Here is a 57,671-nt window from a genome sequence, read left to right on the forward strand (position 1 = left end):
AGTTTAAAAAAAGCAAGATCACATCCAATCAGTTTGAAATCTTGAAAGTGGGTGCGGAATGACAGATATATGTACACAAGTGCCAGAAACGCATGTATTGACGAGTACAAAAAACACAAGAAACTGTCTTTTATTAGTGATATCGAATACTCAGAAGAACAGCATCAATGCGAAGTAAACCAACTTGCGCAAAATCAAAACATTGATGCAGATAGTACCTCTCTTAGAGAGGCATTTGATATCGCATTAAATAGTTTACCTTTTTATCAAAAAGAAGCATTTTGCCTTCAACAAGAAGGGTTTTCTATTGAAGATATAGCTGAAATTACTCAAACAAACAAAGAAACATGTAAAACGCGATTGCGTTACGCGAGAGAAAAGCTTCAAGCACAGATGGAGGCCTATCATGTCTAAAACAGCGCAGTCTAATATCAATACAAACGCCACTAGCGACACCAGTAACAACGAACTGAAAAATCCCTTGTCGATAGAAAAACTGTACAAAGAGCGAAAGCTATCTCATACACCGCCTGCAAGCATCCAAACGAAACTCTTCAATGATAAAAAAAGAGAAAGCAATCTTACATGGAGTGAGTTTGCATGGAGTAAGTTTATATGGAGTAATGTTACGTGGATGAGTAACTATATAAAGCAAGGGGCGATAGTGGCGTCGATTGCTATCGCAATGGGTATCATTAGCTTTCAGATATTGCAAGGCAAAGCCCTTTCTCCATCTATTGAGTATTCGTCACAAAAACCTAAAGAACAATTTATTGCCGTGCAATTGCACAGTTTAAAATCGGAAACAGCTACTAATATTAACGCCAAAAAAATAATGTATGACGAGGAATTTAATAGCCATATGATGACACTCGAACTCAATACTATTTATGATCAAAAGATAGTCGAAGTGATTGATGATACGGATGGTATCAAGTTACTTAGCTGTGACAACGAGCTTATTCATATAACCAAGTTACTGTTAAAAGATATACAAACAACACCGAATCTGAGCGTGCAACCGCATATTGGTGACATGATGGCGTTAAATTTGGATGATCAAGGACGGATCCTAAAACTTGATACTCGTACTGACATCAAAGCGTGTGAATCGGTTGCTGAGTAACATCCCAAGCCAGGGTCTGTTGACCTTTGGCGTACAGCCCCTAAAGACTCGACTTTGTTTATATCAGATATTTAACCTACACTAGGATCTAGTTGCACAACAAGATCAACGGATCACATTAGGATTACAATGAAATTATTTAGTATCAAGCACTTTGCAGTCATATTAAAACCCTTGCTCATCGGCAGTGTAGTATTTGTGGGTGGATGTAATGCCGCATCACCTACGGCCAGCCCAACGGCCGGCAGCCCCAATACTTCGCAAGGATTTTCAGTACAACGCTTGTCCCGTATTGATGATGTGATGCAGCGTTATATTCAAGCAGACAAGCTCGTCGGCACTTTAAGCCTAGTAGCAAGAAATGGCGAAGTAGTGCATTTATCAGCAAACGGTATGCGCGATAGAGAAGCGGAATTGCCGATGACCGAAGATACCATTTTTCGTATCTATTCGATGACCAAACCAATCACGGCCGTTGCCGCATTAACGCTGTGGGAACAAGGTCTATTTCATATGAATGACCCCATAGAAAAACACTTACCCGAATTAAAAAATTTAAAAGTGTATGTGAGTGGTGAGGGTGAAAACATGGTTGTCGAAGATGCGGAGTCTTTAGTGACGATAAAACAACTATTCTTGCATACAGCTGGCTTTTCTTATGGCTTTACACAAAGCCCTGTCGACAAACTATATCAAGAAGCATTCTCCAAACTAACTAACACCTCTTCAACACAAGCACTAGAGACAATGGCGAGCCTACCGCTAAACCACCAACCCGGCACTAAATGGCATTACGGAATAAACACGGACATTATTGGTTTGTTGGTTGAGCGTTTAACAAACAAAAAACTTGGCGAGTACATGCAAGAAGTCATATTTACCCCTTTAAATATGAACGACACGGGTTTTTATGTAAAACAAGAAAACTTGACGCGTTTTGCGCAGCTATATAGCCCTGGGGACAAGGGGCAAACAGTTGTCAATGAAAATGGTATGCTGGGCTCCTTTACAACTGACCCCGCGGTGCACAATGGCGGCGGCGGCTTAACCTCGACTATTGGCGATTATTACAAATTTACCCAAATGTTGTTGAATGGTGGTGAGCTCAATGGCACGCGCATTCTTGGCCGAAAGACAGTGCAATACTTGCGTTCAAACCACTTGCCTGACGATTTGATCCCGTTTGCACCTGACGCAAAAGGAGAAGGTTATGGTTTAGCCATGTCGGTTACGGTTGATGAAGACCAAGTAAACTTTATGAGTTCTACTGGAAACTTTGGATGGGGTGGCGCTGCCTCAACTTACTTTCGCATCGACCCTAAGGAGAATATGATCATGATCAGTATGACGCAGTTTCTCCCTATGGGTTTCCATCCCTATCACGACGATTTTAGAAACGCGGTATATCAAGCGTTAATTGACTAGGCTTGATCTTCGATTTATGCAAGTCCTAACAGGAGGTCGCAATGGAACTAGGCGCATTTTCACTGAGTTTAAACGTTGCAAATATTGAAAAGTCAAAACAGTTTTATGAAACCTTAGGCTTTGTTGTAAGTGGTGGCGACATATCTCAAAAATGGTTGATTTTGAGAAATGGTGACTCAACCACTATTGGCTTATTTGAAGGTATGTTTGACAAAAATATGCTCACTTTCAATCCTGGGTGGAATAATCAAGCAAAAGAGGTTAATCCATTTTCTGATGTGAGAGACATTCAAAAACACCTCATGAGTAAGGGAATTGCAATCGATTCAATAGTCGACGAAAGCTCATCAGGACCCGCTCACATAGCTTTGAAAGATCCCGATGGCAATCCTATCTTAATTGATCAACACCGTTAGCGTTTTGGCGGAAACCCACCGCCAAATCCTCCCATGCCTCCCATGCCACCTGGAGGCATCATGCCGCCCATTCCGCGCATCATTTTTTTCATGTTCCCCCCACCCATTTTTTTCATCATCTTTTGCATTTGCGTAAATTGCTTGAGTAAGCGGTTAACATCCTGAATTTGCGTACCAGAGCCAGCGGCAATACGTCGTTTGCGAGAACCTTTAATCACATCGGGGCGCTGACGTTCAGCTGGCGTCATGGAATTAATGATCGCTTCCATCTGCGTAAATTGTTTATCATTTGCCTGCTCTTTTATTTTTGCAGACATGCCACCCATCCCTGGTAGTTTGTCCATCAGCGACATCATGCCGCCCATGTTGCGCATTTGTTCGAGTTGTTCTTTAAAGTCCTGTAAATCGAATCCTTTACCTTTTTGTACTTTTTTGGCAAGTTTTTCTGCTTTCGACCTGTCTACCTTGCGCTCAACTTCTTCGATAAGACTGAGCACATCCCCCATCCCTAGAATGCGAGAAGCAATCCTTTGAGGATGAAACGGCTCAAGCGCATCAACTTTTTCTCCCATACCCAAAAACTTAATGGGCTTGCCTGTGATCTGTTTCACTGACAAAGCGGCACCGCCGCGCGCATCACCGTCTGCTTTGGTTAAAATAACGCCCGTTAACGGCAGTGCTTCGTTGAACGCCTTAGCGGTGTTTGCCGCATCTTGGCCGGTCATTGCATCAACCACAAACAAGGTTTCTACAGGGGTAACGGCAGCATGGAGTGCCTTTATTTCGTCCATCATTTTTTCGTCGACTGCAAGACGACCAGCCGTATCGACTAATAGCACATCAACAAATTGAAGCTTTGCATGGTCGATAGCCGCATTCACAATATCCACCGGCTTTTGCATAATGGTTGAGGGATAAAATTCGACATTAACTTCTGCGGCAAGTGTTTCAAGCTGTTTTATTGCTGCTGGGCGATATACATCTGCGCTCACAACAAGTACCTTTTTCTTTTCCCGCTCGCTCAAGTACTTCGCTAACTTACCAACGCTGGTCGTTTTACCGGCGCCTTGTAAACCAGCCATCATCACAACGGCTGGCGGAGACGCGGCTAGATTTAAACCAACGCTTTCAGCACCAAGCACTGATTCCAGCTCAGACTGCACAATTTTAATGAACATTTGCCCAGGTTTGAGGCTTTTGCTCACCTCGGTACCAAGTGCCCTCTCCTTAACCTTTGCAATAAAATCTTTTACTACAGCAAGTGCAACATCTGCTTCCAACAATGCCATACGGACTTCGCGTAAAGCGTCTTTAATGTTGTCTTCGGTAAGTCGCCCTTTTCCACTTATATTTTTGAGTGTTTGGCCTAAACGGTCAGTTAAGTTCTGAAACATATACTCTGTTTATTGCTTGTCCTAGTTCAATGGATTCAAGTATACAATAAAGCAAGGTGGGATTGTACTTGGAAGTGCCTCCTCTTTTTTGTCGCTAAGTTTAAAAGAATCAGTGAATCGGAAACTTTGCAAGTGCCTTCGATTAGATTACTATTCGACATACTATCTTGTGCATTTATCCAATAATTGAAGAGCATCAATGTCAACCGTTTTTATTACATCATTGATTAGCATTACCGCGTATTTACTTGCCGGTACACTTTTGTTGCGTCAATTTTTTAACCCTGCACCCGCAGCGGTGTCTGCAAAAGTGCCTCAACTAAGCATGATGTTGGGTATTCTGGCACATTTATTAATACTTGTTTTGAGCCTCTATCACTTGGGAAATGAAAAACTGAGTCTCAGTTTTGTTACGCTTACGCTCGCGTTTTTGGTAACTATATCCATGTTCTTCTTAAACCAGTATATAAAGAATCTGGTTTTTCTGCCGATCGTCTGCCTGCTGTCTTCACTCTTTGTGTTTCTAAATATAGTACTGCCTTCAACAACGAACATAGATGCCAATATGAATGCGGGCATGATCGCACACATAAGTCTTTCAATCATAGCCTTTGGCTTACTCAGTATATCGGCTCTTTATGCACTACAACTGAGTTACATCAACTACCAACTTAAGCATAAGCGCAAGACTATGTTACACAGTGATCTGCCGCCTTTATTACTTGTTGAAGACATCTTATATAAGCTCATGCTGGCCGGCACAATAGTGTTAGGCACGTCCCTCGTTTCTGGTTTCATCTTTCTGCCAAATATGTTTGCTGAGGGCTATGCTCACAAAACAATTTTAAGTTCTGTAGCATTACTCATTTTTTCCGTATCACTCATATTCCATCGATGGCAAGGGCTAAAAGCACGGCATGCAGTGGTGATTAATGTTATTGGCTTAAGTATTTTGGCACTGGCTTATTTCGGATCCCGCATTGTACAAGAGTTCATTATTGGCTAGAACGAACAGCAGCACTGACAGATCGACAATGATTTACAGCATAACCGGCACATATAGGTAACCCCTCTTGGATCAATTATCAAACTCAACTTTATATATTATTTTAGGCGTCTTACTCGTGTTTTCTGCCTACTTTTCGAGTTCTGAAACAGGCTTGATGAGCATTAATCGCTACCGTTTAAAACACCTTGCAAATGAAGGACACAAAGGGGCTAAGCGAGTACAGTCACTGCTCAATCGGCCGGATCGACTTATCGGTCTCATTTTAATAGGCAATAATTTGGTGAATATTGCGGCGACAACCGTAGCAACAATATTGTGCTGGCGTTTGTTTGGTGATTTTTATGGCCCTATCGTCGCCACCTTTGGCCTTACCCTGATTGTGCTTATCTTTGCCGAAGTTACGCCAAAAACCTACGCCGCTTTGCATCCAGAAAAGGTCGCGTTTCCTAGCTCTGTGATTTTACTCCCCTTGTTGTTTGTCATGACCCCTTTTGTCAAAGGCGTAAACGGCATCACCAATGGCATTTTATTCTTGTTTAGAATGAATCCACAAAGTGGCAACGGTGATTCGCTTAGTCGTGAAGAGTTGCGTACCGTCGTATACGAAGCTGGCACGATGATACCCAAAAAACACCAAGACATGCTGGTAAGCATATTAGACTTAGAAAAAGTCACGGCCGAGGATATTATGGTGCCTCGTAGTGATATCTTTGCCATCGACATCAACGACGACTGGAAGCTTATCCAACGTCAACTTACCTATTCTCAGCACACGCGGGTACTGCTGTATAGAGATAGCATCGACGATGCAGTAGGTTTTGTGCACGTTAGAGATGCGTTGCGTTTACTTTCGAAAGATCAATTCACTAAAGCGACAATGTTGAGAGCGGTAAGAGAAATATACTACACACCAGAATCTACGCCTCTTCACAAGCTAATGTTCAAGTTTCAACAAGAGCGTGAGCGCATTGGTCTGGTAGTGGATGAGTACGGCGACATTCAAGGATTGGTCACACTAGAGGATATCCTAGAAGAGATCATTGGTGACTTTACCACCAACATGCTTCCAGACTATAGTAAAGAGGCGATTGAGCAGCAAGATGGCAGCTACTTGGTTGATGGCAGTGCTAATATTCGAGAACTAAATAAAGAAATGTCTTGGTCTTTCCCCACTGACGGCCCCAAAACACTCAATGGTTTAGTCCTCGAGTACCTTGAAGATATTCCCGAAAACAACATTAGCCTGAGACTAGCAGGCTACCCAATAGAAATCGTTGATATTAGCGGCAACATGATTAAAACCGTGCGTATTCAACCTGCATTCTATGTCAGCCCAATAGAAGAATCATGTGATTAAAAAACTAAACTCGGGATAAAAGCTTGAGGCTGTTTATCTAGCTGGCGTTTGGTGCAAGATAGGAATTAACGTTTACAGGCGCGATTGTGACGGGCTTTTTGTTTAACAGCCTCTATTTTTTCATTCAGATCCCCAAGCTTCACCATGATGGCGCGCAATTCGTCATCGTCATCGATATCAGCGGCAGCGACATGCTGCTTTAAGGCTAATTGAAGTGTCACTGGTAATGAGACTCTTGGCATTATATTCAACCGCTCCTAATTGATGCTTTGGATCAAAGCTAACTGCTTTCCTTGTTGGCCTTTAACATTATAGTCAACGATCAGTATATCGGCAGGTGTAAATATTTTTGCATTAAATCCGAAACAAATTTTATCCGCAAGCAAGCTTACAAAAGGCATGTGACTGATTAACATCAAATTTTTTGGTGCTGAACTCCCTGTAGCCATTGCGTGAATGTAATCTGCAGCATGTTCAATATTCGCTTCGGGGGTAATAAGATCAGTATCAATCTTGGACTTAACCATTATTTTTTTTGACACTGCTTCATATGTTTGCTGTGTTCGAAGATAAGGGCTAACAATCAAATGATCAATTTCCGGCTTAATCAAGTCATTTTGCAGGTACTCAGCCAATCTACGTCCCGCATACTCTGATTGTGTTTTACCGAATCGCGTGAGATGCCGATTGCGATCATTAGTTTCATATGGCTCGGCTTCTCCATGGCGCATTATTATTAAGTTCATTTCTTGTCTTCTAAAGTATTGCTATTAACAGACGCTATTTATAAAGTGGGATTTTAATGTCTATGTAGCAAACCTGCGCCTAAAACACAGGATTCGTCACTACTTTAGTCTAACCAATAACCAATTCAGAGAATGATATTCGTTGACTTATAATAATCAGACAGCAATTTACACTAATAAATTTCCAAATAGTCTTCGACTTGCGGTTGAAAAGCAAGATCTTAATGATGTTTGCGCAATTTCTTTTAGTGTGCGTGCTGGACGTTATTACGAAACGAATCAGTGCTTTGGATTTACCCATTTATTGGAACACTTGATTTTTTCTCCAAATAAAGACTATCCAGAAATCGGCTATCTCCAAAAAACAGTCGAAAGATACGGTGGACAAGTCAACGCTTGGACTCACTCTGTAACGTGCAACTTTCACTTACAGTGTAAAAGTGAGTTTTTCATTGAAAGCCTATCAATATTGCTCAACAAAATGATTCTGCCGTCTTTTTCAAGCGAGGAACTAGAGCGAGAAATTACTGCCATTGATGCAGAGTTTTCGATGAAAAAACGCGATGAGCGCCGGCGCATACTTTCTGTTCAGCAAACACAAACTAATCCTGAACACCCCTTTAGTCGATTTACAGTCGGTACGGCAGCTACATTTGCTGAAGTAAAGACAACAGATTTGATAAGACAACTTAGCGCCTTTCACTCTCGACACTTTAATGCAAACAACATAACGGTAGGGCTTAGCATGCCATCCGACAATTACGAGCGACTATTTCCCGTCATTGAGAGCTTGCTGACAAATACAATACCTCCAGGAGAAGCCCTTGGGCTGCCTTCACTTCCTCCAATCATCGATTTAAAAAAGCAGGGACATCTGATTTATGTCGAACCGGTACTGCCAACACAAGCGCTGATATTAAGCTATATCCTAAAAAAAACAGGCGACGACGAACTCGACAATCTAGCTTTGACCATGCTGCAACACCTCACGGAAAGCAAACATTCAGGCGGACTAAAAGCAGCGATTGCGCAAATATGCGATATCGAACAACTTCTTGTTTCTGGGGGCCTAGAAGACAATGAGGTAGAAGAAATTCAAATAAAAATTGCCGTAGGGCGCACAAAGCTCACGCCTTCGCTTTTGGCTCAAATCAAAGGGCTTGTACTGGCATACTTTTCTTTTTTACAAGCGACTCAAATAGAACCTTGGCGATTCAGAGAAAAACACAAACAAGTGTTGCTAGCTCAACATTTTGGCATACAGCAAAGTGCACTGGATTCTGCTATTGATATGGCAGAAAAAATGAATCTAGCACACGACGATGTAGCTATAACTGAAAGTCTCCATCTCAGTGATCCAACAGTTGCCATCAGACTAAAAGAAGTCGTGGGCATATTGCAGCAATTAAGGCCTACAATGTATGTGTTTACCGATAGCTGTCAGTATGAGTCGAGTACAGCGTTTTATCAGGTGAACTATACCATTGCCGAACCTCCGAAAACTGTTCAGCCAAATCACTGCTTTTTTCAACTTCCGAGCCAAAACAAATACATGCCGAATAGCCTCCGTGTGTATCCAGCAACGACAGACAAAAAAGCAGTGATCACGTGGCAAAAAGCCGGTGTGATCTTCAAATATATGCACTTTCTAAACGCACAAAAACCACTTGGTGATATTTATATCTCAATTAGCTGCCAAAGCATGTTTGGCTGTGCTTTTAACGTACTCGTCAAAAAAATATGGCTTGAATCAATACAGAGCTACTTTACAAAACTATTCTCAAGCTCAGAAGCAGCAGGCTTGTACTATCGTATTTATGGTCACCAGCACGGCATATGTATACACACGAGTGGATTCACAGAAAAGCAAACTTTACTTATTCTTGATTTACTAAATAAAGCCATTGCTTACAAATTTACACAGGATGAATTTGAGCGTAGTCGAGAAAAAATCAAACGGAAATTAAGTAAAAGCTTGCTACAAAAACCCGTCAACCGACTTATTTCTATATTGACTAATCGTGTACACCCGAATGTACTTGAGCCACTCGTTTTGCTTGATGGCATAGAAAGTCTAAAGTTCGAATCGGCAGACCAACATCAGCAAAAGTATTTTACGAAAACGCATATAGAAAGTTTGTTAGTTGGCAATTGGCTGCAAAAATCAGCGGAGGATTTACAAAAATTTATTTGCGACCGGATGGTGATTGATGAAATGTGGAAAAAGCCAGATATCACTGCCAACATAATTAACGTGTCACTCGATATTCACGATACATCAAATAGTGCTTCTGACAACGCACTTGTCATTTATCACCAAGTACGACTCGATAACAACAAGAACAATGATGAACGTGAAGTCGCACTTGCTTTAATTATGGAGTGCTTACTGAGTCCGATTTTTTTTGTCGAAATGCGTAATGTTCGACAACTGGGCTATGCGGTTGGTGTGGGGTACAAGCCAATCAATCAGCAAGCTGGGTTGGTGTTCTACACCCAGGCACCCGATACCGCACCTGAAACGATATACATGAATGTGAAGGAAGTGATTCAAGCAATTATTGAAAATTATTCAGAACTGCTTGAAAGCCTCTCTCACGTCAAGCATCAAGTCAGCATGCAAGTGAGCGAAAAGCCAAATACCGCGTCAGCTTATGCTAGGTACATATGGCTTCACTTTGACCAAAGCGATCCACTAGGCTATACCTCGAAATTGCAATCGGCGATTGAAAACACCACGGCAGAGGACGTGTTCGGCTTATTGACCAAAATTTGTCAAGGTGCGGAAAACCAAATACGCCTTTACTCATACGCTTCAACAGAGAAGGATAATACTTCACCCGCCCTCAAGCACAAAAGAAAAGGGAGTTAAAACCCATTGCCTTGCGCATATTCATGTGCTTTGAAATGGCGAACATAGGCAGCAACAAAGGTCCCAAAAGTATGCCACCAAGTAACCATCTGTGTTTATTCATGCCATAAATAACTGACTCTACATAATAGTAGCTTGCTGAAATACAAAAACTAATAACGACTAAAAACGCTAACATAGATACTCCCTATTTTCGCGCGGGAGTATACACAAATTTTAAGCGAAAAGCTCACAAAACAAGCATTTAAAAGAAAAAAGCTGGAATACCAGCTTTTTTTAACAATTATTGAGACGAATAAGCGCGATTAATAAAACGTTTGCTTATTGTTTTGCATTTGGACAAGAATATCCGCTGGTTTGTACTTTTCATCGTATACTTCAGCATAATAATTCAGCCTTTCTAAAACATTTTCTATGCCTAGCGCATCCATGTACTTAAACGGGCCACCCAAGAACGGCGGAAAGCCTATACCAAAGATAGCACCGATATCACCGTCTCTAGCACTTCTAATAACACCCTCGTCTAGACAGCGTGCCGCTTCGTTTAACATCAGAAGTACACAGCGCTCAGTGATGGTAGCATCTGTATATTTTGCAACCGGTGATATGCCCAATATGTCATATATTGAGTTATCTAGCTCTTTACCTGCTTTTTTGCCTTTATAAGTGTAGAATCCAGCCTTATTTTTCTTTCCTTTTCTGTCATTTTCTAACAACTTATCAAATGCACTTGGCGCACTAAAACGCTCACCAAATTGGGCTTTTAAAATTGGAATAATTTTAGTACCGACGTCGATACCTACCTCGTCCAATAATTTGAACGCGCCGACAGGAAAACCAAAAGATACCAACGCCTTATCGATAGAGTCTATGGGCTGCCCTTCCATAGCGATAAAACCCGCTTCGCTCATATAGGGCGCTAGGATACGATTGACATAAAAGCCGGCTCCATCGCCCACTACAATCGGCGTTTTTCCCTGGCGCTTGGCAAATTCAACAGTGGTAGAAATAACAGCTTCGCTTGTTCCCTTATGCGGTATCACTTCTGCCAAGGGCATTTTATCTACCGGAGAAAAGTAGTGTAAACCAATCACATTTTCTGGTCTTTTGGCTTCAGCAGCTATCTCTGCAATGGGAATAGAAGAGGTATTTGATGCAAAAATTGTATTTTCTTTGCAGTATTGCTCAACATCTGCAACCATTTTTTGCTTTAGTTTCAGATCTTCAAAAACGGCTTCAATGACCAAATCAGCAGACTTATAGCCGCTATAATCCAAACAACCAGTGATTTTTGCGAGCTGCTGTTGCATTTGAGAGCGCTTCAGGATGCGTTTTTTAAGGCGTTTTTGCAATATGTCGTAACTATATTTCATAGCACTAGCAATTCCGTTTTCGCTGATATCTTTAACGCGGACAGGCACCTTTGCCTTTGATGCTGATACAAATGCAATCCCCCCACCCATTAAACCGCCACCCAGCACGCCGACTTTCTCAATTGTTTCAGGGGCGACACCCTCAACACCTGTTTCTTTTTTCATTTCGGTGGTAGCAAAGAAGATGTTTCGAAGTTGTTCTGACTCTTTAGTCATTACCAACTTACCAAACAACCTCGCTTCAGTTGAATAGCCTTTTCTTTTGTCTTCTATTCCCGCTTCAACGCAATCAAGTATGTACATTGGGGCAGGATAATTACCTTTGGTTTTTGCTAAAGTTTGCTCTCTCGCTTTCTTGAACAGTATTTTTCGACCAAAAGCCGTGTTCTCTAGCACTGTATCCGCGAAGGATTTTTTGATTGTTGAGTCCTTTGGCTTTTTCTTTGCTAATTTGAGGGCCGCCTCGAGTAAAATAGTTTCTGGGACAAGGTCATCTACTATTCCGTACTTTTTTGCTTGCTTAGCGCGCACCGCGCTGCCGGTTAGCATCATTTTAATAGCGCGTTGAATCCCAACTAGCTTGGGCAATCGCTGCGTCCCCCCGCTGCCGGGTAACAGACCTAGCTGAACCTCTGGTAAACCCAACTGCGTCTTGTCATTGTCGGTGCAAACCCTGTAGTCGCAAGCCAAGGCTAACTCCAAACCTCCTCCTAAAGCTGGCCCGTCAATCGCCGCAACAAAGGTTTTGTCCATCGCTTCAATTCTGTCAAAGATTTTTTGCCCTTGGGTCGCTAATGCTTCGGCATCTGCCTCTGATTCACAATTTGCCAACATGCTTATGTCTGCACCTGCGATAAAAGAACCTTGTTTACCGCTTAGCACCACTACCCCTGTCAATGCCGCGTTACTCTCTATCTCGTCAAGGATACGGCTAATATCGTCAGCGAAATCGGCTTTAAGCGTATTCATTGACTCATCTGGCACATCGATAGTCAGTATTGCAATACCGTCTTCTCTGGTAGTTAAATTAAATGCACTCATTATTCAGTCTCCACTATCATTGCAGCACCCAAACCACCAGCTGCACAAGCAGTAAGCAAGCCAGTGCCCCCGCCTCTTCGATGCAATTCATTTAACATTTGAGGGATCATTCGGGTCCCCGTAGCGGCAAATGGATGTCCATATGCAATAGAGCTCCCCATGACATTAAATTTATCCATATCAATTTCACCAATTGCGCTGTCACGCCCTAATTTCTCTCGAGCAAAGGTTTCGCTGGCAAACATTTTAACGTTAGACAAGGTTTGTGCCGCAAAGGCTTCGTGCATCTCGATCAAGGTTAAATCCTGTAAGCTCATTCCTGCCCTTTCCAAAGCAATGGGTGTGGCATAACTGGGTCCCATTAACATATCTTCCCAAACATCAATCGCAGCAAAAGCATAACTTTTTATATACCCCAGAGGCTGATAGCCCAATGCCTTTGCCTTACTCTCGGTCATCAATATGACAGCAGAGGCACCATCTGTTAAGGGCGTTGAATTTGCGGCGGTCACAGAACCGTGCTTTTTATCAAACACTGGACGAAGTTTAGCGTAGCCCTCCAATGCAGAGTCAAATCGTACGTTATTATCTTTGCCAAGTGCGCCTTTGTAGGGCTCTGCGTACGCGGTCATGACTTCTTTGTCTAAGTTACCCGCGTTCCAGTTTTCTGCTGCTAATGAATGCGAACGATGTGCAAGCGCATCTTGTTCTTCTCTGGTGATGCCATGTGTTTTGGCCATTTGCTCAGCAGTCTGCCCCATTGATAAACCCGTAGAATACTCAGCAACGGCAGGAGGAACAGGTAATAAATCTTTTAAGCCAAGGCGCTTGAATATGTTAAGCCTCTGCCCGAGTGTCTTTGTTTTTTGTAAATCGACAAGCGCTCGCGCTAAGTTTTTTGACACACCAATAGGTGAGACAGAAGTAGAATCTGCGCCGCCAGCCACGCCCACCTCAATGTTGCCAACAAGCATTGATTCAGCGATGCTAACAGTTGATTGAAAACTTGTCGCACATGCACGAGACACGGAATATGCGTCGGTATGCACATTCATCCCCGTACCCAAAACGATTTCACGCGCAATATTCGGCGCTTCAGGCATTTGAACCACTTGCCCGTAAACTAGCTGATCAACGAGTTGGGGAGAAATATCATTGCGAATGAGTAGTTCATTTACTACCATTTTTCCTAGATCCACGGCAGGTACACCATGAAAATACGTCGCCATTTTCGCAAAGGGCGTGCGTAAACCATCGACAATCGCGATGCGATCACCTGTTCTTGTTTTGAGCTCTTGTTTATTCGACATCTTTTTTCCTTCAACGGGTAAAGCAATTAATGCAAGAACGTCACATAAATGCAATATCTGGTCTGACCACTAGGTATATTTAAACAAATCACAAATAAAAACGCAAATGATTCGTGAAAAATACAAGCATAGTAGTTGATGTATAGATAATCGAACCTATTATAAAAAAACCAGTCACATAGGCACTGAAATAAATAAAAATTCGGCAAAGCCTATTCGCTATTTACCTTTGGTTATTGTTTATACAAAGATAAACCGTCTAATAGAGCAATTGGGAAAAAAATGGCAGTAAATCAAATACAAACACTTTTGAAACACTTGGATAGCCAAGTCATTGGACAACAACATTTGACTAAGAGCATCATGATTGCCTTGTTAGCCGACGGTCATTTGTTGGTCGAAGGACCGCCGGGCTTAGCTAAAACACGGGCTATCAATAGCCTGTCCGATGGCATAGATGCCAATTTTCACCGAGTGCAATTTACGCCCGATTTGTTACCTGCGGATTTAACTGGTACAGATATTTATAGACCTGAAACAGGCGAATTTGTATTCCAAAAAGGCCCTTTATTTCATAATTTGATTCTGGCTGACGAAATCAACCGTGCACCAGCAAAAGTGCAAGCGGCTTTGCTTGAGGCCATGGCCGAACGTCAAATTACAGTAGGTGGTACAACTTACCCGCTTCCCGAGTTATTCCTAGTAATGGCGACACAAAACCCACTGGAACAAGAAGGGACATATCCACTGCCTGAAGCCCAACTAGACCGCTTTTTAATGCATGTGGATATTGACTACCCTGATGCTGATACTGAACTCAAAATATTGCGGCTCACCAGAGGTGAGTCAATCAGCGAAATTACAGGGCAATTGGCAAAAGACGTAGAAAAACTCTCTCAATTAGACATTAAAGCGGCACGTAAATCTGTGCTAGATGTGCACCTTTCTGAAGCCATAGAGACATATATTGTCCAATTGATTGTGGCCACTCGTCGCACCCAATCATATTCAGAGGAGCTCGCTTCGTATATTGACATGGGTGTTAGTCCCAGAGCGACGATTGCATTAGAGCGCTGTGCACGCGCACATGCATGGCTCAGTGGGCGAGAATTTGTTAGCCCTGACGATGTACAAGCTGTGGCCAACAACGTATTGCGCCATCGTATTATTTTGAGCTACCAAGCACAAGCCAAAGGCATCACGAGTAATCAAGTGATCGAACAGCTTAAGCAATTGGTGCCGGTGCCATAAGTCAGATACCAAAATGTTAGCCATATCAGACATTCAAAATTACTTGACTCAACTCGCTACAAATGGCGTTCAACTGACAATTGATGAGTTAGTGAGGTATCAAAATACAGCTGCACAATTCCGCTTGTCTCCCAATCAGCGGAGCAAAAACATGTTATCCGGCGGCGAACGCTCTACTTTCAAAGGTAGAGGCATGGAATTTGACGAAGCGCGCATTTATCAGGCTGGTGATGATATTCGTAGCATTGACTGGCGAGTAACCGCAAGAACAGGTAAACCGCATACAAAAATATTCCGAGAAGAAAGAGAGCGACCCGTATTTGTTTTTGTTGATCAAAGCGACAGCATGCAATTTGGTACGCAATTACTTTACAAAAGCGTTCAAGCCGCTCACTTAGCATGCTTAATTGCCTGGGCAGCGGTGTCCCGAGGTGATAAGTTGGGCGCAGTCCTGTTTAATGACGAGCAAGATATTGAATGCAAGCCCAGAGCGCAAAGTAAAGCGGTATTGTTCATGATTAATCAGCTAATAGAACTTGAAAAACTAAAGCAGACTCCCAAAGCTGAAAATTCACTCAAAGCGCTAGATCGTTTGCTGCATCTTGCCAAACCCGGTAGTTTAGTACATTTGATCAGTGATTTTAGGTATTTTAGTGAGGTACATTTTGAGCGATTAGGCACACTCGCTCGGCATTGCGAGCTAAGTGCTACAGTCATCTATGATCCATTTGAACTCTCGTTGCCGCAATCATCGAATAGACAAAATCTGCAAGTCACAGACGGCAAGCGCGCACAGAGTATTGTGATCGGTGACAAATCAGCCTCAGACGCATATGCAACTGAACAAAACAAAAGACTAAGCAGATTGAAAAACGCTTTTGCTGAATTAAAAACTGACTTGCGTTTAGTATCCGCTGGGCTGCCAATCGAATCTCAGCTTACATACAGTAAACAAGGATTTACAGCAGGAGCCCTGCAATGAACCCCTTGGACCAACTCGCTGATATCCAAACACCCGACAGCGTCGCTTGGTGGCCACTGGCACTAGGGTATTGGCTCGTTATACTACTGACGCTAATGCTAGTCACAGTGGCAAGTTTATATATTTTTAAGCGAACTAAGCAAAGACGAGCAAGAAATGTTGCCATTAGACAGATTCAGGCGCTGGATGAAAATGCGCCTAACTTTGCGCTGTCAATCCAACACATAGTCAAACTCACCGTCCAAGCATATCTACCCGACAAGCCAGTGTCTGCATGGCATTCAAAACAATGGAAAAGCGTGCTTGCTGCGGGCAAATTGAGCAAGAGTGCGCCAGATATTGTCGATACACTGTATCAATTGCACACTTCGCTTTATTCAAACTCTTCGGCCGGTCTTGGTGAGCCAGCGCAGATAAAAAAAGCAGCTATATTGTGGTTAAAGACGGAACTGCCCGCACTGGCAAGTAGTAGTCGTTTAGGAGACATGCATAATGTTTGAGTTTTTATGGCCTTATGTATTTTTTGTACTTCCTCTGCCTTTGCTGGTGTACAAGTTATTTCCCGCTAAGAAAAACGCGCAAAACAACGCGGCCTTGAGAGTCCCCTTCCCTATTTCATTGGACAATAAGACGATTGAAAAGTCCTCTGGGAAAACACTTCCCCTACTAGCGATAGCGCTTGTATGGATATGTTTAGTTGCAGCCTCTGCGCGTCCGCAATGGTTAGGTGAGCCCATTGCTATTCCTGTTGAAGGGCGAGACTTAATGCTTGCGGTAGATTTATCTGGCAGTATGAAAGCCAGAGACATGGTAGTAAATGGACAAGCAGTCAATCGTCTTAGTATGATTAAATATGTCCTTTCAGATTTTATTAGTCGACGCGTGGGCGATCGCTTGGGCTTAATTTTGTTCGCGGATACAGCCTACTTACAAGCACCGCTTACCTTTGATCGGGAGACGGTTGAAACCTTACTCAATGAATCAGTGATCGGTCTCGTGGGCGACAATACCGCGATAGGCGATGCAATAGGATTAGCAGTCAAGCGATTTCGCCAGCGTGAAAAGTCAAATCGGGTACTCATTGTCTTAACAGACGGCCGAAATACTGCCGGAAACATTTCGCCTGAACAGGCCTTGACCTTAGCCAAAGACAATCAAGTAAGCATCTATACTATTGGTGTTGGGGGGAATCAACGAGACATGTTTGGTTTCAGTATGCCAAGTAGTGGCGCGAATTTTGACGAAGGCACCTTAAAATTAATTGCGGAAGAAACCGGCGGTCAGTTTTTTAAGGCTAACGATACTGAGTCTCTTATCAGCATTTATCAGCAACTGGATGCTTTAGAACCAATAGAAGACGGGACGCAGCAGCTTCGTCCTCAAACAGCATTGTATTACATTCCACTCGCCATTGGCTTATTCATCAGTGTCATATTGGCCACTTTTTCCTTACTGAGTGCTTTTTACAAAAGGAACAGTAATTAATGAGTGAACTTTCACATTTACATTTTATCCGCCCCTTGTTTTTGTTAGGCATAGTCATACTTCCACTCATCTCGATTTTGCTATTAAAAATGCGAGGCAAACAAACCGCTTGGCGCACATTGTTACCGTTGCATTTACAGCAGCATCAAATTGTTGAAAAGTCTTCAGCAAAACCAAATTTGGTATACTGGCTGCTTGCTTTCACTTGGGTAGTGGCTTGTATATCGCTGGCGGGACCAACTTGGAAAAAGCTCCCGCAACCGGTTTATCAAAATCAAATAGGCAAAGTCATTATCCTTGATATGTCTATGTCGATGCGTTCGACCGATGTGTCGCCCGATCGACTTACTCGGGCAAGGTTTAAAAGTTTAGATTTATTGAGTTCGATTCAAGAAGGCGAAATTGGCTTAATCGCCTATGCTGGTGACGCCTTTGTTATTAGCCCGTTAACAGACGATATTGCTAACTTGCAAAACTTAATTCCAAGTTTATCCCCAGAAATTATGCCTGTACTAGGCAGCAATCCCCTTACTGCATTTGACAAAGCCAATGAGCTGCTAAGTAACGCTGGTTACAAGGAAGGAGAGATTTATTGGATTACTGATGGTATTGAATATCAAGATGTAAATTTACTTCAGGAGGAACTGACTAAATCCGTACATTCTGTTTCAGTTTTGTTGCTAGGCACCAGTGAAGGCGCGCCAATCAAGATGCTTGACGGTTCATTACTAAAAGACAATCAAGGAAAAATCGTCATTCCAAGGCTTAACGAAAATTACATAAAACAAGCACTCAGTAACGTCAGTGCTAAAATCACCACGATGACAACAAATAGCAGTGACATTGAACGCATGGTTTTAAATACAAAACCAAGAGATACAGCACAAAACGAACTCGAGGAGTTAACAACCGGTGATGTTTGGGAGGACTACGGTGTTTACCTATGCCTTGTGTTGCTTCCGTTTGTTGCTTATTTTTTCAGAAAAGGCGTCATAGTGACGCTATTGTTATGCGTCAGTGTTGGGCAAAATACTACGTTTATGAATCGAGCCATCGCACAAGACAAGGCTGCGCCTCCTCCCCCCTCAATATCGACGCTCGATAAACTGTTTCTAAATAGTGATCAGCAAGCAAAACGTGCGTTTTCGTCTGAAGATTATGCTAAAGCGCAAAGTACCTTTAAGGACAAAAAGTGGAAAGCAGCCTCTGCTTACAAAGCAAAGGACTTTGCCAGTGCTTACGCCATATACGAAGATATAGACCTCGAATCCTTAGCAGCCGAACAAGCACTCGCCACAAAATACAACAAGGGTAATACGCTCGCTCAGCTAAACCGTTTAGAAGAGGCAATACAAATGTATGACGAAGTATTGGCAGAGCAACCGGATCACAATGATGCTAAAAAAAACCGAGCGATAGTTGAATCATTGTTGCAACAACAAAACCAAGAGAACCAGAATCAAGACAATGATTCGTCTTCTGACAGTGAACAAAATCAGCAACAGCAGCAAAACGACGCCCAAAACTCAGAGGGCTCAGATGGCTCAGAGAGCTCAGAAGGACAATCTGAAAACAACCCATCAACTGAACAAGAACAACAGAACGAGTCTGGGAATCAAGATCAGAGTCAACAAAACCCATCTGAACAACAAAACGCGCCGCAGGATCAAAACCAAAGTTCAGAAGAAAATACTGATAATGGGCAGCAACAAGCTGAAATGAACGAAGACGAAAGCACCGAAGAACAAAACACTGAAGAAGCCTTGCAAAATCAGCAAGCAAAAGCCAATCAGGACCAAGAGGGAGAGCAAAGCGACAAACAAGATACTGTGATTCCTGGTCAAATCGATCCTGATGATTTGTCGCCAGAAGAGCGAGAAAAGCTCCAACAAATGCAAATGTTGATGAGCAAAGTGCCCGATGATCCTGCTTTTTTATTAAAACGCAAAATGCTTTTAGAGTCTCAAACTCGGCGCCAAACGCGTGCTCCGGTATTACAACAACAAACGTGGTAATGACATGAAATACATTCTTTTTACTCTTTTGGTCTTTTCGTATGTGTTGACCAGTCATGCTCAGATTTCAGGGTTATTGGCCTCAGTCGACCAGAATCCCGTTGTTGAGAACGAGTCATTTACACTTCAAGTCACCGCCACAGGTAAAGTGAGCAGCGACGATATCGATTTTTCTGTGCTTAACGATAATTTCAGAGTCAGTGCCCCTTCAGTGAGTCAGTCGACACAAATTATTAATGGCAATCGTTCTTCATCGATCTCATGGAGTGTTACCTTATTTCCTAAAAAAACGGGCAAATTTACAATACCGGCTTTTACAATAGGCGCGCACAAAAGCAAAGCGATAGAAATTGAGGTCGTGCCTGCCTCATCTAACCCCACGCAGGCTAGGCAGTATTATTTAACTACTGCGGTCAGCAATACTGAGTTATATCTACAGCAACAAATTACTTATACCGTCAAACTCTTCCTCGCCGGTGATATTCAAAGTGGCTCATTGGGCGAACCACAGTTGGAAGGTGCAATCATTGAGAAAGTGGGCGATGACAAAGAATACCAAGAGCTTATCAACGGCATCAGCTATCGAGTTATCGAGCGGAATTTCGCCATTATCCCTCAATCGAGTGGTGAATACGAAATAGAAAGTCCCTTGTTTGAAGCGAGAGTACTAAGCGGTAGTAGGCAAAGTTTCGCCTATTTTAACAGAACCAAAACGATCAATCGCGTTGGTCCGCCACAAACGATAAAGGTCAAACCCATACCCGAAAACTATCCTTATCCTTGGCTTCCCAGCGAAATGGTGCAAATTGTTGATGAATGGCAGGGAAATGGTGACGACTTAGTGGTCGGTGAGCCGATTACCCACACTATCACACTCACGGCTTTGGGTTTAATTGAAGAACAACTACCAGATATCAATGCATCTTATCACCCAAGTTTTAAGACCTACCCTGAGACGGCACAAAAAGCCACCGTTGAACGAAACAATAAACTTATCGCACAAACAGTGCAGAATATTGCTGTTATTCCAGAAGCGGCAGGGGATTTTGTATTACCTGAAATCCGTATTCCTTGGTTCAATGTCAATACGGGAGAAACTGAATTCGCCGTATTGCCTGCCAAAAGCATAGCGGTAAAGGTAAATGCCAACGCAAATGCTGATAAGCCAAGCACACAGTTGCAAGAGGGTGTCAATGACAATACAAAAGCAGATTTGACAGAAAGTACGAGTGAAAAAATAGCCACACAAAATGAACATCAATACTTGTGGTGGATCTTTGATTGGTTGCATATCTCCTTGATGGCTGCTCTGTTCATTTTGATGTTGTTGCTTATTGTTCAGCAACGCCGCTTACCTGCAAAGGAAGCCCCCCAAAAAGGTGCGACTGGATATACGGTAAATTCAGATGAAGCACAGTGCTGGCAGAATGTAGAACACGCCTTGCAACAAAAGCAAATAGGTAAATTGCCTCAACTAATACGCAACTGGTTGCGCGCAAGCACTCAACAGACTTACTCTTCGGCAACAGAGGGCTTAGCAGCAAATAGTACCGAAACTAAACAAGCATTTGATGCAATTCTATTAGACAAGTATGCAAACCAGACAAGTGCACTTGACTTAGATGCATTCAAGCAAAAGCTCACTGCTCTCCGCAACAAGTTGAACAGCCAAAATAAAAATCAACAGTCATTTTACCCCAATTGACAACTTGTATCGTATAACTTTGAGGGGTATCTGAAACAAGGTAATTATATTGGGAAGGTCAGTACCTGTTGTTGCAAAATCGCTGCGAGTATATCCATATACACTTTTATTTTTATTCCGTGAAAAATAAATTTTGCAACAACAGGTACTGACCTTCCCAATATAATTACCTTGTTTAGGGTCTGTTGACCTTTGTACATAGAGCTTATTGAACTCGAACACAAAAGTGCAAACGGCTCTACACACCTTAATAGCTGAGTCTGTGATTTCTTCGTTAGATATATGCGATTTAATCGTGAGTGATATTTGAAGCTTATGCGATTAAAAACTCATCGGAATCTCGTACTATATCTTTAAAACATAAAGCCATGTGAACACAGGCAAAAAACACGATAGCCGTATTATTTAGCATAATTTATCGCGTTGCCGCCTACTTCATATTACCCAGGAATTTTATATGTCTGGAAATAATTTAGAATCAACCACGGTCTCTACAAATATGATTACAAAACAACGAAGATACGAAGCACTAGTTAAAGCATTACACGCAGACATTTTTCGCTATGCAGTCTGGTTGATAAAAGATAGAGCAATAGCCGAAGATGTTGTCCAAGAAACGTTTCTTCGTGCTTGGAAATCGCTTGACTCTCTACAAGATGAAGCCGCAGCTAAATCGTGGTTAATCACAATATTGCGTAGAGAAAATGCAAGACGATTTGAGCGTAAACAATTTGATTTAGTTGATATTGATGATGTGAGTGTTGCTGACCCCAAAGCGAACGACAATGCCAATACGCAACAACGGGATTTGAGACGCGCCATTGCACAACTTGCTGATGAGTACAGAGAGCCATTAATTTTACAAGTCATTATGGGTTTTAGTGGAGACGAAATTGCCGCGCAACTCGATCTCAATAAAAACACAGTAATGACGCGTTTGTTTAGAGCTAGAAGTCAGTTAAAAGAAATAATGACTGATGACACAATGATAGGAGCCCAAATTAGTGGATGATCTTACATTTAGACGTACTGTCTATGCTGATCCGTTTACAAAAGAACCAGAGGTTATCTTAGCTGCAAAAGCCGATCCTAAAAAACAAGCTTTTTGGGAGGAGCTAAAAACAATGGATAGATCTATTCAACAAGCGATGAATATTTCAATACCAGAAAACCTTGCCGAAAAATTGTTGTTGAGACAAAGCATTTCTGAACATGCAGAAAGCAGGCAAAAAAGGCCTTGGTATATAGCGATGGCAGCATCTGTTGTTTTAGCTACAGTATTGACAATAAGTATGTTTAACCAAGGTACGAGCAGTAGTATCGCATTGGACGCGTTAGCTCATGTTCAACATGCTGAGCTCGAATCATCCAAATACGGCGATATATCAATGCAAGACGTCAACGCAAAGCTGGCCAATTATAATGGCTCGATTAGCGACGCATTTGGTGAAATAATCTCTGCAAACTACTGCTATTTGAGTAGTGTGAAGAGTTTACACTTAATAGTACAAGGGCAAAAAGGTCTTTTATCACTGTTTGTTTTGCCTAACGATAAAAATGACCCTGTCGATCCGTCTTTCTCGAACGAAGCACACAGAGGCAAAAGTTTTTTACTCGAATCAGCACGTATTATTGTTGTGGGTGACGACAATAAAGAAGTCGACACTTATGCTGACAAAGCCAAAAGGTTTATGCTTTTTTCAGCATAAAATGACATTTCTATTGAGCTATGCCCCATAATCCAAGTGTGGCATAGCCTTTCTTAAACTCGGTTTTTTAACGTATCCAGATACTAGGGTCTGTTGACCCTAATATTCAAAGTTAAAACAGCCGAACAACTAAATATCCTAACTTGTGCACTCTCAAATTCCTGCCTTAACGTCGAGGGAAAGCAGAACAGTGCATCTTCTGACTAACTCGTATATGCTCTTACCTCAATAAAAAGGCTTATGTTGGGGATTCATGGAATTTAGTACTTACATCTCACTTTTCATTTATTTTGTAGCAATGCTGGGGATTGGCTTATATGCATATAGAGAAAATGAAAAAAGTGCATCTGGCTATCTTTTAGGAGGACGAAAACTCTCAGCACCAGTAACTGCATTGTCTGCAGGCGCATCAGATATGAGCGGATGGATGCTAATGGGAGTGCCCGGAGCCATGTATTTGACAGGCATGTCCTCCTTATGGATTGTTTTTGGCCTAATTGTCGGAGCATGGTTAAACTACTTGATCGTTGCGCCGCGTTTACGTGCATTTACAGAAGTAGCGAACAATTCTATTACCATTCCAGAGTACCTAGAAAATCGATTTTTTGATGACAGCAAAACCTTAAGGATTACAGCTTCACTTGTCATCATCGTATTCTTCACTATTTATACTTCGTCCGGTGTGGTAGCCGGCGGCAAATTGTTCGAATCTAGCTTTGGCTTAAACTATCAATGGGGTGTCTTCATCACTGCAGGTGTGGTAGTGAGTTACACCTTGATAGGGGGATTCATGGCGGTATCCCTGACTGATTTTGTACAAGGCTGCATTATGTTTATCGCACTCGTTCTCGTCCCAACAGTGGTCGTTTTTGAGCTGGGAGGTGTCAACGAGACTCTGCATACCCTGCAATCCATATCACCGAATTTACTGTCATTATTTGCCAGTGCAGAGACAGGAGAAACCATAGGTATATTAAGCATTATTTCGCTTCTTTCATGGGGACTAGGGTATTTTGGGCAACCTCATATCATAGTCCGCTTCATGGCAATTAAAAGTATTCGCTCTGTTCCGACAGCTCGGCGTATTGGGATGTCATGGATGATAATTTCTCTATTTGGTGCAGCATTGACAGGTTTATTTGGTTTAGCCTATCTTTCAAAGCAAGGCATCACACTCGATGATCACGAAACAGTTTTCATTTTGTTGTCCACAATACTTTTTCACCCTTTAATTGCAGGCTTTTTGTTGGCTGCAATCCTCGCCGCAATTATGAGTACTATCTCATCTCAACTGCTCGTGACCTCAAGCTCGCTGACCCAAGATTTCTATTCCCACTTTTTAAATAAAACAGCCTCAGATGAACAGCAAGTGTTGGTGGGGAGACTATCCGTTTTCCTTGTTGCCCTTGTCGCCATCTTTCTCGCGTTTGGAGAAAACCAAACGATTCTTTCTCTCGTCAGCAATGCATGGGCGGGCTTTGGTGCGGCATTTGGGCCGCTAATACTGTTATCGTTGTTATGGAAAAAAATCAGTAAACAAGCGGCAATTACTGGAGTGATAACAGGTGCGGTCACCGTCTTACTGTGTATCTATCTGCCTCTCGACGATAATGGAACAACACTCTCAGCTTACATATACGAAATCATCCCTGGCTTTATCTGTTCCACCTTAGCACTTGTCATTGTTTCGATAGTTAAACCACATAGCACTAAGGATTTAGTTCATCTATACGATAAATATGAAATACACTTAAAAAACAATCATCCATAAGGTATTCATTGCATGGCCCTTTACACGGCGAGACAGCCTATCTTAGATGCTTCAAAAAACTTGGTAGGATATGAACTGCTGTTTCGCAATGGCCTTGAAAATGTTTTCCCAGATGTAGATGAAGAGAAAGCAACATCAAAGATGCTAGAAGGCCTGCATTTAGAAATGGGTCTAGATAAAATTGTGGAAGGAAAAACAGCCTTTATCAATTTTACCAAGCAAAGCTTGCTCAGTGACTACGGTTTCATGCTGCCTGCTGAGAAAGTCACGATAGAAGTCTTAGAAAGCGTACAACCTACCAAAGCCGTGTACGCAAAAATGAAAGCACTGAAAGAAGCAGGCTATTCTCTCGCCTTGGATGATTTTGTCCACTCAAGATATTGGGAGCCTTTTTATCCGCTTTGCACAACAATTAAAGTGGATTGTATGCATATCAGTGAAGAACAACTCAATGACATATGCGATGTGGTAAAACGTCATCCTCACATCCTGTTACTAGCGGAAAAGGTAGAAGATGCAGCAACCTTTGAACGATACAAAAACCTTGGCTTTTGTTTGTTTCAGGGGTATTTTTTTGCAAAGCCAGAAGTCATCAAGAGTGTAAGCCTATCCAATTCACAATCTCAATTGAGCACACTACTCAACGAAATCACTAAAACCGCACCCAATATCAATAAAATTACCGAAGTATTTGAATTAGATCCCAACTTATCGTTCAAATTATTGCGCTATGTTCAATCTCCGATATTTAAACGTCAACAAACAGTGCACAGTATTAAACAAGCCATCGTTTTGCTGGGTGCCGATGAGTTGGAAAAATTCATCATGCTGTTGTTCGCCGCTACTTTCTCCGAAAACAAACCGAATGAGCTCATACGTTTGTCGTTACAACGCGCGAAGTTTTGTGAGGAACTGGCCGGAAAACACAACGACAAAAGTAAGTTATCAGCTGCATTCTTGTCGGGCATGCTATCTTTACTTGACGCCATGCTTGATGCCGACTTAGCAAGTGTAATCAGCAAATTGCCTTTAGCAGAAGAAATTAAGATAGCCTTGGTAAGACAGCAAGGCGCATTGGCAACATACCTACATTTATGCCGAACCGTTGAGCAGGGTCTCTGGCAAGAATTGGATAATACCTCCTCCTCACAAAAATTCCCGCTAGAATTCATTATGTCATCGTTTGAGAAAGCCTGCGAATGGGCTGAAGAACGCATGCTAGCGCTTTGTTGATTACCATCAAGCAATAACTTAACTTTTTGATAACAAATCTGCGCTATTGGTTATACTTAATCGATAAGCAATATCAAATTATCATAATCAAGGTTTTATAAATGTGTTATTGTTCTAATATTAGAATTTTTGATTATATACTCAAACAGGAAGCAAAATAAATGAACACCCAAGTGCCTAATATGTCTCATTTGAAACAATTAGAAGCAGAAAGTATCCACATTTTCAGAGAAGTGGCGGCTGAGTTTGACAACCCTGTCATGCTTTATTCTGTTGGTAAAGACTCATCAGTTTTACTTCACCTCGCGCGTAAAGCATTTGCCCCTGGCACCATTCCATTTCCACTGCTGCATGTAGACACAACATGGAAATTTAAAGAAATGATTGAGTTTCGCGACAGAATGGCGAAAGAGCACAACTTAAATCTTCTCGTTCATATCAATCAAGAAGGTGTAGAAAATAATATCAACCCCTTTACTGTTGGCAGTGCAAAGCACACTGATATCATGAAAACTGGGGCATTAAAACAGGCTCTGAACAAATATAAGTTCGATGCTGCATTTGGCGGAGCGCGCCGCGACGAAGAAAAATCCAGAGCAAAAGAAAGAGTGTATTCCTTTAGGGATGAAAACCACAGGTGGGATCCAAAAAATCAACGCCCAGAACTATGGAATATCTACAACAGCCAAATCAATAAGGGCGAGAGCATTCGCGTTTTCCCCATGTCTAACTGGACTGAACTTGATATTTGGCAATACATATATATGGAGCAAATAGAAATCCCCTCTCTTTACCTAGCTAAACCTAGACCGGTAGTGGAGAGAGACGGCATTTTAATCATGGTGGATGACGACCGCATGCCGCTTGAAGAGGGCGAAACGCCAGAAATGAAGTCCGTACGATTCAGAACACTGGGGTGTTACCCACTAACTGGTGCGGTAGAGTCAACGGCAAATACCCTCCCTGAGGTTATCCAAGAAATGCTACTGACTAAGACATCTGAACGTCAAGGCCGTGTGATTGACCACGACTCCTCAGGTTCGATGGAAAAGAAAAAAATGGAAGGTTACTTCTAATGAGCGAAAACATCGTTTGGCACAAGCATACTGTAGACAAGACTGCACGCGCTAAGGCCTTATCTCAAAAACCAAGTGTAATTTGGTTGACCGGCCTATCAGGCTCCGGCAAATCCACCATTGCAAACTTGCTTGAGAAGAAACTGTTTGACGAGCAATTTAAGACTTACTTACTGGACGGCGATAACGTCAGGCATGGCTTGTGCGGTGATCTGGGTTTTGATGATAAATCTAGAGTAGAAAACATACGCCGTATTAGTGAGGTTGCAAAACTGTTTGTCGATTCTGGCACTATTGTCATTACTGCTTTTATTTCGCCATTTGAAGCCGACCGAAGCTTTTGCCGCAGTCTTTTGCAAGAGGGTGAATTCATTGAAGTCTTTGTAGATACGCCGTTAGAAGTCTGCGAACAACGTGACCCTAAAGGTCTATATAAAAAGGCGAGACAAGGTGATATTAAGAATTTCACTGGCATTGACTCAGCTTATGAAGCACCGTCCCAACCCGAAATACATTTAGTGTATGACGACAATGAAACAGCTGAGCAAAGTGCCGAGCGCTTGTTTGAATTGCTGAAAAACAAGGGGTACTTATAGTGAGCAAGACTGAATTAACGCTTGAAGCTGTCGATGCAGTAAAGGGTATTGCTGTCGAAGCGGGTAAACGCATTTTAGACATATATCAAAAAGATTTTGATATATATGAAAAAAACGATGCTTCCCCATTAACAGAAGCAGATTTAGCCGCACATAATTGTATTCTGGACGGACTCAAACAACTGAGTTCCTTACCCATTTTGTCGGAAGAGTCCGCTGACATAAGCTGGGAAGAGCGAAAAACTTGGTCTAAATATTGGCTAGTTGACCCGCTTGACGGCACCAAGGAGTTCATCAAGAAAAATGGTGAGTTCACTGTCAATATAGCTTTGATAGAATACGGAGAACCTGTGTTTGGCGTTGTTCATGCCCCTGCATTAGGCAAAACCTATGTTGGTTGGGTGAACAAACTCGCCTATGTCGAGCAAGAGGGTAAGCAGACTCCTCTTCAACCCAGTATAAACGATGGCTCCGAAACTTGGCGAGTTGTCGGTTCTCGCTCTCACCAAAGTCCTGAGATTAACAAAGTATTAGCGCAATTAGGCGGCACTGCAGAACTTGTAGCCATGGGTAGTTCACTAAAACTTTGCTGTGTCGCAGACGGAACTGCTCACCTGTATCCTCGGGTTGGCCCTACAAGTGAGTGGGACACAGGCGCTGCGCATGCCGTCGTACTAGCGGCTGGCGGTAAAGTAACAGAACTAGACCTAGACAATCCTTTAAACCCCGATGCTTCTCCTTTGAAATACAACCAAAAAGCATCTGTGTTAAATCCTTATTTTATGGTCACAAACAAATTATGAACCACGAAAACGAACTATTAAAATCTGATATTCTTGAATACCTTGCTGCTCACGAACGTAAGGACATGTTACGCTTTTTAACTTGTGGCAGTGTTGACGATGGCAAAAGCACCTTGATAGGACGCTTACTGCACGATTCAAAAATGATCTACGAAGATCAATTGGCAGCAGTAGCGAAAGACAGTAAAAAAGTGGGTACAACAGGTGAAAAAGTAGATCTAGCGCTGCTCGTTGACGGCCTGCAATCGGAGCGTGAACAAGGTATTACTATTGACGTCGCCTATCGCTATTTCAGTACCGACAAACGCAAATTCATTATTGCTGACACTCCTGGACACGAACAATACACGCGCAACATGGTAACAGGCGCATCAACATGCGACCTAGCCATTATCCTAGTCGACGCGCGCGCGGGTGTAAAAACACAAACTAAACGTCATTCGTTCTTGGTTTCACTATTAGGTATTAAACACGTTATCGTCGCCATCAACAAAATGGATCTGATGGACTACAGCGAAGAAGTTTACAATGACATTAAAAATGACTACTTAGATTTTTCTAAACAGTTAAACATCCCTGATATCCAATTTGTACCCATCTCCGCTCTAGAAGGCGACAATGTCGTAAACAAAAGCGAAAAAACGCCTTGGTTTGACGGGGAACTCTTAATGGAGTTATTGAACAATACGGAGATTAGTTCACAAGAGTACAATGAGTTTAGATTCCCAGTACAATATGTCAACCGCCCTCACCTTAATTTCAGGGGCTTTGCAGGTACTGTAGTATCTGGAAGTATTAAAGTGGGTGACGAAATCACCGTGCTTCCATCACTTAAAACTTCTAAAGTAAAGTCAGTGACAACTTTTGATGGTGATATTGCCGAAGCAACGGTGCAACAAGCGGTTACATTGACACTCGAAGACGAAATCGATATTTCTCGTGGTGATATGATAGTCAAGTCATCTAACCTTCCCTTGCATTCAAATAGCTACAGAACGCATATGGTGTGGATGTCTGAAGAGGCCATGATCCCGAACAAACAATACAGCTTCAAGTTTGCCACTAAGCTAGTCTCGGGCAGCGTAAACAATGTAGCACACAAAATTGATGTCAATACACTTGAAGAGAGTGACGCGGTGCATTTGGCATTAAATGAAATCGGTGTGGTCGATGTTCAGCTTACACAAAATGTAGCCTGTGATCCCTACTCAGAAAATAGGGCAACAGGTGCATTTATTGTTATTGATCGCCTAACTAACGGCACAGTCGGCGCAGGTATGGTCATTGCTCAAAACGAAAGCTCAGCGAATAAAGCCACATTCTCTGAATTTGAACTTGAATTCAACGCCCTAGTGCGTAAGCACTTCCCTCACTGGGGAGCGGCAGATATTAGTAAGTTCTAAGTGATACTCGAGCTTGAAATGAGGCCTTACGGCCTCATTTTTTTGCTTTACCGATTATTTTAGAGTAAGTAAGCTAGGATTAGTCGATCTTTTAAGTATTGATACTTAAGAGAAATCTAGCCAAGCGGATAATAATATAGCGTTAACGCTCACTTTAGTAACTGGGATTTATGAACGCCGAACAAATCATCGTTGTTGTAATTTTTCTCGCGACCATGGGAGGCTTAATATTTACTAAAAAACGCCCCTCTGGCATTTTTGCTGCTAGTACACTTAGTCTCATCATTACGCAACAACTCAATTTTGATGACGTAATTGCCAACGCAACGAATATTGGTTTAATTACCTTGGTGTTATTGCTCACCATCAGTACATCTTTGGATAAAACAGCTCTACTAAAACGCGCAGGGAGAAAAATTCTCGACAAATCCTATCGCAGTAGTTTCGCTAAGTTGTTTTCTATTACATTTGTTTCTTCCGCCTTGCTTAACAATACAGCCGTAGTAGCCAGCTTAATTAGTACGATAAAACAAAACCAGTTACACCCTGCCTCTAAACTACTGATCCCGCTATCTTACGCGGCTATTTTAGGGGGTACAGTCACATTAATAGGTACCTCAACCAATTTGATTGTCGATAGTTTTTTGATTGAAAAAGGACATCAAGGCTTTGAGTTTTTTGACTTTACTATTTTTGGCCTGACAGCGGGTTTGATATGCGGTGTTTTTTTGTATCTAGCAAGCCCCTTATTGCCTACCTTTCAAGGGAGTAAATCGCAATACGACAGTTACCTATTAGAAGCAGATGTTGAAGCCGATTCTGAGCTAATTGGAAAGACTATTGAAGAAAACCGATTGCGCGATTTACCTGATTTATTTTTAATAGAGATCATCAGAAAAAATAAGTTAATCACACCTGTCACGCCAGACCTTATGGTCGAGAAAGACGACAAACTGATTTTTACAGGCAATGTTAAAAATTTAGAAAACATCGAGCACATCAAAGGTTTAACCCTTTTTGCAGAGGCCGATGGGCTGATGCGCGAACAACTGACAGAAGTTATCGTATCAAACCGAGCTCCTATTATTGGAAAAACGCTTAAAGAAGTAGGGTTTCGTGCCTTGTTTGATGCCGCAGTGGTTGCGATTCGACGAGATGGCGCATCCATATCTGGCAAGATTGGAGAATTAAAACTTCAGGCTGGGGATTTTCTTTTGCTCGCGACAGGCAATGACTTTTTACAACGAGAAAATATCAATAAAAACTTTTTTATCGTTTCCGAGCAGACCATCAAACGCAAACTCAGTATCAAGCAAGAAATATTTACCTGGTCAGGTTTTTTGGGCGTGATCGCGCTAGCGGCGTTATCAATTGTGCCTCTGGCAACGGGACTATTGTTTTTTGCAGCCGCTCTGACCGTAACAAAAATCACCTCGATAGCTGAAATTAAACGCAATTTACCCTTAAACTTGATCATTGTCATCGTTGGCGCATTGAGTTTAGCCAAAGGTTTAGAGCAGTCAGGCGTATTGGCCTTACTCACAGACTTCATGATGCCACTACTAAAACAATCTTCACCTCTAATGGCTTTAGTCGTTGTGTATTTGTTGACGCTATTATTGACTGAATTTGTCACCAATAATGCTGCAGCCGCGTTGTTGTTTCCCTTTGCTTACGGAGTAGCAAGTAGTCTGCAACTCCCTGTTATGCCTTTTGCGCTTGCTGTCGCATTTGCTGCAAGTGCTAGCTTTATATCGCCTTACGGCTATCAAACTAACTTACTTGTTTTTAGCGCGTCAAATTACAAATTCATTCACTTTATTAAGATTGGAACGCCCTTATCTATTATTTACAGTTCCATCGTGATAACTATGCTCAACTGGTACTATTTGTAAATTGCTAGGGTCTGTTGACCTTTGGTGTACTGATCCGAGTCATTGGTGACCATCATTTGAGTTGTCTTTAGTTTCTTTTGATTCAATGAGTAAATCTGCATATGAGCGCAATTTTTCTCTCGTTCGAATCTGCTCGAACGGATCTATTTCAGTTGTCTTTTGTTTGCTTTTTGATGGCGGGCTTGAACTCTTTGAAGCTGCATAAAGTTTATCGTTTCGCCACTTGAGTACTTTTGACAAAGCAGAATTTGTGTTTGATTTCTGTGCTTCAGCCTTATCTTTTTGTTTATTGTAAAAATGGTTGGCAGCGAGAAATATACTAATTAAAAGTAACCATACCCCCCATTTCACGACAAAAGACATACCGAGGCTACTGGTATTGTCAGTGGCCTGAGCAAATTCGACATAGTCCTTATGCACTTGGCCAACGACGACTAAAGAGACAATAAGTAAAACCAAACTCACAATTAAAAATTTGTATCTACGCCACAATAAACCCGAGAGTACAATGTTAATCAGCTTATTCATCACTTAACCGAAAATATTAATACCTAAAATGGCGAGTACCGCCAACAGCCCTTTTTCACGAATAGAAGCGTAAATTTTACTTTCTTCTTCCTGAACAATAACTTCCAGTTCATCTGGAGAAAAATCTTCAGGTTTGCTTTTTGCGATAATAATACGAGTCTTAGCTCGACTTATTGCTTTTTCGCGAATTGCCGATTTGAATTTTTTAGAAATTGAAGAAAATGGATTATTCACTGCACCCCCTCGCCGCATCTGCACAACGTTAGCACAAGGACAATATCTTAGCTAACCTACTGAGCATCATATTTGTAAAGATTTATGATTCTGTTCTAAGATTTTTTAACACGGTGGGATTATACTTGGCAGTGCCTGCCTCTTTTGTGGCAAAATTTATTTTTTATGGATGAAAAATCAAAGCGTATATGGATATATTCGCAGCGTTTTTGCAACAAAAGAGGCAGGCAAGGGCAAATATAATCCCAACATGTATTTTTTAAGCTCTCCTAACTTATACTTAAAAGTTGTATTGAAAAACACAACAACTCTGGTACTATGCGCGTCATAAAATATTAAGCCGAACGAATGACTATTTATAAAGCAATCTCTCATCATCACAACACATAACCTTTCAGGTATGTGCTTGGAAGGTTTTGTCTCCTTCCAAGTCGGCAAAAAATACAAGGCCCTCGGAAGGAAACTTCGGGGGCTTTTTTTTAGGCGTCTGAATTGCTGAATAAATAGCAGTAAATACTAAGGAATTTAAACATGAGCGACTCCACCAGATTACGCATTGCGGTACAAAAATCAGGACGCCTAAGCGATGACAGTATTGCCCTATTAAAAGCAATCGGCATTAAACTTCAAATTCGCGATCGTTTGTTGATAGCCCACAGCACCAATCAGCCCATTGACCTTTTGCGCGTACGAGATGATGATATTCCAGGTCTAGTGATGGATGGTGTAGTCGATTTGGGTTTTATTGGCGAAAATGAACTCGAAGAAAAAATGCTAGAACGTCAAGCGGCAAACAAAGCCTCTGATTTTCTTACCTTGCGCCGTTTGGACTATGGCGGATGTAGGCTATCCATTGCCGTCCCAAATGAAATGGAATATAAAGACATTCATTCTTTAGAAGGAAAGAAAGTGGCGACGACTTATCCATTTTTGTTGGAGCGTTTTTTTAAACAAAAGAACGTTAACGCACAAGCCGTAATGTTAACTGGATCGGTAGAAGTGGCACCTCGTGCTGGGGTGGCTGACGCAATCTGTGATTTAGTGTCCACCGGTGCAACACTTGAAGCGAACGGTCTGTGTGAAGAAGACGTGGTTTTCAAATCAAAAGCTGTGCTTATTCAAAAGGGTGAAGCACTCAGTGAGGAGAAGCAATCTTTAGTCAATCGCTTACTACCGAGAATCGATGGCGTAGTACAAGCTAAAGAGAGCAAGTATATTATGCTGCACGCACCCGCCGCCTATCTAGAGCAAGTAAAAAGCTTACTTCCTGGCGCCGAAAATCCAACGGTTTTACCCTTGTCTGGGCACGAAGAACGCGTCGCTATTCACGTCGTGAGCTCAGAAACCCTGTTTTGGGAAACAATGGAAAAACTCAAAGCACTGGGTTGCAGCTCGATTTTAGTGCTACCTATCGAAAAGATGATGGGGTAAACAATGCCATCGTCAATTACTTGGTCAACACTCAGCGAGGAAGCAAAGGAACAAGCTTTAGCTCGCCCGGCACTGAGCGACAGCGTTCAACTACAAAATACTGTGCGCGGCATCATTACAGAGGTACGGGAACAGGGTGATCGCGCCTTATTTTCCTTTAATGAAAAGTTTGATAAAGCTAAACTCAACAAGTTGAAATTGGCCGAAGAAGCCATTCAGGCAGCTATTGCTAATCTGTCTGATGACGTAAAAAACGCCATCGATTTAGCTTATGACAATATAAAGCAATTTCACCAAGCTCAATACCCGCAAGACATCACCATAGAAACAAAACCAGGCGTGGTGTGCGAGCAAAAACATGCGCCGATTGCCAGAGTGGGTTTGTATATTCCAGGAGGGACAGCCCCCCTCCCCTCAACCGTACTGATGCTAGGAGTTTGTGCGCAGGTAGCGGCTTGCCCTCTGCCAGTTTTATGTTCACCGCCTAACGAATTGGGCAGCTTGTCGCCTGAAATAATTTATGCAGCAAGCAAATGTGGTATCAGTCAGATATTTTTGTGTGGTGGCGCACAAGCAATAGCAGCCATGGCATTTGGAACTGAATCTATTCCCAAAGTCGACAAAATTTTTGGTCCAGGTAACAGCTTTGTGACAGAAGCCAAACAGCAAGTGAGTCAAAGTGCTGGAGGAGCGGCGATAGATATGCCAGCAGGCCCGTCAGAAGTGCTGGTACTCGCTGACAAAACGGCAAATCCAGAATTTGTTGCCGCAGACTTGCTTTCGCAGGCAGAGCATGGCGTTGATTCTCAAGCCGTATTAGCCAGTGATGATGAAGTACTAATCAATAAAGTTATGGCTGCAGTGGAACAGCAATTGACTCAACTTGAAAGAAAAGAAATTGCCGCTCAGTCAATTGAAAATAGCCGATTCATATTGTGTGATAGCATGGATACCTGCGTTCAAGTTGTCAATACATATGCCGCAGAGCATTTGATTGTTCAAACAGCCGACGCTGAGGATTTAGTCAGTCAGCTTCAAAATGCGGGTTCGATATTTGTTGGCGCGTGGTCACCAGAATCTGCAGGCGACTACGCCAGTGGCACAAATCACGTATTGCCAACTTATGGCTACTCAAGAAACTACTCAAGCCTCGGACTGCTTGATTTCATGAGAAGATACACAGTCCAAACACTCACTAAAGAAGGGATAAAAAATATTGGTCCAGCGATTATGACGCTAGCTGATGCAGAAGGCTTAGGCGCGCACAAACAAGCAGTAGCATTGCGCTTATCAGCATTGGAGAAAGGAAATGAGTAATACTTGGTTGTCAAATATTACGAATGATTACGTTCGTAAATTAACGCCCTATCAATCCGCTCGTCGTTTATTTTCATCAGAAGGGGCAAATGGCGAACAGCTATGGCTCAATGCAAATGAAGCACCGGAAGCCAGCGCAACAGAAATAGACTATACCTTGTTTAATCGCTATCCAGATTGTCAACCCGCAGGACTGCTTGCAGCCTATGCACAATACTCTGGCCTAAAAAAATCACAAATTATTGCCACCCGCGGGGCTGATGAAGGCATAGAACTAGTTATCAGAGCATTCTGCCAACCTGGAAAAAGCAGTGTATTAATTTGCCCTCCCACGTACGGTATGTATGCAATTAGTGCCGAGACCTTCAATGTTGGCGTTGAAAAAGTCCCACTGAACGCAGACTTTAGCCTAAATGTAGAAGCGGTAAACCGTTACCAAGATCAAGTTAACGTGGTATTTATTTGCTCGCCCAACAACCCGACTGGCACTGAAATTCCGCAATGCGATATTATCAGTGTATTAGAAGCATACAAAGACAAAGGCATAGTCGTTGTTGATGAAGCATATATCGAGTTTTCTAATCAAGCGAGTCAAGCCTCACTACTAGCCACTTATAGCAATCTCGTCATTCTGCGAACTTTATCAAAAGCGTTTGCACTGGCTGGCATACGCTGCGGTTTTGCGTTGGCCTCAGAAGACATTGTGACTACCCTATTAAAAGTGATTGCCCCTTATCCGGTGCCTGCCCCAGTAGAACAAATAGCGACAAAGGCACTGTCTAGCGAAGGACTCGAAACAACCAAATCTCGTGTCAACACCTTGAATGCAGAGTTAGACAGGGTGACAAAAACCTTAGTTGCTATAGAGGGCTTATCTATCGTAGGCGGAACTGCAGGTAATTTTGTGTTGTTCAGGCATCAACATAACTCGGCATTGATGCAGTACCTAGTAAGTCAAAACTTATATATTAGAGATCAATCAAAACAACTACTACTCGATAAGTGTTTGCGTATTACTGTCGGTACCGCGCATCAAAATGAGCGTTTACTAAGCGCCATATCGACTTTTTTTAGCAATGACACATATACTGCAGACCACTCAGAATCAAGGAATTAAACCATGAGTCAACAAGCTATTTTATTTATTGACCGCGATGGTACCTTAGTAGAAGAACCTCCCGTTGATAAGCAGTTAGATACCTTGGAAAAACTAGTGTTTGAACCACAAGTGATTCCAGCATTGCTGACTTTGCAGAAAGCGGGTTTCTCGCTGGTTATGGTATCCAATCAAGACGGCTTGGGAACAGATAGTTTCCCCCAACAAGATTTTGACCTAGCGCATAATAAAATGATGTCGGTATTTACTAGCCAAGGCGTAAAGTTTGATGATGTGTTAATTTGCCCTCACTTTGCTGAAGATGATTGCACTTGCCGAAAACCAAAGTTGGGCTTGGTGAAAGGGTACTTACAACAAGGTAAAGTAGATTTTACTCGCTCCTTTGTTATTGGTGATCGCGAAACGGACGTGCAGTTGGCAGAAAACATGGGAATTGTAGGTATCCAATATCACCCCAAAAATAACAACTGGGATGATATTATCGAAAAACTAACCAAACAAGCCCGTTGCGCCGATGTAGTGAGAAAAACAAGTGAAACTGACATCCATGTTCACGTCAATTTAGACAGCAATAAAAAATCGGATATTTCAACTGGCATAGGCTTTTTTGACCATATGATTGACCAGATAGCCACACATGCTGGATTTTATCTCAAATTACACGTCGCTGGTGATTTACATATTGACGATCATCACAGCGTAGAAGACACCGCGCTAGCTTTGGGTGAAGCGATGAAAAAAGCGCTCGGAGACAAGCGTGGTATCGGTAGGTTTGGCTTTGCACTGCCCATGGATGAATGCCGAGCTGAATGCATCCTAGACATATCCAATCGCCCGCACTTAAAGTTTGACGCAGATTTCACTCGTGACACAGTAGGCGAAATGGCGACAGAAATGGTTGAGCATTTTTTCTATTCTATCGCACAATCAATGGGGCTATCACTTCACTTAAGCACCACTGAGGGTAACGCTCACCACCAAGTTGAAAGCTTATTTAAAGTTTTTGGGCGTGCTATGCGCCAAGCTATTAGTAAACAAGGTGATGCCTTACCAAGCTCAAAGGGAGCCTTATAGTGAGCCAAACACTACGCAAAAAGAACGTGACTATTATCAACACCGGCTGTGCCAATATTGCTTCCGTAAAATTTGCATTCGAACGCTTGGGAGCAAAAGTGTTGGTCAGCGATGATGTTAACGAAATTAAAGTAGCTGATCACGTCGTGTTACCGGGAGTGGGTGCAGCACCGGTAGCCATGAAAAGCATCCAGAGCAAGGCATTAACAGAGTGTATTCAGGGCTTGGAACAACCCGTATTGGGCGTCTGTTTGGGTATGCAGCTCATGGTTACCAGCTCACAAGAAGCTGATTTGGGCTGTGTTGAAGACACAACTTGCCTCAATCTAATGCCAGGAAAAGTAGAACGGATGCAAGTCGGTGAGCTGCGCTTACCCCACATGGGTTGGAACCAAATTTCAATCGTGCAACCCAGTCCATTGTTCAATGGTATCGATAGTGGTAGTTATTTTTATTTTGTGCACAGCTATGCAGTGTCAAAGTATGCACACACATTGGCGAGTTGCGAATATGGCGGCGCATTTTCCGCTGCCATTCACAGAGACAATTTTTTCGGCGTACAGTTTCACCCTGAACGAAGCAGTGATGCTGGCGCCCAATTACTCGAAAACTTTTTGAACCTTTAGCCTAGGAAAAATATACATGATCATCCCTGCGATTGATTTAATAGACGGCAAGGTCGTCAGGCTCTATCAAGGAGACTACGAACAAACCACAGAATACACATACGACCCTGTGGATGTAGTACATAAATATGCGCAGGCAGGTGCAGAAATACTTCACATCGTCGATTTAACTGGAGCTAAAGATACCAGCAAGCGCCAGATACCCTTGATAAAAAGTATGGTCGCCACTGGTGTGATGCGTTTTCAAAGTGGCGGCGGCATTCGCAGCGAAAAAGATGTGCAAGACTTGCTAGATGCGGGCATTGAAAGAGTGGTGATTGGCTCTCTGGCGGTGGCTGAGCGCGAGGTCGTTGCTAGATGGTTTGAAAAATACGGTGCCGACGCCATAGTGCTCGCCCTTGACGTAAATATTGATGAAGACGGCAATAAGTACGTTGCTACTCATGGGTGGCAAGAAGACTCCGGCGTAAGCATCGACGAATTACTTGGATATTACGCTAACTACGGTCTTAAGCATGTATTGTGCACTGATATCAGCCGTGATGGTACTTTGCAAGGGTCAAACCATGCGCTCTATGCTGAGTTGGTCAGTAGCTATCCTGAAATTCATTGGCAGGCCTCTGGAGGCATCGGCGCAATAAAAGATATCGAAGCACTTATCCCGACAAATGTGCAAGGCGTGATACTGGGGCGGGCGTTATTGGAAGGTAAGTTTACACTGGAGGAGGCGCTGAGATGCTGGCAAGACGCATAATTCCCTGCTTAGATGTGCGTGATGGTGTGGTGGTAAAAGGCGTCAAATTTCGCAATCACGAGATAATCGGAGACATAGTACCGCTCGCGCAAAAATACGCTGAAGCTGGCGCCGATGAACTGGTTTTTTATGATATTACGGCCTCAAGTGATCAACGAGTAGTGGACAAAAGTTGGGTAAGCAAAATTGCCCAAGTGATTGATATTCCCTTTTGTGTTGCAGGCGGTATCAAAACCATTGAAGACGCAGGAAAAATATTGGAGATGGGCGCTGATAAGATATCAGTCAACTCACCTGCACTTGCCAACCCAGAACTCGTCACCGCCCTTTATAATACCTTTGGGCAGCAATGTGTCGTAGTAGGTGTTGACAGCTATTACAATGAAGAGTCTGGACAATATGAAGTTTATCAGTTCACCGGCGATGAAAAGCGAACACAAAAAACGCAATGGCAGACTATTGATTGGATCCAAGAAGTACAAACTCGTGGTGCAGGCGAGATTGTGTTGAACTGCATGAATCAAGATGGTGTTCGCAAGGGCTATGATATCGAGCAGCTAGCAAAAGTGAGAACAAAATGCGAGGTACCACTTATTGCGTCTGGTGGTGCTGGTGAACCGTCTCACTTTAAAGATGTGTTTCAGCAAGCGGATGTTGATGGTGCACTTGCTGCATCGGTTTTTCACAAAGGCATTATCGCCATCCCTGAGCTAAAGCAATGGTTGCGGGAACAAAGCATTGCAATGAGGAATTAATATAATCATGAAGATAACTCTCGACAATTATAAAAGCTTAGCGTGGGATAAAATGGACAACCTGATCCCTTGCATAGTGCAAGACAAGGTATCAGGTCAAATATTAATGCAAGGGTTCATGGATCAGGCTGCAGTTGCAAAAACCATCAATACAAACATGGTTACGTTCTTTAGTCGTTCTAAACAACGTCTATGGACAAAAGGCGAAACATCTGGCAATACCTTGGATTTAATAGACATAAGCACTGACTGCGATGACGATAGTATTTTGGTTATTGCATGTGCAAATGGTCCTACTTGCCATAAAGGTACAACAAGTTGTTTTAACCAAGCGGACAGCAGTGACTTTGGATTTTTAGCCGAATTAGAACAAGTTATCGCAGACAGAAAAGGAAGCGCACCTGAAAGTAGCTACACGGCAAGCTTGTATGCAAAAGGCATCAAACGGATTGCACAAAAAGTGGGAGAAGAAGGCGTCGAAACAGCGCTTGCAGCTACCGTGAAAGATACTGAAGAACTAAAAAACGAAGCAGCAGATTTGCTCTACCACTTATGCGTCTTATTACAAGCTAGTGACTTGAACTTCTCTGATGTAATATCTGTTTTAAAACAAAGACATAATAAAAGCTAATAGTCATCGCCAGATAACTATTTGTGCCTGCACAGCGATGTGCCAGTGATTAAAAAGGTTCATCGCACTTAAAAAATTACGGCAATGTTCTCTTTAGGTGCAGATACTCACAAAACAAAGTCGTCGTTGACCCGTCCATGGGACTCCAAAAAGGCGTCCATGCCTTTTAGGCTTTGTTTTGTGAGTATCTGCACCTAAAGAGAACATTGCCAAAATTAAATTTTTTTATTTTTTCCTATTGAAAAAAATAAAGACATCCATACCTATTAATTGTAGTCGCCGAAAGGGGCTATAAATTCAACGCCGCCGAGTTATCGGGGCAAATTACTTAACATATTGCTTAATTAATAAAAGGATATGACTATGCGTACTATCGATCTATCTCCACTATACCGTTCATTCATTGGCTCTGATCATTTGGCATCTATGATAGATGCTGCAAGCAGACATGAAAAACAAACCAGTTATCCTCCTTACAACATTGAATTGCTCAGCGAGGATAAATACAGAATTACCATGGCAGTCGCTGGCTTCTCGAAAAACGACGTCATTATTGAGGTTCAAGAAAACACCTTAAAAGTCAGTGGAAACCGCAACGCCGAAAAAGATGCGAATAAAAACGAAGCGGAGCGTAAATTTTTACACAAGGGTATCTCCGAGCGCAATTTTGAGCGCAAGTTCCAGCTAGGTGATAACGTAAAAGTACTGACCGCAGATTTGGAAAACGGACTCCTTCACATTGACTTGGAGCGTATTGTGCCAGAGGCGCAAAAACCTAAACGCATCGAAATAGGCAGTCGCTTAATAGACGCCTAGTGACAAGACTATCTATTTTTCCCTGTATGTCGGGCGCTCATTGAGCGCCCTTTTTATTTTGTTTATCTTCGACCTGTCCATACCCAACTCTCGATCTGCAAAGCCAACAATGAAAACAAACGCGTGCGCTATTTCCTATCCAGATTCGAGTCTATATACTTTTACATTGATATTTTTAGAATTAGGAAAAAAGTTTAATGAGCACATTGAACAAAGTCGAACTAACAAATACAAACGGCATGTCTGTGACGCTGTGTGACTTTGGCGCACGTATATTGTCAATTAAGTTTCCTTTATCAGATGGAACACTTGTCGAAACAACAGAAAACCTCGAATCCGATGAAGACATATTAAACGATTGCGCGTATATGGGCGCAACATGTGGACGCGTAGCCAATCGTATTTCAAGCGCTGGCTTTACACTTAATGGGCAACGCTATAATTTGGACGAAAATGAAACAAACAAGACTTTACATGGTGGCTCAGTAGGTTTGGGCAAGCGTATTTGGCACGTATCTCCGGTCATAGCAGAAGATACATACCAAGAAGTCACGTTTCATATTCGCAGTGCAGATGGCGATCAGGGCTTTCCGGGCAATATGGATGTGTCTTGCATCTATAAACTCGATGATGACAACACCTTAACCCAGCGTTTCGTTGCAACAACTGATAAAGATTGCCCAATAAATTTGTGTGATCATACTTATTTTAACTTAGGGGCAAAGCACTTAAACGAGCTATCACTTCAAGTACTGGCTGACGAATACATTCCCGTCGATGAAAACAGTATTCCACTGGGACATTTTGCACCAGTTGACGAAATAATGGACTTTAGAGAGGAGAGACCTTTTGCAAATGTATTGTCGATTAAAGATTATGACGAATGCTATCGTGTCGCCAAACCAGGATCGCTTGTTGCGGTACTTAAGCATCTAAATACGGGATTAAGATTAGATATTTCAAGCGATCAACCTGGTATTCAAGTCTATACTGGCAACTATTTACCAACCAAACATTCTGCTGTTGCTTTGGAAGCTGAAGGCTTTCCGGACGCAATAAATCAAGCCGCATTCGATGCCGATATCGTAACCCCAGCACAACCCTATCACCGCTACGTAAAATATAGCTTCTCGATAAATTGATAGCCCTTATAGGCTTGCCCTTTGATGAAAACATCAAGGGCATTTTCTACTCAGGCGGAAGATTTAAAGATATCTTTTATGCTACGATTTTCATTGTAAGCACAGTGACTTGTTGTTACATTAATGCAACATCTTGTTTTTTACACAAAAATTTGTACCAACACTAAGATGGTAACTAGGGTTTGCTAACAAAAGCTGACAATTACCGTAACAACAGGAGGAAGAGTGACACATACGATTAGACTCGCGATAATTTTAGTTATTACGTGGTTATTGCTCTCAGGTATGTTTGAACCGCTCATGCTCGCTTTTGGTTTGTTCTCCGTTGTATTTTCACTTTGGATAACCTCTAGAATGCTGAAGATTGATCAAGAACGTTACAGCTTTTTTGTTACTGGCAGCTTTCTCTCATTCTTGTTAAAGCTATTTACAAAAGTGATTGCATCAAATATCGACGTTTGCGCGCGGATTCTTGGGTTTAAACCCATTCAATCTACTTTTGTGACTATTCACCTCCCTTTCAAAGACGATGTAGCAAAAGTGCTCTATGCTAATGCAATTACGCTAACACCCGGTTCATCAAGTATTGCAATGGACGATAACACCCTGCTTATCCACACAGTGAGTGAACAAGGCGCTCAAGATCTAATAAATGGTGACATGTTAAATATTATGCCTAAGCAATACGCAATCACTAAAATTGAGATTGCTCAATAATGACGATTTATTTTTTAACCGCTGCAGGTGCGGTATTGATAACAATGGCACTCGCCCTATGCCGCGCTTTACTTGGCCCGAGTGTTTTCGACAGAATACTTGCGGTCAATATGTTTGGCACAAAAGCCGTACTTTTGGTGGCGATTTTTGCTTTTTTTACCGGTCGCCACGATTTACTCGACATCGCTTTGCTTTATTCACTGCTAAATTTTGTGGGTGTTATTGCAGCTTTACGCTTAGTTGAGCGTGGTAAATACTTTGCTTATTCAAAGCGTGACAACACAATAGATACTGAGGAAAAATAGTGTTAGACATTGTTAGCTTTGTCCTTATTGGTATTGGTTGCTTGCTTGGTTTAATTGGTGGTATGGGCATCATTCGTTTACCTGATACCTATGCAAGATTGCATGCTGTTGGCGTAACAGACACCCTATGTACCTTTTTGATTTTGTTGGGTTTAAGTTTACAGACCAGCGCATACATCGTCGTTGCTAAACTCGTTCTTATATTCTTGTTCCTTGCCTTTACCAGCCCCGCCTCTTCATATGCTCTAGCCAACAATGCTTGGCGCTGGGGGCTGCGGCACAACCAAAAAATTCATATCAACTCCTTAGAGCACGAGGAGAAGCAATGAGTTTAATCGTCAATATCGTCCTATTGGTGTTCTTACTCGCCATGGCTTTAGCGGTACTAAAGACGCGTCACTTATTTGCCATGGCCATGTTATTCGGTTTATACAGTTTATTGGTAGCGGGGCTTTTTGTTGTTTTGGATGCCCCTGACGTTGCCTTTACTGAAGCCGCCGTTGGAACCGGTATTTCAACAGTATTAATGCTCGTCACCTTGGCCTCAATAAAGGATGGGCACGAAGCAACCACACAAGGTAAATCAAGAACAGCGCCGCTGATGATTTGTGTAGTAATGGGAGCCTTGCTGATATATGGCACACACGACATTGCTGAATTGGGTGACGCCAACAGTGCGCCGAATATCGAAGTCGCCAAACGCTACGTCGAAAAAGGCCAAGCGGAGACCGGTGTACCAAACTTGGTTACCGCTGTATTAGCCAGTTACAGAGGGTTTGACACACTCGGTGAGGTAACCGTTGTGCTCACTGCTGGTATTGGTGTGTTATTGCTGCTAGGTAGACGGAAAAAACTTCACATAAAAAGTACTGGAGGCACAAATGGGAAATGATTTGGTGCTAAGAGTTGTCACAAAGTGGTTGTCTCCGATTATTATTTTATTTGCACTCTACGTTCAATTTCATGGTGATTATAGCCCAGGTGGGGGGTTTCAAGCTGGCGTGATTTTTTCGAGTGCGATTCTATTATATGCTTTGACCTATGGCTTAGATGCGGCGCTAAAAGTCATTCCAGAAACAGCCTTAAAGATATGCGCTAGTCTAGGTGTGTTACTTTATGCTGGTGTTGGCGTAGTGTCGATGCTGAAAGGTGGCAACTTCCTCAACTATAGCGTGCTATTGAGTGACCCAGTTGCTGGGCAACACATCGGCATTATTGTCATCGAACTCGGAGTTGGTATCACCGTCGCTTCGGTGATGATTTTACTTTTCTTTACCTTCGCTCGACGCGTTGCGCCAGAATAACTAAGGTTTTCTATGAGTGAATATATCGCTGGGCACATCAATTACTGGCTAATTATTGTTGTCATGATGGTTGGTTTATATACCTTAATTAGCCGAACCAATTTAATGAAAAAGCTGGCTGGGCTTGCCATGTTCCAGACAGCTGTCATTTTGTTTTACGTCAGTCTTGGCAAAGTGAAAGACGGCACCGTGCCCATAGTGGATGCGGCCTATGAAATATACTCCAATCCTCTACCTCAAGTACTCATGCTAACGGCAATTGTGGTCGGTGTTGCCACCACGGCTTTAGGGTTTGCACTTGTTATCAGAATTAAAGAGGCCTACGAAAGTATTGAGGAAGACGAAATTAATAAGATGGATCAACAAGGATGAATGAGCAACTCACGATCTTATTGGTCGTTATTCCCTTAATATGTGCCCCGATTACCGCGATTTTTAAACAGCATACGATAGCTTGGGCGATGACTCTTGTGGTATCTATCGCTTGCTTTGTATTATCAGGTATCATCCTTGCTGACGTTATTGACGGCAAACATGTCATTTATGAGCTCGGCGGATGGCGCCCGCCTTGGGGTATAGAATACAAAATAGATTCACTTAATGCTTTTGTCTCGCTGATTGTGTCAGGCATTGCCGTTCTCACAAGTATATTCACGTTTAGAAGTGTACCAAGTGAAATAAATAGTGGCCAAGTAGGTCTATTTTATGCGGCATTTCAACTTTGCCTGCTGGGCTTATTAGGCATTGCATTGACGGGTGACATATTTAATCTTTTCGTATTCTTAGAAATATCTTCACTGTCCAGCTATGCACTAATCAGTATGGGTAAGAAACGCCAAGCACTCACTGCATCGTTTGCCTATTTGATACTGGGTACTATCGGTGCAACATTTTTCTTAATCGGTGTCGGCTTTTTGTATGCAGCATCAGGCAGCTTAAATATTGCCGATATCGCTAATCGCTTCGGCACCTTCGAAGACATGCAATTAGTCGTTACCGCCTTTATTTTTATTCTGCTTGGCGTGGCGTTGAAGGCGGCAATTTTCCCATTGCACTCATGGTTGCCTAATGCCTATGGATTTGCCCCTTCATGCGTGAGCATATTCTTATCCGCTACCGCGACCAAAGTATCGATTTATGTGCTACTCAGAGTACTTTATGACCTTTATCCCGTTGATTATTGGAAAGAAATATTGATCCCACAATTGCTTTTAGTACTGGGCTGCGTAGGGGTTATTTATGGCTCAGTACGAGCTTGGCAACAACTTGAAATCAAACGTTTATTGGCATTTTCGAGTGTTGCGCAAATTGGGTATATTATTATAGGCATTGCCCTGCTCAGTGAGACAGGTTTAACAGCATCAGTATTACATCTATTTAACCACGCTTTGATTAAAGCAACGCTATTCATTGGCGCTGGGATACTTGTGTATCGTGCCAACTCCACCACTTTAAGTGAGCTAAGAGGATTTGGTGCGAGTATGCCTTGGACGTTTGCTGCTATGGTATTCGCTGGTTTGAGCTTAATCGGCGTACCCGGCACGGTTGGCTTTGTTACTAAATGGTATTTACTTGAAGCAGCGGTAGAGCAAAGTAAATGGATAGTAGTGGGCGCCATCGTCATAGGCTCTGTCTTCGCCATCGCCTATGTGTGGAAGATTGTAGAAGCACTTTACTTCAACTCCAAGCGTAAAGTGCATGTTCAAAATGTAATAAGCGGCGATGTAAATGTGGTAAAAGCGTCAAAGAGTATGGGCTTGGCTTTGGGTTTAGGCGCATTCTCTTGTCTGTATTTTGGCTTATTTACAGATATTCCATTTAATGCAGCGAATGCCGTTGCCAAAGCTCTATTAGGAAGTTAGCAAACATGGATTTAACTTACGTATTGCTATCAACGATGCTCTTGCCTGTTGTAGGTGCCTTTCTTATTTCTCGCTTGGATTCAGTACCTAATGTAAGAGAAGGGGTAACAATTGTTGTTGCCATCTCCCTCTTCTTGCTAAATCTATTTTTATACTGTGAACAACAGGATGCAAGTCAAGCGGGCTTCATGCTTGCAGAACCCATTGAAGGCTTAGCCATCTCTTTTGCTTTCAACACCTTTGGCATGATGTTTGCGCTGATTGCAAGTGGTCTATGGATTGCCACGTCTATCTACGCAATAGGCTACATGCGAGCGCACAATGAATCGCACCAAACTCGATTTTTCACTCTGTTTGCTGTCGCTATTGCCGGTGTAATGGCGGTAGCCTATTCAGAAAACCTCTTCACTCTGTTTATATTCTACGAATTTTTAACCGTATCTACCTACCCTTTGGTCACACATGCAGGTAACAGAGAAGCCAAGCGCGGCGGCAGAAAATACATTCTCATTTTGATGGGTTCGTCTATCTTATTCTTCTTACCCGCAATGATTATTACATGGTATACCGCCGGTTCTCTTGAGTTTGTGCACGGCGGGATCCTCAAGGGTAGTTTAGCGGACGAATATATTCTCCCCTTACTGTTACTTTTCATATTAGGAATAAGCAAGGCAGGACTCATGCCTTTGCATAGATGGTTACCTTCTGCCATGGTCGCCCCAACACCCGTCAGCGCCTTATTGCACGCTGTTGCGGTGGTTAAGGCGGGTGTGTTTTCGCTAGTCAAGGTTGTCGTATTTATTTTTGGAAGTGACTTCATTAGTCGTTCGCACAGTACCGATTTTTTAATTTTATTACCCGCATTTACCATCTTGGCAGCGTCCCTAATTGCAATGACTAAGGACAACTTAAAAGAGCGATTGGCCTACTCGACTATCAGTCAACTCAGTTACATTGTATTAGGCGCACTGATTGCTAATAAACTCGCAATTGTGGGTGCAAGTATGCACATCGCCATGCATGCATTTGCTAAGATTGCGCTATTCTTTGCAGCCGGCGCGATACTGGTTGTGACACATAAAAAGTACGTCAGTCAACTGAATGGATTAGGACGACAAATGCCGTTTACCTTCGGTGTTTTTACTATCGGCACACTCAGTATTATCGGCCTACCGTTTTTTGGTGGTATGTGGAGTAAATGGTATTTGCTTTCGGGTGGTATTCAATTTGAAGGTAGCCAATTAATTTACTGGATAATACTCATTACACTTAGCATCAGTTCGATGTTGAACATCTTCTATTTGTTGAGTATCCCATTAAAAGCATTTTTTGTTTCACCTACAGAGTCACAGACAGCAATTAAAGAAGCGCCAACCGCTTGTTTAATAGGTATGGCAATCCCAACTTTGATTACACTGTATTTATTTTTCGACCCTTCGGTGTTTTACACACTCTCACAAACCTTAATTGGGCAGTAAGGTCAGATATGGCAAAAAATAAACAAATAGACAACCAAACTGATTTTTTTGATAAACCCCAAAATATCAAAATAATGATGCTAGCGTTTTATGCCCTTTGTGTGCTTCTCGTGGTGCTAGATTTTATTGTACATCGACATGTCTATGTCGATTTTGAGAAAGTGCCGACATTTTATGCACTATACGGTTTCATCGCCTGTGTCGTACTAGTGGTACTCGCCAAAATAATGCGAAAGGCTGTGATGAGAGATGAAAACTATTATGATGATCGCAGCGAAAACAATACAGTTCAAGAGAGCACGCAAAACGATAATTCGGGAGAGAATGTGTGATTGAATATGTCTTTCCAGCATTTTTACCGTTTTTCATAGCGGCATTACTTGCTGCCATACTTCCCCACAAGTTTAGATATTTTCTTATTCTTGTCCCTATAGTTAATGGGGTACTACTGTATTTATCAGGCGAAAACACTGCCAATATTAGTTGGCAATTACATGTGTATAGTTTGCAGATCATGGATGTTGATAAACTCAGTCTAATGTTTGCCTATTTGTTCCATATTGCCTGCACCATTTGTCTAATTTACGCCATGCACCTAAAAGACAAATTGCAACTAATCTCAGGTTTGACTTACGCTGGCAGCGCCGTTGGAGCAGTTTTTGCCGGTGATTTCATTACGCTGTTTATTTTTTGGGAATTGCTCGCTGTTACCAGTGCTTTCCTAATCTTTGCAAGAAAAACGCAGGCCTCACTCCACGCCGGCATTCGGTATCTGATAATACAGATTCTATCGGGTGTTGCCTTACTTATCGCTGCGATTATGCACTTCTACGATGTGGGTTCATATGATATCGATTATGTTGGTTTGGGCACAAACGCGTCGTACTTATTTTTGTTTGCCTTTGGTATTAAAGCTGCATTTCCATTTTTACACACTTGGTTAAGTGATGCATACCCAGAAGCCACTCCCGTTGGCACTGTATTTTTATCGGCTTTTACGACAAAAGTGGCGATTTACATGTTGGCGAGAACCTTCCCCGGAGAGGATTTGCTGGTTTATATTGGCGCCGCAATGACTTGCTTCCCAATATTTTATGCAGTTATCGAAAATGACTTGAGAAAAGTACTGGCATACAGCTTGATAAATCAACTTGGGTTTATGGTCTGTGGAATAGGCATTGGTACTGCTTTAGCACTAAATGGCGCAGTTGCACACGCGTTTAACGACGTTATTTTTAAAGGCTTGCTGTTTATGACAATGGGCGCGGTGCTGACTCGTGTAGGTCATGTGAATGGCTCTGACTTAGGTGGTTTGTACAAAACAATGCCCAAGACGACACTATTCTGTGTCGTTGGAGCAGCCTCAATTTCTGCCTTCCCGCTATTCAGTGGATTCATCAGTAAAAGTATGGTGATGGCTGCAATGATAGAAGCAGGTCACGACTATCTCTGGCTAATGCTGTTGTTTGCATCTGCAGGTGTATTTCATCATGCAGGGATAAAAATCCCGTTCTTTGCATTTTTTGCGCATGACTCGGGTATGCGTCCTAAAGAAGCGCCAGCAAATATGCTCTTTGCAATGGGCATCGCTTCTGCACTGTGTATCGCTTTTGGTTGTTTCCCGTGGTTGGTGTATCACTTGTTACCTTGGGAAAACGCCTATCAACCTTATGATGTGACCCATGTGCTCACCCAACTGCAATTACTGTTCTTTTCCGCTCTTGCTTTTGTTTGGCTTAACAAACAGGGTTTGTATCCGCCAGAATTACGCTCAGTCAACTTAGACACCGAATGGCTATACAGAAAAGTACTGCCTCGACTGGGACAAGCACTGCACAGCGCGACCGACAACATTTTAGCCTTGGCTAAGCAGACATTAGTCTCTGTCAAAAGTCTCGTGCCTAAGATGCACGTCAATGAGGGCGCTAACGCGGCTACGTTAACATATAGAATGGTTATTGGCTTTGTGCTGCTTGCCGTGATCGCATTTGTCACCGAAATGATGTGATAAATCAATGTGACAAGGGTGTCTTATTGCTATCGAGCAGGACGCCCAAATAGATTTTCTTTGTATGTATCGTTAACCTGAACTCGACACAACAACTCTGCAAGCAATAAAATTTATTGTTTATTTAATTCACTATCCAGTATTGACCTCAAGCTGAATATCATGCTTGAGCAACACAGAGATCGGTATCTAAGGCGCTGCTGGACGGAGCTGCTTATCCCGAATTCAGCTTATTTACCAAATGGGCAAGCCAGCCACACCCATTATCATTATCCATGTAGCGAAAAATATTTTTAAGCGAACAGGAGAAAAAAACAATACAAGATATTTTGCGACTAGACCGCCGATCACAGCACCTGCGCCGGCAAATAATACGATATCCCAGTAAATAGCCTGTGAGGCACTGACGTGATAGTACACTCCGCCCCATACAGAAAAAGCGCTCAATATTACCGCCACGGCAATAGAGAAAGTCACGTTGAATCCTCTCAAAATGAGATAAACTGCGATTAATTCACCTACGCCAACAGACAGCCATGCTGTAATAACACCACCAGTCATAGCAATCACGACAAGCAGTGTGCTGTCTATCAATATAATTTTTGAGCGGATAGTTTGTCGGTTTAGCAAGGGGACTGACATGTAAATACAACAGGCTAATAGAATAGAAAACAAGCCAAAATAAAGGTGTAAAGCCTCTGCAACATGAGAACCGAAATCATGCAACAGATACTGCGCGAATACGATGCCTATTATTGAAGGCAGCACTGAGTACTTTAGTGCTTTGCCAAGGTCTTGCCACTGTTCATCTTGCAGGTGAGATGAACGATAGTGTTTCCACCACGTTATCGCCCCGGCTGTCATTCCACAACACTGAATACCAAAACTAGTCGCGACAATAGTCATATTGTCCAAACCAATTTGATTGAAGAACGGAACGAAAACGACGCCACCGCCTGCACCCGTTGAATTTGCGAAAACAGCACCCGCGATACCCAGTATCAAAAACCCTGCGTACTCCATAAGTAACTGGCTAAGATCTGCCTGCATAAACAATACGAGTAACCACAACAAGAAAATAGATAACTTGATCTTATGCAAGTTAATGTGTTGTATAAGTTGAGTCATTTCACCTTAACGCCATTACTGCTTAACGCTTAAATGAGCTAGATTATACCTAAGGTATAACTTTATGGTCATTAAAACTTTGCAATCTGATCATGTTCGTATTGATCTTATGCCAAATAAATCAGCCAGCTGGCAACAAACTAAAATTCTCATTCTAACTATTTTTGTTGCGATGGGGGCGATTGCAATTGCGTGGGCAACAGTCGGAGTATGGTTAATCTTGCCTTTTGCTGGTATTGAGTTTTCTTTATTCGCTTTTTTAATCTACAGAATATGCAGAAAAACTTACGACCACCAAAGCCTTGTCATTTTTAACGATCGTTTGGTACTTGAGGAATACACAGGTAAAAAGCAACTTACTCAGTCGCTTGATAAAAAGAATTTGTATATTGAATACACTGAGACTAAGCATAATTGGCGCATGCCTAAAGTTACACTTGTCAATGATAAAGAAAATATTAGCATTGGTGAATTTTTAAATTCAGCTGACAGACGGCACTTGAAAACAATGTTCGAAGAATTAGGGATCATCGTTGTCAGAAACCACTGGTGGAAAATAGACTAAACAAGTTGATCTTTTTGTCGTTAAGTCTATTAATTAATTGTACATCTGTACATTTTTTACTCACACAACAAAGAGGTTTACTATGAATCTGTTTATCGAGTCAATTGAAGGTGGAATGTATATAGCAGGCATTGGGAGTGATAGAGCGCGTTCGTATTTACGAGACAGTTACCGAAACACCTCGTCATTTCAGTCAATCACAGACATACGAGAACAAGTCTCTGGTCAGCATTTTGATAAAATTTTCCTAAAACAAACGACCCCTTATGATGAAATGTGCGGTACAAATGTGCGTGACGACAAACTGATGATAGAGCTTGAGTGGCGTTGATTTTCTATTAAAACTCATTTTCTTAGGTAATTTCTCGTACTAGAAATATGTTTCCAGTACGAGGAATACGCTTTACGCTTAAGCGACTATTGCAGACAGCTCAGCGCTCACATCGCTCACTGCTTTTGTTCCATCAATTTTTGTATACTGACACAGACCTTCTTTAGCAGCATTTTGATAGTAATCAACAAGAGGCTTCGTTTGTTCATGGTATACAGCCAAGCGGCTTCTTACTGTTTCTTCTTTATCATCATCACGTACAATAAGATCTTCGCCTGTTGCGTCATCTTTACCGTCAATTTTTGGGGGATTGTAAATGGTGTGATAGACTCGACCAGAAGCAGGATGAACCCTTCTGCCCGCCATGCGTTCTACGATAACATCATCAGCCACATCAAATTCAATGCAGTAGTCAACGCTAATGTTGGCGTCTTTCATTGCGTCAGCTTGCGGAATAGTACGCGGAAAACCGTCCAGCAAAAACCCGTTTTCACAATCACTTTGTGCAATCCGCTCCTTTACCAAACCAATGATTAAATCGTCTGAAACTAATTGACCAGCGTCCATGACCTTTTTTGCAGCTAAACCCAGCTCTGTTCCAGCTTTAATTGCCGCTCTGAGCATGTCACCTGTCGAAATTTGTGGTATTCCAAATTTGTTCATCAAAAACTGGGCTTGCGTGCCCTTTCCGGCACCTGGAGCGCCAAGAAGAATGATGCGCATTAAGCGTCCTCCAACCAATAATTAAAAATGGTGAAACTGTACAGCTTAGACTGCCGCTTAACAAGTGAAAAACAGCTAAAAAGTGCAGTCTTTGCTGGATTCTTCCACTTTAAATCGCTCAACCAGCTCAAAAACGCGACGACTCATGCTGACGATCTCTTTATTTACATCTGAACTCTGCTTCGCCACATCGAGAGTTTGTTCGTTTGTATCTTTAATCACCTCAATATTGGCCTTGATTTGCTGAAGATTATTCTTTTGTTCATCAGTTTCACGAGCGATAATTTTGGCTCCCTCCAAATTACCCACAATTGAACTTTGAATTTCCTCAAATGTTCTCTCAGTGTCATTCACCGACTCGACATTTTCAAACGCCATTTCCTGACCTGTCTGCATGATATTGAGTGTTTCTTTTGATTGTTGCTGCAAAGTGGTAATGATATCGGTAATTTGCCCTGTCGATACCTGTGTTCGTTGTGCCAAGGTGCGAACTTCATCTGCGACAACAGCAAACCCTCTTCCTTGTTCTCCTGCTCTTGCGGCTTCAATTGCCGCATTTAAAGCAAGTAAATTTGTTTGTTCAGCGATGTCTTTAATAACTTGGATGACCGTATCAATCGACTGCGAGTGTTTCTCGAGCATTTCTGTCTTGGTCGTCGAGTCCTGCATATTTCCCGCAAGTTGTTTTATCATCTCAACTACACCGTGTACTTTTTGCAAACCACTCGATGCCAAAGAACTCGTATTCGTGGTCGTTGTAGATGACGCAGCGGCTTGTTCGGCAACATCCAATGCCGTTGCTTCTAAGGTATCGACTGTCTCTAAGATACTATCTACTTTTGTGTTTAAAGCGTTGACTTGCTGATTGAGCTGATCGGCATTAAATTGACTGGCCATAGCACTGCCATCTAAGGTACGCGCAACGACGACGACTTCTGTGATCACAGCATGAATATCATCAATAAACCGATTGATGTAATCTGCTAGTTTACCTAACTCATCCTCTCTATCAATCGTCAATCGTTTAGTCAAATCACCATTGCCATCAGCAATATCTTTGAGACGTAAGTTAATTTCATCAAGCGGTTTGAGCACCAGCTTGACAACAAAGAAATTTAAAAACACAACAAGCACGCTTCCCAACAGCAAGAGTTGCAAAACGCCAGTAAAGACGAGCTCTAGCAATGCCTCATCTAACGCGCTATGACTAAAATATAATTCAATACTCCCCGCCTTAATGGCATCACCCTGATCTAAATACTCTATAGCTCTGTTTAGCGTGAGAAACACCTCAGTATTGGTCGGTGAGTCTACTGCTTGGTTTGTTTTTTCATCCCAATATATCTCAAATAACAGCTCGCCTTCGCGATTAAAGCCCTTCACACCAATCAAGTCATTGGTGCCTAGCTCAACGCTGACTATCTGCTTGGAGCTCGCAACATTATAGTTCCACATCGAATCTGTTAATGTTACGCCCAATCTTGTCGATGTATTATTAGCAGCTTGTGTCATCTCTTCTTGCAATTTGAAATGATTGATAGCTGCAACAATTATCTGAGATACAAATAAGGTGATAGTGACAACAGCGAAGGACGCAATACTAAGCTTCTTTCTTAGGTTCATATTTACCTCGTATTACACGGAATACTCAAAATGGATTTTTTGAAAATTCAATCCATATTGAGGACTACCAGTAATGCCCAAACAAGTTAGTTCACACTTTGAAAAAAGCCTTCGATGGATACCAATTGCGCTGATTAACTTTGTGAGTTCCTTTCAAGTATTCGCTAATCCCATTGATATCGCGGTGCTCACCACCTCAAGCGATCACAGAGCACTATTTGTAAAATACGAAAAAGACTTTGAACAAAATAACCCTGACATTAATATCAACATCAAATTTTTGTCAGACACCGACTTTAAGCAATCTTTAAGCCAATGGTTAAAAGAAAAGTCTGGACCACAGATCGTCACTTGGCAAGCGGGACAGCGATTGTTTCAACTTGTCGATAAGAATCAAGTCACAGATCTCAGCTTTATTTGGAATAAATATGGTTTGCATGACAAGTTTAGCGTAAGTGCTACTCATGCTATTACCAGAGATAATTCGCAATATGCCATCCCTGCATCATATTACCAGTGGGGCTTATATTATCGCCACTCTCTTTTTCAACAACTCAATCTAAGTCCGCCCAATACTTGGGAACAATTAGTCAGTATTTGCGAAACACTGCTTAAGAATGACGTGGTTCCTTTTACTATTGGCGCAAAAAACAAGTGGACATCAGCTGCTTGGTTTGACTATTTGAATTTACGTATAAACGGCCTTGAATTTCATCAAAAGCTATTACTAGGCGAACATTCATTCCAGTCTAGTGAGGTACGAGAAGTATTCGAACGATGGCGAGAATTACTAGATAAAGGTTGTTTTACAGATAGATTCAAGGGGTGGAATTGGTCTGAAGCAATGCCTTTTTTATACCATAAACTAGCAGGCATGACCCTGATAGGGAACTTTTTTGCCAGCAACCTGCCGACTACTCTTGAAGAAGATTTCCGCTTTTCAGCCTTTCCTGAAATAAATTCAGGCGTACCGTTATACGAGGAAGCCCCGCTTGATTTGTTCATGGTGCCGAGTTATGCACAAATGGATGAAGCACTTGAAAAAGTCATCGTGTCCCTTACCGACGAGCAGTTTTTAGGAAAACTAAATGAAGCCACTACGATGATTTCTCCGATTAGAGGCAGTAAACCTATGAACAAGAATTATTTTATCACAGAAGGACAAAACTTATTGTCCAAGGCCGAAGGCGTTTCGCAATTTTTTGACCGAGACACTAACGCTGATATGGCTAATTCTGCCACTACAATATTTACTGATTTTATGGCGGACAAAAATGTGGAACAAGCTTTAAATAAATTGGAAGACGCAAGAAAAAAACATTTACTCAGTAAACTCACCCACTAGGTAAACATGCCGGGCTTAATCGCTGATCTTGCTTGTGGTTTGAAACTATTCAGCAATTCCAATTTCATCCTCAGACAAGTAAAAAACCCAAATATGAAACATACTTGGGTTTTTGATACTTTATAGGGTTAATAAACCCTAGATGGCATAGTTATTTTGTTAAAGCACTAAGGAGGCTATTTAGGTTGCTCACAAAACTAGCAGGGTCTTTTAAGCTACCTTGTTCACTTAATGCTGCTTGATCAAATAACACATTCGCCCATTGGCCAAATTGATCCTCATCTTGGACATCTGCGACTAATTTAACCAAATCATGCTCTGGGTTTAGCTCAAAGTGATACTTCGGCTCTGGCGCTTGTTGCCCAGCAGACTTCAATAACTTAGCCATCTGTGTAGACATACTGTCTTCACTGGCAACAATGACCGCGGGTGAATCTGTCAGACGATGAGTGAATTTAACTTCTTCTACTTTTTCGCCCAATGCAGTTTTAATGCGCTCTAGGACACCTTCAACTGCTTTCTCTGCTTCTTCTTTGGCTTTCTTCGTTTCTTCGTCGTCCAGATCACTTAAATCAATATCAGCGCTTGCGACAGATTGGAAAGACTTACCATCAAATTCAGTCAGGTGGCTCATCATCCATTCGTCAATGCGTTCGCCAAGCAATAGTACTTCAATGCCTTTTTTGCGGAACACTTCTAAATGAGGGCTAGTACGTGCAGCTTGATAAGAATCCGCTGTGACAAAATATATCTTGTCTTGCCCTTCTTTCATGCGTTCAATGTAGTCAGACAATGCAACATCGGTATCATTACCTTCGTTATGCGTAGATGCAAAACGCAGTAATGCAGCAATTTTGTCTTTATTCGCAAAATCTTCTGCTGGACCTTCTTTTAACACATTACCAAATTCGCCATAAAACGCTTTGTACTCTTCCGGCTTGTTCTTGGCCATGCGCTCAAGCATAGTCAATACACGCTTGGTACAGCCTTGTCGAATAGCTTGCGTGATCTTGTTGTCTTGTAAGATTTCGCGTGAAACATTTAGTGGCAAGTCATTTGAATCTAGCAAGCCCTTCACAAAACGTAAATATGTCGGCATAAACTGTTCAGCGTCATCCATAATAAATACTCGCTGCACGTAGAGTTTAAGTCCGTTTTTCTGTTCTCTGTTCCACAAATCAAAGGGGGCTTTGCTCGGAATATACAGCAAGCTGGTATATTCTGTTTTTCCTTCGACTTTGTTGTGCGACCATGTTATCGGGTCAGCAAAGTCGTGAGAAATATGCTTATAAAATTCTTTATATTCATCATCACTCACGTCAGACTTATCACGAGTCCAGAGAGCGGTCGCTTTGTTAGCGGCTTCCCATTTTCCAGGTTCTGCAGGTATTTTTTCGCCGTCAGGGCCTTCGCTTTCAGGTACTTCGTCTTTCCATAGCTCTACAGGTATACTGATATGATCAGAATATTTTGTAACGATCGAACGCAAGCGCCAAGCATCTAAGAATTCTTTTTCATCTTCTTTCAGCTGCAAAATGATCTCTGTACCGCGATCGGCTTTGTCAATCGTAGCGACCGAAAACTCGCCTTCGCCTTCTGAAACCCATTGTACTCCGTCTGTGCTAGATTGGCCGGCTGCTCTTGTGTTAACCGTCACTTTGTCAGCAACAATAAAAGCAGAGTAAAAACCGACACCAAACTGACCTATGAGACTAGAGTCCTTTGCTTGATCACCTGATAACTGGCTGAAAAACTCGGCGGTTCCAGACTTGGCAATAGTGCCAAGATTTTTGACGACTTCGTCTTTTGTCATACCGATACCATTGTCACTAATTGTCAAGGTACCTGCATCTTTGTCAAAGCT

Annotated in this window: 56 protein-coding genes and 1 other annotated feature (1 of these 57 running past the window's edge); of the genes, 45 read left to right on the forward strand and 11 right to left on the reverse strand. The window is 42.2% G+C overall.

Going from position 1 to position 57,671, the window contains the following annotated elements; all coding sequences use genetic code 11:
- The first annotated feature begins 69 nt into the window (after window positions 1-69).
- The 4 genes from ACFOHL_RS17220 (at window position 70) to ACFOHL_RS17235 (ending at window position 2,967) form a co-directional block, all read left to right on the forward strand.
- Window positions 70-414 carry a sigma-70 family RNA polymerase sigma factor gene (locus ACFOHL_RS17220; protein ID WP_376921482.1) on the forward strand — a complete coding sequence of 115 codons (345 nt, stop codon included), beginning with the start codon at window positions 70-72 and terminating at the stop codon, window positions 412-414.
- Window positions 407-1,126, forward strand: coding sequence for a hypothetical protein (locus ACFOHL_RS17225; RefSeq protein WP_376921483.1), 720 nt, complete (start codon window positions 407-409; stop codon window positions 1,124-1,126). Before ACFOHL_RS17220 ends, ACFOHL_RS17225 begins: the two co-directional genes overlap by 8 nt.
- Before the next feature lie 129 nt (window positions 1,127-1,255).
- Window positions 1,256-2,551, forward strand: coding sequence for a serine hydrolase domain-containing protein (locus ACFOHL_RS17230; RefSeq protein WP_376921484.1), 1,296 nt, complete (start codon window positions 1,256-1,258; stop codon window positions 2,549-2,551).
- Window positions 2,552-2,592: 41 nt separating this feature from the next.
- Window positions 2,593-2,967 carry a VOC family protein gene (locus ACFOHL_RS17235; RefSeq protein WP_376921485.1) on the forward strand — a complete coding sequence of 125 codons (375 nt, stop codon included), beginning with the start codon at window positions 2,593-2,595 and terminating at the stop codon, window positions 2,965-2,967.
- Here the strand turns inward: ACFOHL_RS17235 and ffh are convergent.
- Window positions 2,964-4,361 (reverse strand): signal recognition particle protein, encoded by a 1,398-nt coding sequence (gene ffh, locus ACFOHL_RS17240; RefSeq protein WP_376921486.1) that lies wholly within the window; start codon window positions 4,359-4,361, stop codon window positions 2,964-2,966. The two genes, ACFOHL_RS17235 and ffh, sit on opposite strands and share 4 nt — an antisense overlap.
- Window positions 4,362-4,560: 199 nt before the next feature.
- On the opposite strand from ffh, the gene ACFOHL_RS17245 reads away from it, so the two are divergent.
- Both ACFOHL_RS17245 and ACFOHL_RS17250 read left to right on the forward strand, forming a co-directional pair.
- Window positions 4,561-5,367, forward strand: coding sequence for a cytochrome C assembly family protein (locus ACFOHL_RS17245; protein ID WP_376921487.1), 807 nt, complete (start codon window positions 4,561-4,563; stop codon window positions 5,365-5,367).
- A gap of 67 nt (window positions 5,368-5,434) precedes the next feature.
- Complete coding sequence (locus ACFOHL_RS17250) at window positions 5,435-6,727, forward strand: HlyC/CorC family transporter (protein ID WP_376921488.1); 1,293 nt, start codon at window positions 5,435-5,437, stop codon at window positions 6,725-6,727.
- Between the two features lie 65 nt (window positions 6,728-6,792).
- Here the strand turns inward: ACFOHL_RS17250 and ACFOHL_RS17255 are convergent, their stop codons facing one another.
- Window positions 6,793-6,969: a hypothetical protein gene (locus ACFOHL_RS17255; RefSeq protein WP_376921489.1), complete on the reverse strand. Its 177-nt coding sequence runs from the start codon at window positions 6,967-6,969 to the stop codon at window positions 6,793-6,795.
- A gap of 15 nt (window positions 6,970-6,984) precedes the next feature.
- Window positions 6,985-7,473: a phosphohistidine phosphatase SixA gene (gene sixA, locus ACFOHL_RS17260; RefSeq protein ID WP_376921490.1), complete on the reverse strand. Its 489-nt coding sequence runs from the start codon at window positions 7,471-7,473 to the stop codon at window positions 6,985-6,987.
- Between the two features lie 142 nt (window positions 7,474-7,615).
- Here sixA and ACFOHL_RS17265 point away from each other — a divergent pair, with 142 nt between their 5' ends.
- Window positions 7,616-10,345 carry an insulinase family protein gene (locus ACFOHL_RS17265; RefSeq protein ID WP_376921491.1) on the forward strand — a complete coding sequence of 910 codons (2,730 nt, stop codon included), beginning with the start codon at window positions 7,616-7,618 and terminating at the stop codon, window positions 10,343-10,345.
- 305 nt (window positions 10,346-10,650) lie between these two features.
- Here ACFOHL_RS17265 and fadJ read toward each other — a convergent pair whose 3' ends face one another.
- On the reverse strand, window positions 10,651-12,759 hold the full coding sequence (gene fadJ / locus ACFOHL_RS17270; protein WP_376921492.1) for a fatty acid oxidation complex subunit alpha FadJ: 2,109 nt from the start codon (window positions 12,757-12,759) through the stop codon (window positions 10,651-10,653).
- Window positions 12,759-14,069, reverse strand: a complete 1,311-nt coding sequence (gene fadI / locus ACFOHL_RS17275) for an acetyl-CoA C-acyltransferase FadI (protein ID WP_376921493.1) — start codon at window positions 14,067-14,069, stop codon at window positions 12,759-12,761. Before fadI ends, fadJ begins: the two co-directional genes overlap by 1 nt.
- Window positions 14,070-14,351: 282 nt before the next feature.
- On the opposite strand from fadI, the gene ACFOHL_RS17280 reads away from it, so the two are divergent.
- From ACFOHL_RS17280 to ACFOHL_RS17350, 15 genes are all read left to right on the forward strand, one after another.
- Window positions 14,352-15,320, forward strand: coding sequence for an AAA family ATPase (locus tag ACFOHL_RS17280; protein WP_376921494.1), 969 nt, complete (start codon window positions 14,352-14,354; stop codon window positions 15,318-15,320).
- 13 nt (window positions 15,321-15,333) lie between these two features.
- Entirely contained in the window at window positions 15,334-16,302 is a 969-nt protein-coding gene (locus ACFOHL_RS17285; protein ID WP_376921495.1) for a DUF58 domain-containing protein, read from the forward strand.
- Window positions 16,299-16,802: a DUF4381 domain-containing protein gene (locus ACFOHL_RS17290; protein WP_376921496.1), complete on the forward strand. Its 504-nt coding sequence runs from the start codon at window positions 16,299-16,301 to the stop codon at window positions 16,800-16,802. Before ACFOHL_RS17285 ends, ACFOHL_RS17290 begins: the two co-directional genes overlap by 4 nt.
- The gene (locus ACFOHL_RS17295) at window positions 16,795-17,787 is read left to right on the forward strand and encodes a vWA domain-containing protein (protein ID WP_376921497.1); all 993 of its coding nucleotides are present in this window, start codon (window positions 16,795-16,797) and stop codon (window positions 17,785-17,787) included. The genes ACFOHL_RS17290 and ACFOHL_RS17295 overlap by 8 nt, the downstream gene beginning before the upstream one ends.
- A complete protein-coding gene (locus ACFOHL_RS17300; RefSeq protein WP_376921498.1) occupies window positions 17,787-19,802 on the forward strand; it encodes a VWA domain-containing protein in 2,016 nt (671 codons plus the stop codon). The genes ACFOHL_RS17295 and ACFOHL_RS17300 overlap by 1 nt, the downstream gene beginning before the upstream one ends.
- A gap of 4 nt (window positions 19,803-19,806) precedes the next feature.
- Window positions 19,807-21,507 (forward strand): BatD family protein, encoded by a 1,701-nt coding sequence (locus tag ACFOHL_RS17305; RefSeq protein WP_376921499.1) that lies wholly within the window; start codon window positions 19,807-19,809, stop codon window positions 21,505-21,507.
- A 457-nt stretch (window positions 21,508-21,964) separates the two neighbouring features.
- On the forward strand, window positions 21,965-22,519 hold the full coding sequence (locus tag ACFOHL_RS17310; protein WP_376921500.1) for a sigma-70 family RNA polymerase sigma factor: 555 nt from the start codon (window positions 21,965-21,967) through the stop codon (window positions 22,517-22,519).
- Window positions 22,512-23,216, forward strand: coding sequence for a DUF3379 family protein (locus ACFOHL_RS17315; RefSeq protein WP_376921501.1), 705 nt, complete (start codon window positions 22,512-22,514; stop codon window positions 23,214-23,216). Before ACFOHL_RS17310 ends, ACFOHL_RS17315 begins: the two co-directional genes overlap by 8 nt.
- A gap of 253 nt (window positions 23,217-23,469) precedes the next feature.
- The gene (gene putP / locus ACFOHL_RS17320; protein ID WP_376921502.1) at window positions 23,470-24,987 is read left to right on the forward strand and encodes a sodium/proline symporter PutP; all 1,518 of its coding nucleotides are present in this window, start codon (window positions 23,470-23,472) and stop codon (window positions 24,985-24,987) included.
- Window positions 24,988-24,999: 12 nt separating this feature from the next.
- A complete protein-coding gene (locus ACFOHL_RS17325; protein WP_376921503.1) occupies window positions 25,000-26,220 on the forward strand; it encodes an EAL and HDOD domain-containing protein in 1,221 nt (406 codons plus the stop codon).
- A gap of 161 nt (window positions 26,221-26,381) precedes the next feature.
- Window positions 26,382-27,296, forward strand: a complete 915-nt coding sequence (gene cysD / locus ACFOHL_RS17330) for a sulfate adenylyltransferase subunit CysD (RefSeq protein ID WP_376921504.1) — start codon at window positions 26,382-26,384, stop codon at window positions 27,294-27,296.
- Window positions 27,296-27,892, forward strand: a complete 597-nt coding sequence (gene cysC, locus ACFOHL_RS17335) for an adenylyl-sulfate kinase (RefSeq protein WP_376921505.1) — start codon at window positions 27,296-27,298, stop codon at window positions 27,890-27,892. Before cysD ends, cysC begins: the two co-directional genes overlap by 1 nt.
- Window positions 27,892-28,695 carry a 3'(2'),5'-bisphosphate nucleotidase CysQ gene (gene cysQ, locus ACFOHL_RS17340; RefSeq protein ID WP_376921506.1) on the forward strand — a complete coding sequence of 268 codons (804 nt, stop codon included), beginning with the start codon at window positions 27,892-27,894 and terminating at the stop codon, window positions 28,693-28,695. Before cysC ends, cysQ begins: the two co-directional genes overlap by 1 nt.
- A complete protein-coding gene (gene cysN / locus ACFOHL_RS17345; protein ID WP_376921507.1) occupies window positions 28,692-30,098 on the forward strand; it encodes a sulfate adenylyltransferase subunit CysN in 1,407 nt (468 codons plus the stop codon). The genes cysQ and cysN overlap by 4 nt, the downstream gene beginning before the upstream one ends.
- Window positions 30,099-30,268: 170 nt before the next feature.
- A complete protein-coding gene (locus ACFOHL_RS17350) occupies window positions 30,269-31,993 on the forward strand; it encodes an SLC13 family permease (protein WP_376921508.1) in 1,725 nt (574 codons plus the stop codon).
- A gap of 39 nt (window positions 31,994-32,032) precedes the next feature.
- Here the strand turns inward: ACFOHL_RS17350 and ACFOHL_RS17355 are convergent, their stop codons facing one another.
- Together ACFOHL_RS17355 and ACFOHL_RS17360 are read right to left on the reverse strand one after the other, a co-directional pair.
- A complete protein-coding gene (locus tag ACFOHL_RS17355) occupies window positions 32,033-32,521 on the reverse strand; it encodes a hypothetical protein (RefSeq protein ID WP_376921509.1) in 489 nt (162 codons plus the stop codon).
- A gap of 3 nt (window positions 32,522-32,524) precedes the next feature.
- On the reverse strand, window positions 32,525-32,755 hold the full coding sequence (locus tag ACFOHL_RS17360) for a hypothetical protein (RefSeq protein WP_376921510.1): 231 nt from the start codon (window positions 32,753-32,755) through the stop codon (window positions 32,525-32,527).
- Window positions 32,756-33,126: 371 nt separating this feature from the next.
- Window positions 33,127-33,236, forward strand: a sequence feature (His leader region).
- 50 nt (window positions 33,237-33,286) lie between these two features.
- Between ACFOHL_RS17360 and hisG the strand changes: the two genes are divergently transcribed.
- The 20 genes from hisG to ACFOHL_RS17460 all read left to right on the forward strand — a co-directional run bounded on the left by hisG (window position 33,287) and on the right by ACFOHL_RS17460 (window position 50,092).
- Window positions 33,287-34,186, forward strand: a complete 900-nt coding sequence (gene hisG / locus ACFOHL_RS17365) for an ATP phosphoribosyltransferase (RefSeq protein WP_376921511.1) — start codon at window positions 33,287-33,289, stop codon at window positions 34,184-34,186.
- Window positions 34,187-34,189: 3 nt separating this feature from the next.
- Window positions 34,190-35,503 (forward strand): histidinol dehydrogenase, encoded by a 1,314-nt coding sequence (hisD, locus tag ACFOHL_RS17370; protein WP_376921512.1) that lies wholly within the window; start codon window positions 34,190-34,192, stop codon window positions 35,501-35,503.
- Complete coding sequence (hisC, locus tag ACFOHL_RS17375) at window positions 35,496-36,620, forward strand: histidinol-phosphate transaminase (protein WP_376921513.1); 1,125 nt, start codon at window positions 35,496-35,498, stop codon at window positions 36,618-36,620. Before hisD ends, hisC begins: the two co-directional genes overlap by 8 nt.
- A gap of 3 nt (window positions 36,621-36,623) precedes the next feature.
- Window positions 36,624-37,694 (forward strand): bifunctional histidinol-phosphatase/imidazoleglycerol-phosphate dehydratase HisB, encoded by a 1,071-nt coding sequence (gene hisB / locus ACFOHL_RS17380; protein WP_376921514.1) that lies wholly within the window; start codon window positions 36,624-36,626, stop codon window positions 37,692-37,694.
- Window positions 37,694-38,320 carry an imidazole glycerol phosphate synthase subunit HisH gene (gene hisH / locus ACFOHL_RS17385; RefSeq protein WP_376921515.1) on the forward strand — a complete coding sequence of 209 codons (627 nt, stop codon included), beginning with the start codon at window positions 37,694-37,696 and terminating at the stop codon, window positions 38,318-38,320. The genes hisB and hisH overlap by 1 nt, the downstream gene beginning before the upstream one ends.
- Window positions 38,321-38,336: 16 nt before the next feature.
- Window positions 38,337-39,074 carry a 1-(5-phosphoribosyl)-5-[(5-phosphoribosylamino)methylideneamino]imidazole-4-carboxamide isomerase gene (gene hisA / locus ACFOHL_RS17390; protein WP_376921516.1) on the forward strand — a complete coding sequence of 246 codons (738 nt, stop codon included), beginning with the start codon at window positions 38,337-38,339 and terminating at the stop codon, window positions 39,072-39,074.
- Entirely contained in the window at window positions 39,056-39,829 is a 774-nt protein-coding gene (gene hisF, locus ACFOHL_RS17395; protein WP_376921517.1) for an imidazole glycerol phosphate synthase subunit HisF, read from the forward strand. Before hisA ends, hisF begins: the two co-directional genes overlap by 19 nt.
- Before the next feature lie 7 nt (window positions 39,830-39,836).
- A complete protein-coding gene (gene hisIE / locus ACFOHL_RS17400; protein ID WP_376921518.1) occupies window positions 39,837-40,460 on the forward strand; it encodes a bifunctional phosphoribosyl-AMP cyclohydrolase/phosphoribosyl-ATP diphosphatase HisIE in 624 nt (207 codons plus the stop codon).
- Between the two features lie 363 nt (window positions 40,461-40,823).
- A complete protein-coding gene (locus ACFOHL_RS17405; RefSeq protein ID WP_376921519.1) occupies window positions 40,824-41,276 on the forward strand; it encodes an Hsp20 family protein in 453 nt (150 codons plus the stop codon).
- Between the two features lie 197 nt (window positions 41,277-41,473).
- Complete coding sequence (locus ACFOHL_RS17410; RefSeq protein ID WP_376921520.1) at window positions 41,474-42,418, forward strand: aldose epimerase family protein; 945 nt, start codon at window positions 41,474-41,476, stop codon at window positions 42,416-42,418.
- Window positions 42,419-42,643: 225 nt separating this feature from the next.
- Complete coding sequence (locus tag ACFOHL_RS17415) at window positions 42,644-43,135, forward strand: Na+/H+ antiporter subunit E (protein ID WP_376921521.1); 492 nt, start codon at window positions 42,644-42,646, stop codon at window positions 43,133-43,135.
- Window positions 43,135-43,440 (forward strand): monovalent cation/H+ antiporter complex subunit F, encoded by a 306-nt coding sequence (locus ACFOHL_RS17420; RefSeq protein WP_376921522.1) that lies wholly within the window; start codon window positions 43,135-43,137, stop codon window positions 43,438-43,440. The genes ACFOHL_RS17415 and ACFOHL_RS17420 overlap by 1 nt, the downstream gene beginning before the upstream one ends.
- A complete protein-coding gene (gene mnhG, locus ACFOHL_RS17425; protein WP_376921523.1) occupies window positions 43,440-43,769 on the forward strand; it encodes a monovalent cation/H(+) antiporter subunit G in 330 nt (109 codons plus the stop codon). The genes ACFOHL_RS17420 and mnhG overlap by 1 nt, the downstream gene beginning before the upstream one ends.
- Window positions 43,766-44,332: a DUF4040 domain-containing protein gene (locus tag ACFOHL_RS17430; protein WP_376921524.1), complete on the forward strand. Its 567-nt coding sequence runs from the start codon at window positions 43,766-43,768 to the stop codon at window positions 44,330-44,332. The genes mnhG and ACFOHL_RS17430 overlap by 4 nt, the downstream gene beginning before the upstream one ends.
- A complete protein-coding gene (locus ACFOHL_RS17435; protein ID WP_376921525.1) occupies window positions 44,322-44,744 on the forward strand; it encodes a Na(+)/H(+) antiporter subunit B in 423 nt (140 codons plus the stop codon). The genes ACFOHL_RS17430 and ACFOHL_RS17435 overlap by 11 nt, the downstream gene beginning before the upstream one ends.
- Before the next feature lie 12 nt (window positions 44,745-44,756).
- The gene (locus ACFOHL_RS17440; protein WP_376921526.1) at window positions 44,757-45,116 is read left to right on the forward strand and encodes a cation:proton antiporter subunit C; all 360 of its coding nucleotides are present in this window, start codon (window positions 44,757-44,759) and stop codon (window positions 45,114-45,116) included.
- Window positions 45,113-46,606, forward strand: coding sequence for a monovalent cation/H+ antiporter subunit D family protein (locus ACFOHL_RS17445; protein WP_376921527.1), 1,494 nt, complete (start codon window positions 45,113-45,115; stop codon window positions 46,604-46,606). The genes ACFOHL_RS17440 and ACFOHL_RS17445 overlap by 4 nt, the downstream gene beginning before the upstream one ends.
- Before the next feature lie 5 nt (window positions 46,607-46,611).
- Window positions 46,612-48,084, forward strand: a complete 1,473-nt coding sequence (locus ACFOHL_RS17450) for a proton-conducting transporter transmembrane domain-containing protein (RefSeq protein WP_376921528.1) — start codon at window positions 46,612-46,614, stop codon at window positions 48,082-48,084.
- An 8-nt stretch (window positions 48,085-48,092) separates the two neighbouring features.
- Window positions 48,093-48,416 carry a hypothetical protein gene (locus ACFOHL_RS17455; protein ID WP_376921529.1) on the forward strand — a complete coding sequence of 108 codons (324 nt, stop codon included), beginning with the start codon at window positions 48,093-48,095 and terminating at the stop codon, window positions 48,414-48,416.
- Window positions 48,416-50,092: a Na(+)/H(+) antiporter subunit D gene (locus tag ACFOHL_RS17460; RefSeq protein WP_376921541.1), complete on the forward strand. Its 1,677-nt coding sequence runs from the start codon at window positions 48,416-48,418 to the stop codon at window positions 50,090-50,092. The genes ACFOHL_RS17455 and ACFOHL_RS17460 overlap by 1 nt, the downstream gene beginning before the upstream one ends.
- A gap of 234 nt (window positions 50,093-50,326) precedes the next feature.
- Here ACFOHL_RS17460 and ACFOHL_RS17465 read toward each other — a convergent pair whose 3' ends face one another.
- Window positions 50,327-51,220 (reverse strand): sulfite exporter TauE/SafE family protein, encoded by an 894-nt coding sequence (locus tag ACFOHL_RS17465; protein WP_376921530.1) that lies wholly within the window; start codon window positions 51,218-51,220, stop codon window positions 50,327-50,329.
- A 64-nt stretch (window positions 51,221-51,284) separates the two neighbouring features.
- Between ACFOHL_RS17465 and ACFOHL_RS17470 the strand changes: the two genes are divergently transcribed.
- Both ACFOHL_RS17470 and ACFOHL_RS17475 read left to right on the forward strand, forming a co-directional pair.
- Window positions 51,285-51,785, forward strand: coding sequence for a DUF2244 domain-containing protein (locus tag ACFOHL_RS17470; protein WP_376921531.1), 501 nt, complete (start codon window positions 51,285-51,287; stop codon window positions 51,783-51,785).
- Window positions 51,786-51,867: 82 nt separating this feature from the next.
- The gene (locus ACFOHL_RS17475; protein ID WP_376921532.1) at window positions 51,868-52,116 is read left to right on the forward strand and encodes a DUF6482 family protein; all 249 of its coding nucleotides are present in this window, start codon (window positions 51,868-51,870) and stop codon (window positions 52,114-52,116) included.
- Window positions 52,117-52,194: 78 nt separating this feature from the next.
- On the opposite strand, the gene adk is transcribed toward ACFOHL_RS17475, so the two are convergent.
- Together adk and ACFOHL_RS17485 are read right to left on the reverse strand one after the other, a co-directional pair.
- Window positions 52,195-52,839 carry an adenylate kinase gene (adk, locus tag ACFOHL_RS17480; RefSeq protein ID WP_376921533.1) on the reverse strand — a complete coding sequence of 215 codons (645 nt, stop codon included), beginning with the start codon at window positions 52,837-52,839 and terminating at the stop codon, window positions 52,195-52,197.
- A 75-nt stretch (window positions 52,840-52,914) separates the two neighbouring features.
- Window positions 52,915-54,462, reverse strand: coding sequence for a methyl-accepting chemotaxis protein (locus ACFOHL_RS17485; protein ID WP_376921534.1), 1,548 nt, complete (start codon window positions 54,460-54,462; stop codon window positions 52,915-52,917).
- Between the two features lie 73 nt (window positions 54,463-54,535).
- Between ACFOHL_RS17485 and ACFOHL_RS17490 the strand changes: the two genes are divergently transcribed.
- Window positions 54,536-55,807, forward strand: a complete 1,272-nt coding sequence (locus tag ACFOHL_RS17490) for an ABC transporter substrate-binding protein (RefSeq protein ID WP_376921535.1) — start codon at window positions 54,536-54,538, stop codon at window positions 55,805-55,807.
- 151 nt (window positions 55,808-55,958) lie between these two features.
- On the opposite strand, the gene htpG is transcribed toward ACFOHL_RS17490, so the two are convergent.
- Window positions 55,959-57,671, reverse strand: partial view of a molecular chaperone HtpG gene (gene htpG, locus ACFOHL_RS17495; RefSeq protein ID WP_376921536.1) — the 3' portion only. It continues 210 nt past the right edge of the window; only the last 1,713 of its 1,923 coding nucleotides appear in the window; its start codon lies beyond the right edge, outside the window; the stop codon is at window positions 55,959-55,961.

Source organism: Agaribacter flavus (genome assembly GCF_042646125.1).
In the GTDB taxonomy this organism is placed as follows: domain Bacteria; phylum Pseudomonadota; class Gammaproteobacteria; order Enterobacterales; family Alteromonadaceae; genus Glaciecola; species Glaciecola flavus.

Bases quoted from the DNA above. Each gene is read 5' to 3' on its own strand.
- ACFOHL_RS17220 (WP_376921482.1), top strand. From the start codon at position 70: ATGTACACAAGTGCCAGAAACGCATGTATTGACGAGTACAAAAAACAC.
- ACFOHL_RS17225 (WP_376921483.1), top strand. From the start codon at position 407: ATGTCTAAAACAGCGCAGTCTAATATCAATACAAACGCCACTAGCGAC.
- ACFOHL_RS17230 (WP_376921484.1), top strand. From the start codon at position 1,256: ATGAAATTATTTAGTATCAAGCACTTTGCAGTCATATTAAAACCCTTG.
- ACFOHL_RS17235 (WP_376921485.1), top strand. From the start codon at position 2,593: ATGGAACTAGGCGCATTTTCACTGAGTTTAAACGTTGCAAATATTGAA.
- ffh (WP_376921486.1), bottom strand. From the start codon at position 4,361: ATGTTTCAGAACTTAACTGACCGTTTAGGCCAAACACTCAAAAATATA.
- ACFOHL_RS17245 (WP_376921487.1), top strand. From the start codon at position 4,561: ATGTCAACCGTTTTTATTACATCATTGATTAGCATTACCGCGTATTTA.
- ACFOHL_RS17255 (WP_376921489.1), bottom strand. From the start codon at position 6,969: ATGCCAAGAGTCTCATTACCAGTGACACTTCAATTAGCCTTAAAGCAG.
- sixA (WP_376921490.1), bottom strand. From the start codon at position 7,473: ATGAACTTAATAATAATGCGCCATGGAGAAGCCGAGCCATATGAAACT.
- fadJ (WP_376921492.1), bottom strand. From the start codon at position 12,759: ATGAGTGCATTTAATTTAACTACCAGAGAAGACGGTATTGCAATACTG.
- fadI (WP_376921493.1), bottom strand. From the start codon at position 14,069: ATGTCGAATAAACAAGAGCTCAAAACAAGAACAGGTGATCGCATCGCG.
- ACFOHL_RS17280 (WP_376921494.1), top strand. From the start codon at position 14,352: ATGGCAGTAAATCAAATACAAACACTTTTGAAACACTTGGATAGCCAA.
- ACFOHL_RS17285 (WP_376921495.1), top strand. From the start codon at position 15,334: ATGTTAGCCATATCAGACATTCAAAATTACTTGACTCAACTCGCTACA.
- ACFOHL_RS17290 (WP_376921496.1), top strand. From the start codon at position 16,299: ATGAACCCCTTGGACCAACTCGCTGATATCCAAACACCCGACAGCGTC.
- ACFOHL_RS17295 (WP_376921497.1), top strand. From the start codon at position 16,795: ATGTTTGAGTTTTTATGGCCTTATGTATTTTTTGTACTTCCTCTGCCT.
- ACFOHL_RS17300 (WP_376921498.1), top strand. From the start codon at position 17,787: ATGAGTGAACTTTCACATTTACATTTTATCCGCCCCTTGTTTTTGTTA.
- ACFOHL_RS17305 (WP_376921499.1), top strand. From the start codon at position 19,807: ATGAAATACATTCTTTTTACTCTTTTGGTCTTTTCGTATGTGTTGACC.
- ACFOHL_RS17310 (WP_376921500.1), top strand. From the start codon at position 21,965: ATGTCTGGAAATAATTTAGAATCAACCACGGTCTCTACAAATATGATT.
- putP (WP_376921502.1), top strand. From the start codon at position 23,470: ATGGAATTTAGTACTTACATCTCACTTTTCATTTATTTTGTAGCAATG.
- ACFOHL_RS17325 (WP_376921503.1), top strand. From the start codon at position 25,000: ATGGCCCTTTACACGGCGAGACAGCCTATCTTAGATGCTTCAAAAAAC.
- cysD (WP_376921504.1), top strand. From the start codon at position 26,382: ATGAACACCCAAGTGCCTAATATGTCTCATTTGAAACAATTAGAAGCA.
- cysC (WP_376921505.1), top strand. From the start codon at position 27,296: ATGAGCGAAAACATCGTTTGGCACAAGCATACTGTAGACAAGACTGCA.
- cysN (WP_376921507.1), top strand. From the start codon at position 28,692: ATGAACCACGAAAACGAACTATTAAAATCTGATATTCTTGAATACCTT.
- ACFOHL_RS17350 (WP_376921508.1), top strand. From the start codon at position 30,269: ATGAACGCCGAACAAATCATCGTTGTTGTAATTTTTCTCGCGACCATG.
- ACFOHL_RS17355 (WP_376921509.1), bottom strand. From the start codon at position 32,521: ATGAATAAGCTGATTAACATTGTACTCTCGGGTTTATTGTGGCGTAGA.
- hisG (WP_376921511.1), top strand. From the start codon at position 33,287: ATGAGCGACTCCACCAGATTACGCATTGCGGTACAAAAATCAGGACGC.
- hisD (WP_376921512.1), top strand. From the start codon at position 34,190: ATGCCATCGTCAATTACTTGGTCAACACTCAGCGAGGAAGCAAAGGAA.
- hisC (WP_376921513.1), top strand. From the start codon at position 35,496: ATGAGTAATACTTGGTTGTCAAATATTACGAATGATTACGTTCGTAAA.
- hisB (WP_376921514.1), top strand. From the start codon at position 36,624: ATGAGTCAACAAGCTATTTTATTTATTGACCGCGATGGTACCTTAGTA.
- hisA (WP_376921516.1), top strand. From the start codon at position 38,337: ATGATCATCCCTGCGATTGATTTAATAGACGGCAAGGTCGTCAGGCTC.
- hisF (WP_376921517.1), top strand. From the start codon at position 39,056: ATGCTGGCAAGACGCATAATTCCCTGCTTAGATGTGCGTGATGGTGTG.
- hisIE (WP_376921518.1), top strand. From the start codon at position 39,837: ATGAAGATAACTCTCGACAATTATAAAAGCTTAGCGTGGGATAAAATG.
- ACFOHL_RS17405 (WP_376921519.1), top strand. From the start codon at position 40,824: ATGCGTACTATCGATCTATCTCCACTATACCGTTCATTCATTGGCTCT.
- ACFOHL_RS17410 (WP_376921520.1), top strand. From the start codon at position 41,474: ATGAGCACATTGAACAAAGTCGAACTAACAAATACAAACGGCATGTCT.
- ACFOHL_RS17420 (WP_376921522.1), top strand. From the start codon at position 43,135: ATGACGATTTATTTTTTAACCGCTGCAGGTGCGGTATTGATAACAATG.
- ACFOHL_RS17430 (WP_376921524.1), top strand. From the start codon at position 43,766: ATGAGTTTAATCGTCAATATCGTCCTATTGGTGTTCTTACTCGCCATG.
- ACFOHL_RS17435 (WP_376921525.1), top strand. From the start codon at position 44,322: ATGGGAAATGATTTGGTGCTAAGAGTTGTCACAAAGTGGTTGTCTCCG.
- ACFOHL_RS17440 (WP_376921526.1), top strand. From the start codon at position 44,757: ATGAGTGAATATATCGCTGGGCACATCAATTACTGGCTAATTATTGTT.
- ACFOHL_RS17445 (WP_376921527.1), top strand. From the start codon at position 45,113: ATGAATGAGCAACTCACGATCTTATTGGTCGTTATTCCCTTAATATGT.
- ACFOHL_RS17450 (WP_376921528.1), top strand. From the start codon at position 46,612: ATGGATTTAACTTACGTATTGCTATCAACGATGCTCTTGCCTGTTGTA.
- ACFOHL_RS17455 (WP_376921529.1), top strand. From the start codon at position 48,093: ATGGCAAAAAATAAACAAATAGACAACCAAACTGATTTTTTTGATAAA.
- ACFOHL_RS17465 (WP_376921530.1), bottom strand. From the start codon at position 51,220: ATGACTCAACTTATACAACACATTAACTTGCATAAGATCAAGTTATCT.
- ACFOHL_RS17470 (WP_376921531.1), top strand. From the start codon at position 51,285: ATGGTCATTAAAACTTTGCAATCTGATCATGTTCGTATTGATCTTATG.
- ACFOHL_RS17475 (WP_376921532.1), top strand. From the start codon at position 51,868: ATGAATCTGTTTATCGAGTCAATTGAAGGTGGAATGTATATAGCAGGC.
- adk (WP_376921533.1), bottom strand. From the start codon at position 52,839: ATGCGCATCATTCTTCTTGGCGCTCCAGGTGCCGGAAAGGGCACGCAA.
- ACFOHL_RS17485 (WP_376921534.1), bottom strand. From the start codon at position 54,462: ATGAACCTAAGAAAGAAGCTTAGTATTGCGTCCTTCGCTGTTGTCACT.
- ACFOHL_RS17490 (WP_376921535.1), top strand. From the start codon at position 54,536: ATGCCCAAACAAGTTAGTTCACACTTTGAAAAAAGCCTTCGATGGATA.